Source organism: Providencia sp. 2023EL-00965, from assembly GCF_033550225.1.
Lineage (GTDB): Bacteria > Pseudomonadota > Gammaproteobacteria > Enterobacterales > Enterobacteriaceae > Providencia > Providencia manganoxydans.
The window spans coordinates 1-57,671 of record NZ_JAWUEH010000010.1; the positions used below are offsets into that span (position 1 = coordinate 1).

Annotated in this window: 45 protein-coding genes (1 of these 45 running past the window's edge); 20 read left to right on the forward strand and 25 right to left on the reverse strand. The window is 40.3% G+C overall.

Annotation, left to right across the window (positions count from 1 at the left end; all coding sequences use genetic code 11):
• The first annotated feature begins 313 nt into the window (after positions 1-313).
• From metA to aceK, 4 genes are all read left to right on the forward strand, one after another.
• Complete coding sequence (gene metA, locus SC428_RS13220) at positions 314-1,243, forward strand: homoserine O-acetyltransferase MetA (protein WP_318708190.1); 930 nt, start codon at positions 314-316, stop codon at positions 1,241-1,243.
• 364 nt (positions 1,244-1,607) lie between these two features.
• Positions 1,608-3,206, forward strand: coding sequence for a malate synthase A (gene aceB / locus SC428_RS13225; protein ID WP_283126814.1), 1,599 nt, complete (start codon positions 1,608-1,610; stop codon positions 3,204-3,206).
• Between the two features lie 48 nt (positions 3,207-3,254).
• Positions 3,255-4,562, forward strand: coding sequence for an isocitrate lyase (gene aceA / locus SC428_RS13230; protein WP_070925811.1), 1,308 nt, complete (start codon positions 3,255-3,257; stop codon positions 4,560-4,562).
• Between the two features lie 86 nt (positions 4,563-4,648).
• Positions 4,649-6,388 carry a bifunctional isocitrate dehydrogenase kinase/phosphatase gene (gene aceK / locus SC428_RS13235; RefSeq protein ID WP_070925809.1) on the forward strand — a complete coding sequence of 580 codons (1,740 nt, stop codon included), beginning with the start codon at positions 4,649-4,651 and terminating at the stop codon, positions 6,386-6,388.
• Positions 6,389-6,477: 89 nt separating this feature from the next.
• Here the strand turns inward: aceK and SC428_RS13240 are convergent, their stop codons facing one another.
• Both SC428_RS13240 and edd read right to left on the reverse strand, forming a co-directional pair.
• A complete protein-coding gene (locus SC428_RS13240) occupies positions 6,478-7,122 on the reverse strand; it encodes a bifunctional 4-hydroxy-2-oxoglutarate aldolase/2-dehydro-3-deoxy-phosphogluconate aldolase (RefSeq protein WP_070925807.1) in 645 nt (214 codons plus the stop codon).
• Between the two features lie 27 nt (positions 7,123-7,149).
• Positions 7,150-9,000 (reverse strand): phosphogluconate dehydratase, encoded by a 1,851-nt coding sequence (gene edd / locus SC428_RS13245; protein WP_318707979.1) that lies wholly within the window; start codon positions 8,998-9,000, stop codon positions 7,150-7,152.
• 323 nt (positions 9,001-9,323) lie between these two features.
• On the opposite strand from edd, the gene SC428_RS13250 reads away from it, so the two are divergent.
• The 3 genes from SC428_RS13250 (at position 9,324) to SC428_RS13260 (ending at position 12,488) form a co-directional block, all read left to right on the forward strand.
• Entirely contained in the window at positions 9,324-10,103 is a 780-nt protein-coding gene (locus SC428_RS13250; protein WP_318707981.1) for an N-acetylmuramoyl-L-alanine amidase-like domain-containing protein, read from the forward strand.
• A 443-nt stretch (positions 10,104-10,546) separates the two neighbouring features.
• Positions 10,547-10,822 carry a helix-turn-helix domain-containing protein gene (locus SC428_RS13255; protein WP_081335866.1) on the forward strand — a complete coding sequence of 92 codons (276 nt, stop codon included), beginning with the start codon at positions 10,547-10,549 and terminating at the stop codon, positions 10,820-10,822.
• A gap of 781 nt (positions 10,823-11,603) precedes the next feature.
• A complete protein-coding gene (locus SC428_RS13260) occupies positions 11,604-12,488 on the forward strand; it encodes an N-acetylmuramoyl-L-alanine amidase (protein ID WP_272581345.1) in 885 nt (294 codons plus the stop codon).
• A 69-nt stretch (positions 12,489-12,557) separates the two neighbouring features.
• Here SC428_RS13260 and iclR read toward each other — a convergent pair whose 3' ends face one another.
• Entirely contained in the window at positions 12,558-13,388 is an 831-nt protein-coding gene (gene iclR / locus SC428_RS13265; protein WP_070925799.1) for a glyoxylate bypass operon transcriptional repressor IclR, read from the reverse strand.
• Positions 13,389-13,722: 334 nt separating this feature from the next.
• Between iclR and metH the strand changes: the two genes are divergently transcribed.
• From metH to SC428_RS13280, 3 genes are all read left to right on the forward strand, one after another.
• On the forward strand, positions 13,723-17,406 hold the full coding sequence (metH, locus tag SC428_RS13270; RefSeq protein ID WP_318707985.1) for a methionine synthase: 3,684 nt from the start codon (positions 13,723-13,725) through the stop codon (positions 17,404-17,406).
• 58 nt (positions 17,407-17,464) lie between these two features.
• The gene (locus SC428_RS13275; protein WP_070925795.1) at positions 17,465-18,052 is read left to right on the forward strand and encodes a hypothetical protein; all 588 of its coding nucleotides are present in this window, start codon (positions 17,465-17,467) and stop codon (positions 18,050-18,052) included.
• 98 nt (positions 18,053-18,150) lie between these two features.
• Positions 18,151-19,644: an SEL1-like repeat protein gene (locus tag SC428_RS13280; RefSeq protein ID WP_257644729.1), complete on the forward strand. Its 1,494-nt coding sequence runs from the start codon at positions 18,151-18,153 to the stop codon at positions 19,642-19,644.
• A 44-nt stretch (positions 19,645-19,688) separates the two neighbouring features.
• Here SC428_RS13280 and lysC read toward each other — a convergent pair whose 3' ends face one another.
• On the reverse strand, positions 19,689-21,065 hold the full coding sequence (gene lysC, locus SC428_RS13285) for a lysine-sensitive aspartokinase 3 (protein WP_070925793.1): 1,377 nt from the start codon (positions 21,063-21,065) through the stop codon (positions 19,689-19,691).
• Between the two features lie 382 nt (positions 21,066-21,447).
• Here lysC and pgi point away from each other — a divergent pair, with 382 nt between their 5' ends.
• From pgi to ubiA, 3 genes are all read left to right on the forward strand, one after another.
• On the forward strand, positions 21,448-23,094 hold the full coding sequence (gene pgi, locus SC428_RS13290) for a glucose-6-phosphate isomerase (protein WP_070925791.1): 1,647 nt from the start codon (positions 21,448-21,450) through the stop codon (positions 23,092-23,094).
• Positions 23,095-23,488: 394 nt separating this feature from the next.
• The gene (gene ubiC / locus SC428_RS13295) at positions 23,489-23,995 is read left to right on the forward strand and encodes a chorismate lyase (RefSeq protein ID WP_140178767.1); all 507 of its coding nucleotides are present in this window, start codon (positions 23,489-23,491) and stop codon (positions 23,993-23,995) included.
• A gap of 32 nt (positions 23,996-24,027) precedes the next feature.
• Positions 24,028-24,882 carry a 4-hydroxybenzoate octaprenyltransferase gene (gene ubiA, locus SC428_RS13300; RefSeq protein WP_283126804.1) on the forward strand — a complete coding sequence of 285 codons (855 nt, stop codon included), beginning with the start codon at positions 24,028-24,030 and terminating at the stop codon, positions 24,880-24,882.
• Positions 24,883-25,201: 319 nt separating this feature from the next.
• Here ubiA and SC428_RS13305 read toward each other — a convergent pair whose 3' ends face one another.
• The 3 genes from SC428_RS13305 to plsB all read right to left on the reverse strand — a co-directional run bounded on the left by SC428_RS13305 (position 25,202) and on the right by plsB (position 31,187).
• Complete coding sequence (locus SC428_RS13305; RefSeq protein ID WP_318707999.1) at positions 25,202-25,954, reverse strand: ZirU family protein; 753 nt, start codon at positions 25,952-25,954, stop codon at positions 25,202-25,204.
• Positions 25,955-25,997: 43 nt separating this feature from the next.
• Complete coding sequence (locus SC428_RS13310) at positions 25,998-28,094, reverse strand: inverse autotransporter beta domain-containing protein (protein WP_318708001.1); 2,097 nt, start codon at positions 28,092-28,094, stop codon at positions 25,998-26,000.
• Between the two features lie 612 nt (positions 28,095-28,706).
• A complete protein-coding gene (gene plsB / locus SC428_RS13315; protein ID WP_318708003.1) occupies positions 28,707-31,187 on the reverse strand; it encodes a glycerol-3-phosphate 1-O-acyltransferase PlsB in 2,481 nt (826 codons plus the stop codon).
• 125 nt (positions 31,188-31,312) lie between these two features.
• Between plsB and SC428_RS13320 the strand changes: the two genes are divergently transcribed.
• On the forward strand, positions 31,313-31,687 hold the full coding sequence (locus tag SC428_RS13320) for a diacylglycerol kinase (protein ID WP_070925775.1): 375 nt from the start codon (positions 31,313-31,315) through the stop codon (positions 31,685-31,687).
• 116 nt (positions 31,688-31,803) lie between these two features.
• Positions 31,804-32,421 (forward strand): transcriptional repressor LexA, encoded by a 618-nt coding sequence (gene lexA / locus SC428_RS13325; protein ID WP_070925773.1) that lies wholly within the window; start codon positions 31,804-31,806, stop codon positions 32,419-32,421.
• A gap of 282 nt (positions 32,422-32,703) precedes the next feature.
• On the opposite strand, the gene zur is transcribed toward lexA, so the two are convergent.
• The 9 genes from zur to SC428_RS13370 all read right to left on the reverse strand — a co-directional run bounded on the left by zur (position 32,704) and on the right by SC428_RS13370 (position 42,277).
• A complete protein-coding gene (zur, locus tag SC428_RS13330) occupies positions 32,704-33,225 on the reverse strand; it encodes a zinc uptake transcriptional repressor Zur (RefSeq protein ID WP_070925771.1) in 522 nt (173 codons plus the stop codon).
• A 539-nt stretch (positions 33,226-33,764) separates the two neighbouring features.
• Positions 33,765-34,244 carry a hypothetical protein gene (locus SC428_RS13335; RefSeq protein ID WP_318708008.1) on the reverse strand — a complete coding sequence of 160 codons (480 nt, stop codon included), beginning with the start codon at positions 34,242-34,244 and terminating at the stop codon, positions 33,765-33,767.
• Entirely contained in the window at positions 34,245-35,189 is a 945-nt protein-coding gene (locus SC428_RS13340) for a helix-turn-helix domain-containing protein (protein WP_318708010.1), read from the reverse strand. It abuts the gene before it with no gap.
• 477 nt (positions 35,190-35,666) lie between these two features.
• Positions 35,667-37,676 (reverse strand): TonB-dependent receptor, encoded by a 2,010-nt coding sequence (locus SC428_RS13345; protein ID WP_318708012.1) that lies wholly within the window; start codon positions 37,674-37,676, stop codon positions 35,667-35,669.
• Positions 37,677-37,803: 127 nt separating this feature from the next.
• On the reverse strand, positions 37,804-38,649 hold the full coding sequence (modD, locus tag SC428_RS13350) for a ModD protein (protein ID WP_070925765.1): 846 nt from the start codon (positions 38,647-38,649) through the stop codon (positions 37,804-37,806).
• A complete protein-coding gene (locus tag SC428_RS13355) occupies positions 38,646-39,464 on the reverse strand; it encodes a class I SAM-dependent methyltransferase (RefSeq protein ID WP_318708015.1) in 819 nt (272 codons plus the stop codon). The genes modD and SC428_RS13355 overlap by 4 nt, the downstream gene beginning before the upstream one ends.
• A gap of 10 nt (positions 39,465-39,474) precedes the next feature.
• Entirely contained in the window at positions 39,475-40,242 is a 768-nt protein-coding gene (locus SC428_RS13360; RefSeq protein WP_283126294.1) for an ABC transporter ATP-binding protein, read from the reverse strand.
• Positions 40,239-41,243: a FecCD family ABC transporter permease gene (locus tag SC428_RS13365; protein WP_070925759.1), complete on the reverse strand. Its 1,005-nt coding sequence runs from the start codon at positions 41,241-41,243 to the stop codon at positions 40,239-40,241. The genes SC428_RS13360 and SC428_RS13365 overlap by 4 nt, the downstream gene beginning before the upstream one ends.
• The gene (locus SC428_RS13370; protein WP_140186636.1) at positions 41,240-42,277 is read right to left on the reverse strand and encodes an ABC transporter substrate-binding protein; all 1,038 of its coding nucleotides are present in this window, start codon (positions 42,275-42,277) and stop codon (positions 41,240-41,242) included. Before SC428_RS13370 ends, SC428_RS13365 begins: the two co-directional genes overlap by 4 nt.
• 335 nt (positions 42,278-42,612) lie before the next feature.
• On the opposite strand from SC428_RS13370, the gene gntR reads away from it, so the two are divergent.
• The 3 genes from gntR (at position 42,613) to gntU (ending at position 45,839) form a co-directional block, all read left to right on the forward strand.
• Positions 42,613-43,608 carry a gluconate operon transcriptional repressor GntR gene (gntR, locus tag SC428_RS13375; RefSeq protein ID WP_070925824.1) on the forward strand — a complete coding sequence of 332 codons (996 nt, stop codon included), beginning with the start codon at positions 42,613-42,615 and terminating at the stop codon, positions 43,606-43,608.
• A gap of 333 nt (positions 43,609-43,941) precedes the next feature.
• Positions 43,942-44,484 carry a gluconokinase gene (gene gntK / locus SC428_RS13380; protein WP_070925757.1) on the forward strand — a complete coding sequence of 181 codons (543 nt, stop codon included), beginning with the start codon at positions 43,942-43,944 and terminating at the stop codon, positions 44,482-44,484.
• On the forward strand, positions 44,481-45,839 hold the full coding sequence (gene gntU, locus SC428_RS13385) for a gluconate transporter (RefSeq protein ID WP_140178792.1): 1,359 nt from the start codon (positions 44,481-44,483) through the stop codon (positions 45,837-45,839). Before gntK ends, gntU begins: the two co-directional genes overlap by 4 nt.
• Before the next feature lies 1 nt (position 45,840).
• Here the strand turns inward: gntU and SC428_RS13390 are convergent, their stop codons facing one another.
• From SC428_RS13390 to SC428_RS13430, 9 genes are all read right to left on the reverse strand, one after another.
• Positions 45,841-46,131 (reverse strand): hypothetical protein, encoded by a 291-nt coding sequence (locus SC428_RS13390; protein WP_283126290.1) that lies wholly within the window; start codon positions 46,129-46,131, stop codon positions 45,841-45,843.
• Between the two features lie 386 nt (positions 46,132-46,517).
• Positions 46,518-47,744 (reverse strand): SGNH/GDSL hydrolase family protein, encoded by a 1,227-nt coding sequence (locus tag SC428_RS13395; protein ID WP_318708020.1) that lies wholly within the window; start codon positions 47,742-47,744, stop codon positions 46,518-46,520.
• On the reverse strand, positions 47,695-48,885 hold the full coding sequence (locus tag SC428_RS13400; RefSeq protein ID WP_070925751.1) for a DUF459 domain-containing protein: 1,191 nt from the start codon (positions 48,883-48,885) through the stop codon (positions 47,695-47,697). The genes SC428_RS13395 and SC428_RS13400 overlap by 50 nt, the downstream gene beginning before the upstream one ends.
• Positions 48,872-50,290, reverse strand: a complete 1,419-nt coding sequence (locus tag SC428_RS13405) for an MBOAT family O-acyltransferase (RefSeq protein ID WP_318708024.1) — start codon at positions 50,288-50,290, stop codon at positions 48,872-48,874. Before SC428_RS13405 ends, SC428_RS13400 begins: the two co-directional genes overlap by 14 nt.
• 489 nt (positions 50,291-50,779) lie before the next feature.
• Entirely contained in the window at positions 50,780-51,586 is an 807-nt protein-coding gene (locus SC428_RS13410) for a protein bax (protein WP_140178799.1), read from the reverse strand.
• 474 nt (positions 51,587-52,060) lie between these two features.
• Positions 52,061-53,206: a DUF4056 domain-containing protein gene (locus SC428_RS13415; RefSeq protein WP_140178801.1), complete on the reverse strand. Its 1,146-nt coding sequence runs from the start codon at positions 53,204-53,206 to the stop codon at positions 52,061-52,063.
• Positions 53,206-54,351 carry a BamA/TamA family outer membrane protein gene (locus SC428_RS13420; protein ID WP_318708028.1) on the reverse strand — a complete coding sequence of 382 codons (1,146 nt, stop codon included), beginning with the start codon at positions 54,349-54,351 and terminating at the stop codon, positions 53,206-53,208. Before SC428_RS13420 ends, SC428_RS13415 begins: the two co-directional genes overlap by 1 nt.
• On the reverse strand, positions 54,351-55,346 hold the full coding sequence (locus SC428_RS13425) for a porin family protein (RefSeq protein WP_140178805.1): 996 nt from the start codon (positions 55,344-55,346) through the stop codon (positions 54,351-54,353). The genes SC428_RS13420 and SC428_RS13425 overlap by 1 nt, the downstream gene beginning before the upstream one ends.
• Positions 55,347-55,555: 209 nt before the next feature.
• Positions 55,556-55,738: a hypothetical protein gene (locus tag SC428_RS13430; protein ID WP_140178807.1), complete on the reverse strand. Its 183-nt coding sequence runs from the start codon at positions 55,736-55,738 to the stop codon at positions 55,556-55,558.
• 355 nt (positions 55,739-56,093) lie between these two features.
• Here SC428_RS13430 and SC428_RS13435 point away from each other — a divergent pair, with 355 nt between their 5' ends.
• Both SC428_RS13435 and SC428_RS13440 read left to right on the forward strand, forming a co-directional pair.
• Positions 56,094-57,554, forward strand: coding sequence for a DUF4026 domain-containing protein (locus tag SC428_RS13435; protein ID WP_070925741.1), 1,461 nt, complete (start codon positions 56,094-56,096; stop codon positions 57,552-57,554).
• Between the two features lie 79 nt (positions 57,555-57,633).
• Positions 57,634-57,671: the start of a regulatory protein RecX gene (locus SC428_RS13440; RefSeq protein ID WP_283126285.1), read on the forward strand. It continues 418 nt past the right edge of the window; the window shows 38 of its 456 coding nt (coding positions 1-38); its start codon is at positions 57,634-57,636; the stop codon falls past the right edge of the window.

A 57,671-nucleotide genomic window follows, 5' to 3' on the forward strand; every position in this document is an offset into this window, starting at 1 on the left:
CGAACATGAATATCCACAAATATCTCCTTGGTAATCATAAATTCCCCGTACAAAAATGTACGGATAATACCAAGTGGCTCAGTTTTCTATGATCGTTAGTGGATCAGTTTTACATGATCAGTGACAATTCATATTATATGATTATAATCAATCGGTTATGTTTATGTTATATTTGTGGGCGTAGGTAGTTTTCTACTAATTACTTGAAATTATTTCAATTTGCCCTGAAAGACTCGACAAGTGTTACAACATTCGCTAGATTATTTAGCATTCTAGAAGTCTAAACGTATAAATGTATAAAAGGGGATGAATGATGCCAATTCGTTTACCAGATGAGTTGCCAGCGGTAAATTTCTTACGAGAAGAGAATGTTTTTGTCATGACAACGACGAGAGCAAGCTTGCAGGAGATCCGTCCCTTGAAAGTATTGATACTTAATTTGATGCCTAAAAAAATTGAGACTGAAAACCAATTTTTACGTTTGTTATCTAATACTCCGTTACAAGTTGATATTCAGCTCTTGAGAATTGATCAACGTGAATCCAAAAATACGCCAACGGAACATTTAAATACGTTTTATTGTGATTTTGAAGATATCAAACAGCAAAACTTTGACGGATTAATTGTTACAGGTGCCCCTTTGGGATTGGTTGAATTCAATGATGTGGCTTATTGGCAGCAAATAGAAAAAGTGATTCATTGGGCGAAAGAGCATGTTACTTCAACGTTATTTGTTTGTTGGGCTGTACAGGCTGCTCTTAAGGTTCTTTATGATCTACCAAAGTGGACACGTGAAGAGAAGCTATCAGGGATCTATCAGCACGAAACATTAGAACCTTTTGCTCTATTAACCAGAGGGTTCGATGCTACATTTTATGCACCACACTCTCGTTATGCTGATTTTCCAGAAGAGCTGATTCGTAAGCACACGGATTTAGATATATTAGCGAGCTCTCAAGAAGCTGGCGCATATTTATTTGCTTCTAAAGATAAGCGACTGGCATTTGTAACGGGTCATCCTGAATATGATGGTGACACTTTAGCACAAGAATATTATCGTGATGTTAATGCAGGAATTTCACCAAATATTCCATGTAATTATTTTAGAGACAATAATCCGGAAAACCCTCCCATTATTAGTTGGAGAAGTCATGGTCACTTACTTTTTTCAAATTGGTTAAATTATTTTGTGTACCAGATCACACCATTCGATCTTTCTCACATGCAACCTACATTAGATTAAATTAAAAATTAATAACTAATAAACTTATATTATTTGGACTTAATATTCAGAAAGTCACGTATTTATAGATATAAAAATTAATATTTTATAGTGGATAGACATAAAAGCAGCCTAAAAATGGCTGCTTTTTTGTTTTTCAATATAAATTGACCAAAATTGGTTTCTTATACAACACATTGATTTAACGTATATTTAACATTTTTTTAGGTTTAAAAGGAATTGATGGTCATAATTTATTTTTAATTAAATTTCTTTAAAAACAAACATATATGGTTATTTTTTATTAAAATGGAAACCGTTTTTGATTTATTTTTATTTTGAGTTAATCTTAATTCTATCGGCAGATAAGAATGAGGATTGACCTATGGAGCAGCAGTTATCAACATCGACCTTAACATTTATCAATAGCTTTAATCAGCAGGATAGCAGGGTGTTAACAGCTGAAGCTATTGCCTTTCTTTCTGAATTAGTAGAGAAGTTCGCAGCTCAAAGAGAATCACTATTACAAGAGCGCCTAGTCAGACAGAAAAAAATTGATTCGGGTATTCTTCCTGATTTTATTTCAGAAACTCATTCCATTAAAAATGACAATTGGAAGATTCAAAATATACCTGAGGATTTACAAGATCGTCGTGTTGAGATCACTGGGCCTGTTGAACGAAAAATGGTGATAAATGCACTTAATGCAAATGTTAAAGTTTTTATGGCCGATTTCGAAGACTCGCTTTCTCCATCTTGGGATAAGTTGATCGATGGTCAAATAAATTTAAGTGATGCTATACGAGGAGATATTTCGTATACCAATGAAAACGGCAAAGTCTACCAACTCAAGTCAGATCCTGCGGTTTTAATTGCTCGAGTAAGGGGTCTACATTTAGATGAGAAGCATGTTCTATTTGAAGGCAAGCCTATCCCCGGTGGATTATTTGACTTTGCTCTCTACTTTTTTCACAACTACGCCACCTTATTAGAGAAAGGTAGTGGTCCTTATTTTTATATACCTAAACTTGAATCTTGGCAGGAAGCTAAGTGGTGGAGCGATGTATTTAGTACCGCAGAAGACACTATGGGTCTACCACGTGGAACGATTAAAGCAACCGTTTTGATAGAAACATTGCCGGCTGTTTTTCAAATGGATGAGATTTTGTATTACATGCGCCACCATATCGTTGGACTAAATTGTGGCCGTTGGGATTATATTTTTAGTTATATTAAAACGTTAAAAGAGCATTCAGATAAGGTTCTACCTGACCGGCAGGTCGTGACGATGACCCAATCATTCTTAAGTGCATACTCTCGCTTGTTGATCAAAACATGTCATCGTAGGGGAGCTTTCGCTATGGGGGGAATGTCTGCGTTTATTCCAAGTAAAGACGAAGAAGAGAATAAAGCGATATTAGCTAAGGTTAAGGCGGATAAAGAGCTTGAGGCGAGTAATGGTCATGATGGCTCATGGGTAGCTCACCCAGGGCTGGCTGATACTGTAATGAATGTATTTAATCAAGCATTTGGTAGTCATAAAAATCAGCTGCATGTTTTACGTGAAACGGATCCAGAAATTAGTGCTCAAGAGCTATTACAGCCTTGTGAAGGAGAAAGAACTGAAGAAGGCATGCGAGCGAATATTCGAGTGGCCGTTCAGTATATCGAAGCATGGATTTCAGGTAATGGTTGTGTCCCTATTTATGGGCTAATGGAAGATGCTGCAACAGCTGAGATTTCTCGTACTTCTATTTGGCAGTGGATACGTCATGGTAAATCGCTTTCAAATGGTGAAAAGGTTACTAAGGCACTTTTTGAAGAGATGCTAGATGAGGAACTGCAAGTGATTCAAAAAGAGCTTGGTGATCAACGCTTCCAGAATGGGCGTTTTCGTGAAGCCGCGGATTTAATGCGAAGGATCACTACACAAGATGAGTTAATTGAATTTTTAACCATTCCTGGTTATCAACTTATTGATTAATAGAACATAAAAACATCCGAATTACCCTACATTATAAGGAATATTAACATGACGATATCACGCGCAGAGCAGATAACCCAATTAGAAAATGAATGGAAAAAAGCACGTTGGAAAGGGATATCTCGTCCTTATAGCGCTGAAGAAGTGGTGAAGCTGCGTGGGTCAGTGAATCCTGAACATACTTTAGCGACTAAAGGTGCGCTGCGATTATGGGATCAACTGCATGGCAATTCTAAGAAAGGTTATGTGAATGCACTCGGTGCATTAACGGGTGGTCAAGCGTTGCAGCAAGCGAAAGCAGGTATTGAAGCGATCTATCTTTCAGGCTGGCAAGTTGCTGCTGATGCGAATACCGCATCAAGTATGTATCCTGATCAATCATTGTACCCTGTTGATTCTGTGCCATCAGTGGTGAAAAAGATTAATAATACTTTTCGTCGAGCAGATCAGATCCAGTGGGCGAATGGTATTGGTCCTGAAAACAAAGAGTATATCGATTTCTTTTTGCCCATTGTGGCTGATGCGGAAGCTGGGTTTGGCGGCGTACTCAATGCGTTCGAATTGATGAAAGGCATGATTGAGGCGGGTGCCGCCGCAGTACACTTTGAAGATCAATTAGCCGCAGTTAAAAAATGTGGTCATATGGGAGGGAAGGTACTGGTTCCTACACAAGAAGCGGTGCAAAAATTGGTTGCTGCACGTTTAGCTGCTGATGTTTCTGGGGTGCCTACGATCCTCATCGCGAGAACGGATGCGGACGCGGCAGATCTATTAACATCTGATTGTGACCCTTATGATGCGGACTTCATTACGGGCGAAAGAACTAATGAAGGTTTTTTCAGAACTAATGCGGGAATTGAGCAAGCAATCAGTCGTGGATTAGCATACGCTCCTTATGCTGATTTAGTATGGTGTGAAACATCGAAGCCTGATTTAGAAGCGGCTCGACAGTTTGCCGAAGCTATTCATGAACAATATCCAGGTAAATTATTGGCTTATAATTGCTCTCCTTCATTTAACTGGAAGAAAAACTTGGATGACGCAACAATTGCCCGTTTCCAAGATGAACTTTCGGCAATGGGGTATCGCTTCCAATTCATTACACTCGCGGGTATTCACAGTATGTGGTTTAACATGTTTGATTTGGCACACGCTTATGCTCAAGGCGAAGGAATGAAGCATTACGTTGAGAAAGTGCAAGAACGTGAGTTTGCTGCAATTAAGCAAGGCTATACTTTCTCTTCGCATCAGCAAGAAGTCGGGACAGGCTACTTCGATAAAGTCACGACAGTGATCCAAGGTGGAGCATCATCGGTTACGGCACTAACAGGCTCAACGGAAGAAGAGCAGTTCTAATTAAGCCAAGTATGCTTTTCTTTTGTTCATAGATATTTGTTTATTTTATTGGCACTTTCGAGTGCCATTTTTTATCGGGAGCCGCTATGACATTATCGATTGAGCAGATCATCTCACAAACTATCTTGCAGGGCTTCGATGCTCAATATGGTCGTTTCTTAGAAATTACTTTAGAGGCGCAAGAGCGATTTGAACGAGCAGATTGGCATGCAGTCCAAGATGCGATGAAACAAAGGATCAAGCTTTATGATCATCATGTAGGGCTGGTAGTTGCTCAACTGCAATTTATGGGATTAACTCAATCATTAACACCTGAAAAGATATCAAAAATCAAACATGTTTTTACCGAATTACTACCGGGCTATCCTCGTTTCGAAATTGCAGAAAGCTTTTTTAATTCAGTTTATTGCCGCTTATTTAAGCATCGTGAATTAACTCAGGAAAATCTATTTATTTTCACTTCGCAGCCTGCGCGTCGTTTCAGCGAATTACCGAGACGATTGACCAAGGAATACCATGTTAATACTTGTTTATCTGAGGTGCTGATAAGGATCCTGAGTGCGTTACCTTTACGGTTAAAATGGCACTGTTTATCTGATGATGTGCAATCTATTGTTGACGTATTAACGCAGCGATTTCCTAATATTACTCATGAAACTGTATCATTACATATTGTTGATGAGCTGTTTTATCGTAATAAAGCCGCTTGGTTAGTGGGAAAGTTAGTTATTAATAATGAGATCCATCCATTTTTATTGCCCATTCACCGTAATGTGCAGGGTGAGATTTACGTGGATGCTTGTTTAACGGGGTTTGATGAGGCGAGTATTGTTTTTGGTTTTGCTCGTTCTTACTTCATGGTTTATGCTCCATTTCCTGCTGCTTTAGTTTTTTGGCTACGGGATATTTTACCAAGTAAATCAATAGCTGAATTATATATGGCGATTGGTTGCCAAAAACATGGCAAGACCGAATACTATCGTGAATATCTGGCTTTTATTAATTTTTCTCGTGAACAATTTACCATTGCTCCAGGGGTAAAGGGCATGGTGATGTTAGTATTCACTTCCCCTTCGTTTGATCGTGTTTTTAAGTTAATTAAAGATAAATTTGCGCCACAAAAAGAAGTCACTCGGGAGCGTGTACAAGAGTGCTATCGCATAGTTAAGGAACATGATCGAGTCGGTCGTATGGCTGATACACAGGAGTTTGAAAACTTTATTATTGATAAGCGTTTTATCAGTGATGAATTAATGGAGGAATTATTAAAAGAAGCGCCTTCATTGATTGAAGATTTAGGTGACAAAATACTTATTCGTCATTTGTATATGGAACGAAAAATGACGCCACTGAATATTTATATGGATGATGCAAATGAAGTTCAGTTATGCCATGTCATTGATGAGTATGGTCAAGCAATAAAACAACTTGCTGCTGCGAATATTTTTCCTGGTGATATGTTGTTTAAAAACTTCGGGGTAACACGTCATGGTCGTGTGATCTTTTATGATTACGATGAGATTTGTTATATGAGCGAAGTTAATTTTCGACAAATTCCAGAACCTATGTATCCCGAGCAGGAGCTATCGAGCGAACCTTGGTATAGCGTGGGGGAAAATGATGTTTTCCCGGAGGAATTTCCTCAATTTCTATGTCAAGATCCTAAAATACGTAGTTATCTACAACAGAAGCATGCGGATCTGTTTACAGCGCAATATTGGCAAGGATTACAAGAAAGAATTCGAAACGGTCATATTGAAGATGTTTACGCATACCATGAAGAGCTGCGTTTTAATCATACTCAAGAAATGATAACCAGCACATAATGCGGGATGATTTATGGTTGAGACTGTTGGTGAAGCGGGATGGAACGGGGGTTCCCGCTTCATATTATTAGCAGAAAATCGAATCGCAATTATGCGAGTTTTGCACCGCTAACAGCTTGTTTTGCAAGTTCGGTGATACGTTGATAATCACCTGCTTCTAAAGCATCTTCAGGGACTAGCCACGAGCCGCCAATACATAGCACACTATTTAACGCTAAATAATCACGATAGTTTGCTGGGGAGATACCACCTGTAGGGCAGAATTTTACTTGTGGGAAGGGGCCTACTATGGCTTTTAGAGCTTTAACTCCACCATTAGCTTCTGCTGGAAAGAACTTAAATTCGGTTAGTCCGTAATTCATCCCTAACATTAATTCAGAGACAGTTGAAACGCCAGGGATCAATGGAATAGTGCCTTTGGTTGCTGCACTGAGTAACTCTTCAGTAAGGCCTGGGCTGATAGCGAACTGGGCTCCTGCTTCAGTGACAGCAGCAAGTTGTTGCGCATTGATAACCGTTCCTGCACCGACAATGGCTTCTGGCACTTCATTGGCAATCAGACGGATTGCTGCAACGGCACACTCTGTTCTTAATGTCACTTCAAGGACTTTCACGCCACCTTTTACTAAGGCTTTTGCGAGAGGAACAGCTTGCTCAAGTTTATGAATGACAATAACAGGAACGACAGGACCGGCATTGAGTACATCTACAGCAGCGAGTTTCCAATTATGCATAATATTTACCTAATTCATTGAAATAAATCAAAAGTTAATGCTACAAGCGCCTTCTTCGGCACCTGAAAAATTGCTTCTGAGAGCACCAAATAATTCACGCCCACAGCCTGAATGCTCAGAACTCAAATCAGGTTGATAGGCTTGGCGGCTAGTGAGTTCTTTTTCATCAACGAGTAGCGTTAATTCACCCGTTAAGCCGTTCACTCGGATCAGGTCACCATCTTGGACTTTGGCTAGCAGCCCATTATTATAAGCTTCAGGTGTGACATGGATCGCCGCGGGAACTTTGCCAGAAGCTCCGGATAATCGACCGTCGGTAACAAGTGCTACTTTATAGCCTCTATCCATTAATACACCCAATGGTGGCATGAGCTTATGTAGCTCTGGCATGCCATTAGCTGAAGGGCCTTGAAAGCGAATGACAATAACACAGTCTTTATCTAACGCTCCAGATTCAAAAATCGGTAAAATATCGTGCTGATTGTTAAATACAACAGCCGGTGCTTCGATCAGTTGATTATCTTCAGGTATGGCCGATGTTTTCATTACTGCTCTGCCTAAATTACCCGCTAAAACCTTAGTGCCTCCATGCCGAGAGAAAGGCTGATTAATATCGGCGATCACATGTTGGTCAAATGAATTTTTGGCCCCCTCGCGCCATTCTAAAAGGCCATTATTTAGCCATGGTTCCATGGTATAGCGCGTGAGGCCATTACCAGCAACAGTATGTACGTCTTCATGTAATAAACCTTTAGATAATAGCTGGCGGATCAGTAGCGCAACACCACCTGCGGCTTGGAATTGGTTTATATCGGCTTGCCCATTTGGATAGATACGGCAAATTAGTGGAATAATGGCTGATAGCTCTGAAAAATCATCCCAATTAATGATAATGCCTGCTGCCCGCGCAATAGAAACAAGGTGCATGGTTAGGTTTGTTGAGCCACCTGTGGCGAGTAATGCAATAATTCCATTTACTATCACTTTCTCGTCGACAAGCTTCCCAATAGGCAAATAATTACCTGACTGCTCTGTTAAACGAGTGATTTGGCGGGCCGCTGCATCAGTTAATGCATCACGCAAAGGAGAATCGGGTTGTATGAAGGAAGCGCCGGGTAAATGAAGCCCCATGACTTCCATCACCATTTGATTCGAATTTGCGGTACCATAGAAGGTACAAGTACCAATACCATGGTAAGAGGCGGCTTCTGCTTCTAATAATGCATTTCGATCAACTTTTCCTTCGACGTAGAGCTGGCGAATACGGACTTTTTCTTTATTAGGTAACCCTGTTGCCATTGGGCCTGCGGGAACAAAAATAGCAGGAAGATGACCAAAGGAAAGGGCTCCCATCAGGAGGCCAGGAACAATTTTATCGCAAATACCAAGGTATAAAGCGCCGTCAAACATATTGTGTGATAACCCGATCGCTGTAGACATTGCAATGACATCACGACTGAGTAAAGAGAGCTCCATGCCATCTTGCCCTTGGGTAACGCCATCGCACATGGCTGGGACTCCTGCTGCCACTTGGCCAATTGCACCTGCTGCAAGTAGTGCTTGTTTTAAGCGCTCGGGGTAATTGTCATAAGGACGGTGTGCTGACAGCATATCATTATAAGAGTTAATAATTGCGATATCAGAGCGTGTCATGCTTTTAAGGATCTTTTTGTCTTCAGGTTGGCAAGCTGCAAATCCATGAGCAAGATTACCGCAGGCTAGCTCGGCCCGATGCACAGTACTGCTTCGAGCTTGTTCAATTTTGTTAAGATAGTGTATTCGTGTATTTTTTGAGCGTTCAATAATTCGCTCCGTAATACGCATGATTTCAGGATGAACGGCAAGAGTAGATTTCTCTATCGGACTAGAATTGCTCATGATTGCTGACCTCATTATAGCGATTTTTGGCGACTAACTTGGGTTCTATCGGGCATATCGCGTAAAAATCTTTTCGTCATTCACGTTATGTTACCGGTAACATTGTTTATTGAAATAGCGGTAGTTGCAATGGTTGATAGATAAATTTCGAACTATCTGTGATCTGAATCAAAATTATTCAGGGGAAGACTATAAACAAGGGGCTTGTTTGCTGTGACGAGTTATTATCTTGAATAAATTGTGTTATCTATCTGTTGTTAGAAGTCAATAATACAATAGTGATCGAGTAGGTAGATATCACTATCAATTTTAATGGGAATTTCATGTTAAAACGATTAATGGCAGTGGCTTTATTGTTTATTTCATCAATGAGTTGTGCTGTATCGGTAGTGTTGGAACCGGGGTCACTTTTTATTCTGAATAATATTCAGCGGGATACAGTAGGGTTAACCCCCGAGCTGCGAGTCAAAGTGATAACAGAAAAGTTGCTCGGTACACCGTATAACAACCATACATTAAATTCTCAAGCTACAGCAGAAGAGAAGTTAGTTGTGAATTTAAAATCAATGGATTGTATGACTTTTATTGAATATACAGAGGCTTTCAAACGTTCTGATGACTATGATGATTTTATTCAGAACCTAGAAAAAATCCGTTATTCAGAAAATGGTATTTCATATGTGACCCGCCGGCATTTCTTTACTGATTGGCTACAGCAAGCAGATAGTTCTATCTCTGACGTTACACAACAGATTAGCTCGAACTCAATTCTAGTAAATAAAACACTTAATCGAAAAAATAATGGTCAATTACTCATACAAGATCTGCCTATAACGAATCGATTAATTAGATATATTCCAACTGAACATATTGATAATTCTGTTTTAGGGGCGATAAAAACTGGTGATTATATTGGTGTTTATTCGAGCAAACCTGAATTAGATGTGAGTCATGTAGGAATTGCTATTCGCCAAGGTGAGAAGGTTTATTTTAGAAATGCATCTTCAATAAAGCGAGTTTTAAAAGTGAGTGATGTAGATTTAAAGCAATACTTACAAGGAAAAACAGGGATAGTCGTACTGAGATCACAATTTGGTCAATGAGACTAAACGATGATAATTGTTTAATTCTAACATTACATATTATTTAAGTTGCCGTTTATATTGGTATTTTGACTTTTTCGCTGTCCTAAGTATGATCTGTATCATATTATTGATACCAGTACTCTTCTCATGAAAAATAAATATATTGTTTTAAGTGTCTAACTATTTCTATAACGATTTAAAATGTAAGTTATTATGAATGTGTTAAGTGAAAATAATTAATTATAAAAATAGTTATTTTATTTAATAAAATAAAAAGTTATTTAAAAGCAATGAATTACTATTAATCAATTAAAAATTAATAATTATATTATCCTCTTGATAAGTTTAAGCTATCGATTTTTAACCATTTAATTGTCGTTAACTATTTCTAATAGAAATTTGACGTTCTATAATAGAACATATAAAAAAATAATATTTATTTCCTGTTCTAGGGGAGGGATATGGCTATCACAAAAAGGAAAAACGTATATGCCTTATTAGGGCATCATTTACGTAAAGCAAGAATGCAAAAAGGGTTATCTGGTAATGAATTAGCAGATATTATTAATTTAAGTCAACAACAGATATCTCGCTATGAACGAGGTATTAATAAACTAAGTTTAGATAAGCTTATAGAAATTGTTGTTTTTTTAGATATTGATGTAGGAGATATCGTTAAAGTTATTCTAACAGAGGTTGAGCATGAAAAACGAATCGCCTATTCAGTAATAAAATAAGGAGTTTTACCTATTTCATATAATTTATATCTTAAATACATATGGGTAACTGATATGGATTTATTAGTTACCCTCAAAAATAATAAGAAACTTTAATAATATCAATAGAATTTTTTATTTATTTTTATGCGTAATTGGTGTGTTTTCAATAATATATTTTTATATTAATTCTAGGTGGTTTATCTTTTAATGCACTTTTTACTATGAGGTATTATTTTTTATCACCAAGAGGAATCTAAAAATATCGAATAATGGATAAATAAGAAGCCTCGCCTTTCTAACCTGTCTAAAGTCTGCAAACCTTTTCTGGTGATTTTTACAACTAAAAGGATTAAATAAAAGTCTAAAAAATGGATTTTTGTATTTATTAATTGGGCTTATTATTATTAACTTGGTTAAGTATTATCGTGTGAATGTTGCCCTACCAATTCGATTAAAGAGTGTCTCACTCATGTGATGCTACGCTGAGAAGTTTTGCCTCATTCTCTAGGTGGGGGGACTTGCCGTCTTACCTAAATGGTTCCAGTATGAATAAAAATTCATCTTCAGAGGCATTGTGAGTAAAAACAGATAGGAAATGATGGGGTAAAGCTAATTTAAATGTTATGAAAAAATAAGATTGATATTGAATTATTAACTACATTTATTGATAAATTTAATATTTTTTAGATTAACTCACATTTTAAATGCCATTTCGTTGGGGTTTTGTGTATTTTTTGTAATCAAATAAAGAGGTACAATAGAAAATATATGGGTTAAGTACAGCATAAAAGGATTTTGAATGATACGTAATTTATTGCTTTTATTAGTATTTATAATAACGGGTTGCTCAACACTCTCTTCTCGAACTGGCTACTATGTTGATACCAGTCATCCATCACAAAATAGTAACCAAAGAATACAATATGTGATAATACATTATACGGTTTCTGACGATGAGTACTCCCTCCACTTGCTAACTAAAGGCAAAGTCAGCTCACACTATTTAATCCCGAGTCAGCCTACACAGGCACATAACCTCCCCGTAATATTGCAACTTGTGCCCGAAGCATTGAGAGCATGGCATGCAGGGGATAGCCGTTGGCGATACCATAGTAGTTTAAATGATAGTTCAATTGGTATTGAAATAGTGAATGCCGGATTTAAGGTGGATCAGAATGGTAACAGGGTATGGGCACCATTTAATCCATCGCAGATTTCTGCATTAATTCCTCTAGTTAAAGATATTATGCAGCGTTATAACATTCCGCCTGAAAATATTATTGGTCATAGTGACATTGCGCCATTACGTAAAGAAGATCCGGGTAGGGCTTTCCCTTGGGAGGCATTGTCAAAACAAGGTATTGGTGCTTGGCCTGATGCAAAAACGGTTGCGAACTATTTATCTAATCGGTCAGTGAATGAGCCAAGTAATATTTTATTATTACAAAAGGCACTTAGGTTTTATGGTTATGCAGATATTCCTCTGTCAGGTGAATTAGATACCGCGACACAAAAAACGATCAGCGCGTTTCAAATGCATTTTCGACCACGTAATATTGATGGATTGGCGGACGCAGAAACAGAGGCGATTGCTTTAGCATTGATTGAAAAGTATCGTGATATGCCTAAATTTTTATCGTTAAATCAGCTTGAATATCTACAAGGTTCACAAGAAGGGGATTGATGATATTAAGCATTTAGGTATGTGACATGTCACATACCTTTGACTTTCAGCTGCGTACTCAGATCTCAATTAACGGATCGCTCCATATTCACGGCTGATCTCTTTAGCGGCTTTGATCACCATTGCCCCAAGCTCTGTCACACGATCATCTGTGATGCGAGATAATGGGCCTGAAATAGAAATAGCTGCAAATGCTTCTTTATGTTCATCATAAATGCATGCTCCGATACATCTCAGGCCCAGTGCATGCTCTTCATCATCATAGGAAAAGCCTTGTTTTTTTGCTTGTTGTAAATTTTCTTTTAATGCTGATGGCGTAGTTAGAGTATAAGGCGTGTAGGCATGAAGCCCTTTCTTACTAAGTAATGGGATCAGTTGATCTTCTGGTAAGGTAGCGATAAATGCTTTACCTGCTCCTGAAGCATGTAATGGCAATTTACCACCGATAGGCGCTGACATACGCATTAACGCATTACATTGCACTTGGTCAACAATCACTGCATCGAATTCAGTATGATCCAAGATAGCTAGATTGACTGTCTCTCCAGATTCATCCATTAAACGGCGCAAAATAGGGTGAACTAATGCAAGTAAATTACGGCTTTCAAGAAAGCTACTACCAATGATAAATGCGTTAGATGCGATTACCCATAGCCCCAGATCACCAGTTTGGCGCACAAACCCATGCTGTTCTAAGGTCATCAGTAGGCGATGGGTGGTTGAGTTGGGTAAGCCTGCTTGCAGCGCAAGATCAGTAAGAGCAATACCGCCTGTTGATTCAGAAATATATTCCAAAAGTGTTAGTCCACGACTTAATGACTGGACTTGACCTGCTGCTGGCGCGCCACTTGCGGGTCCTTTTGCCTTCTTTATTTTTTTACTAATTGATGAAGTCGCCATTAAGTCTCTCCTGACTGGAATTAATTTTTGTTTCTATTATGGATGATCTCACCCCAAAATACTCATCGGATCAGTGAAAAATTAGATCTGAGACAACCTGAAAAACTCTCATCATAGGCTCGAATTTTCGACGCGAAAACTATGATAGGATGATGATGGCGGTAATTTAACTTATGACTATACTCGTCATACTTCAAGTTACAGGGGTGTTGATTACGCTCAGCTAGCCGAGTCACATAGTTTATCTATGCTCCCCGTCTATCTTTGCCTGTCGCCTACCTGCAACTTGAATTATTTTGAGTATATGGTGGTTGTTTTTTAGGAGGCGGTGCAAGTGTCGTATAAAATCAGTCAATTAGAAAAAGAATTAAAAAATAGGATCTTAGTACTGGATGGCGCAATGGGAACCATGATCCAACGCCATAAGCTCACTGAACAACAATTTCGTGGAGAACGATTTGCCGACTGGCCAAGTGATCTCAAAGGGAATAACGATTTACTTGTTTTAACGCAACCTGAAATTATTCGTGACATCCATGACCAATATTTTGCAGCAGGCGCTGATATTGTTGAGACCAATACGTTTAACTCAACCACCATTGCGATGGCAGACTACAAAATGGAATCGTTGTCCGCTGAGATAAATGAAGCGGCAGCACGAATTGCCCGTGAATGTGCAGATAAATGGACATTAAAAACACCTGAAAAGCCACGTTATGTGGCGGGCGTTTTAGGCCCGACTAACCGAACGGCTTCGATCTCCCCTGATGTGAATGATCCTGCTTATCGTAATGTGAGTTTTGATCAACTTGTTGAAGCTTATCGTGAATCAACCCGTGCTTTGGTGAAAGGCGGTGTTGATCTGATCATGATTGAAACTATTTTCGATACCTTAAATGCCAAAGCAGCTATTTTTGCGGTTGAAACTGAATTTGAATCATTGGGCATTAAATTACCTGTCATGATATCAGGCACGATCACAGATGCTTCAGGGCGAACCCTCTCGGGGCAAACTACAGAAGCCTTCTATAATTCGCTTCGTCATGCGAAACCGATTTCATTTGGGTTAAACTGCGCATTAGGCCCAGACGAGTTACGGCAATATGTCTCAGAGTTATCTCGCATTGCTGAATGCTATGTAAGCGCACACCCTAATGCAGGCCTGCCGAATGCTTTTGGTGAATATGATCTTGATGCACAAAATATGGCCGAGCAAATTAATGAATGGGCGAAAGCGGGATTTTTAAATATTGTCGGTGGTTGTTGTGGGACGACACCTTTGCATATCCAAAAAATGGCCGAAGCGGTACAAGGGATTGCTCCGCGTGTTTTACCGACACTTCCTGTTGAATGCCGCTTGTCAGGCTTAGAACCTCTTAATATTGGCGAAAAATCCCTGTTTGTTAACGTTGGTGAACGGACGAACGTAACAGGTTCTGCAAAGTTTAAGCGTTTAATTAAAGAAGGTAATTACCAAGAAGCATTAGATGTTGCGCGTCAACAAGTTGAAAATGGCGCACAAATTATTGATATCAATATGGATGAAGGGATGCTGGATTCAGAAGCTGCTATGGTGCGGTTTTTGAATTTGATTGCAGGGGAGCCTGATATTGCCCGTGTTCCTATTATGATAGATTCATCCAAGTGGGATGTGATTGAAAAAGGGCTCAAGTGCATTCAAGGTAAAGGGATCGTTAACTCTATTTCAATGAAAGAAGGCGAAGCGGCTTTTATTGAGCATGCCAAGTTGGTGCGTAAGTATGGTGCGGCTGTGGTTATCATGGCGTTTGATGAGGTCGGTCAAGCAGATACGCGTGAACGCAAAATTGAAATATGTCGTCGTGCTTATCAGGTGTTAACCGAAACGGTTGGCTTCCCTCCAGAAGATATTATCTTTGACCCCAATATTTTTGCTGTAGCGACTGGGATTGAAGAACACAATAACTACGCTGTCGATTTTATTGAAGTTTGTCAGGACATAAAACAACAGCTCCCTCACGCGATGATTTCAGGTGGTGTTTCGAACGTCTCGTTCTCATTCAGAGGCAATGATCCTGTTCGTGAGGCGATCCATGCCGTATTCCTCTACTATGCGATCCGTAACGGAATGGATATGGGGATCGTAAATGCAGGGCAATTAGCGATCTATGATGATCTCCCTATAGAACTGAAAGAGGCGGTAGAGGATGTGATCTTAAACCGTCGAGAGGACAGTACAGAGCGGTTATTAGAGTTAGCCGAAAAATACCGTGCAACGAGTAGTGGTGAGCAGCAAATTCAACAAGCAGAGTGGCGTTCATGGGACGTTGAAAAACGTCTGGAATATGCCTTAGTGAAAGGGATCACCGAATTTATTGTCCAAGACACAGAAGAAGCCCGACAGCGTGCAGCGAGCCCAATAGAAGTTATTGAAGGGCCACTAATGAATGGTATGAACGTTGTGGGGGATTTATTTGGCGAAGGTAAAATGTTCTTACCTCAAGTAGTCAAATCTGCACGAGTGATGAAACAGGCCGTAGCTTACTTAGAACCTTATATTCAAGAACTTAAGCAGGCGGGTAGCAGTGCAGGTAAAATATTATTAGCGACGGTCAAAGGCGACGTTCATGATATTGGTAAAAATATCGTGGGTGTTGTTTTACAGTGCAATAATTATGAAATTATTGATTTAGGCGTCATGGTGCCTTGTGAAACTATCTTGAAAACAGCACGTGAGCAGAATGTCGATATTATTGGCTTATCAGGCTTGATCACGCCATCACTGGATGAAATGGTGCATGTTGCGAAAGAAATGGAGCGACAAGGTTTTACCATCCCTCTGATGATTGGCGGAGCGACGACATCAAAAGCGCACACGGCAGTCAAAATAGAGCCAAACTATAATCATTCGGTGACTTATGTACAGAATGCATCCCGCACGGTAGGGGTGGTCTCAGCGCTACTTTCCGCAACACAAAAAGAAGAGTTTGTTGCACGAACACGCCGTGAATATGAAGTGGTTCGTGAACAACATGGGCGTAAAAAACCCAAAACACCGCCAGTATCATTAGAAGCTGCTCGCGCAAATGCAGTGAAGATTGATTGGCAAAATTACCAGCCACCAGTACCGCGTTTTTTAGGTGTCAAAGAAGTACAAGCATCAATTGAAACATTGCGTCATTATATTGATTGGACACCATTTTTTATGACATGGTCTTTGGCGGGCAAGTACCCACGTATCTTAGAGGATGAAGTGGTGGGGGAAGAAGCACGTAAATTACTGTGTGACGCTAATGCTATGTTAGATCAGCTTTCTGCAAGCCAATCTTTGGTACCGCGAGGAATTTTTGGGTTGTTCCCTGCCAACCGTGTGGGGGATGACGTTGAAATATATACTTCACCTGCGCGTGATAACGTTAATTGTATTGCTCTCAATTTACGTCAACAGACAGAGAAAAAAGAGTTTCCGAATTATTGCTTATCTGACTTTGTGGCACCAAAAGACAGTGGTAAGGCAGATTATATTGGTGCATTTGCGGTCACCGGTGGTTTAGAAGAAGACGCCTTAGCTGACCAATATGAACAACAACATGATGACTATAACAAGATCATGTTAAAGGCATTGGCGGACCGATTAGCCGAAGCATTTGCGGAGTACTTACATCAGCAGGTAAGAAAAGAACATTGGGGCTATGCACCTGATGAAGATTTACCTAATGAAGAACTGATCCGTGAAAAATACCAAGGTATTCGCCCTGCACCAGGTTATCCTGCGTGCCCTGAGCACACCGAAAAAGCCAAAATTTGGCAGTTACTTGATGTTGAAAAGCAAATTGGTATGCAGTTGACTAGCTCTTATGCTATGTGGCCGGGCGCTTCTGTTTCAGGTTGGTATTTTAGTCACCCTGAAAGCAAATATTTTGCGGTTGCTCAGGTACAACGTGATCAAATAGAAGATTATGCACAGCGCAAAGGCATGTCGAACACAGAATTGGAGCGTTGGTTAGCACCTAATTTGGGTTATGATCCAGAGGATTGATTTTTCATCTGTTCGGCACCATCTTATAACAATAGGAAATTTAAAGAGACTGTGAACAATGAGCTATGAATTTATTATTGAAGATACTCTGCCGGCGACGGCAGTTTATCCCTACAAGATCCAAAACAGCGCTGCACCTGAAACTTTTTTCATGAGTGAAGATTTCGTCAGTGCCATGATGAGCATTTTGCAAATCATGGATAAATTGGATACGGATGATATGCTCGATGATCATTGTTTTAACAAGATTTGGTTGCGCAGTGAACTCACGCCAGCACGTGCTGAAGAGATCTATCTTTACTTAGAAAACCCACAATCTATTGATCTTATTCCTTCTAAAGAAGAGATCGATGCCTTCCATCAAGCACAACGTGATGAAGATAAACTGTTGGCGAAGGAAAGCCCGAAAGAAGGCATGATACCTGTACATAAATTTGCGACTAACGATGGCTGGTTAGTGACAGTGAAAGAATGCGGTTGGATAGCTGAAATTTTTTCACCTGAGCTGGTTGGAGAGAACCAATTTGTCGTATCGCAAATTGCTGACTTGTGTAAAGTTAGCCATGAAACTTTAGAAGCGATGCTAGTAGAGTGGGGGAAATTTAACCTATTCGCGAGTAAGCATGGTGGCTATCGAGTGAATTAGGGAACATTTATCTGGGGAATTATTTCCCCAGATAATATTGCTATTCTATATTTTATGTCTTAATCACTTATCCTTTTTCATAAGGAATGTTATGTTATATGCATAATGCCGGTGAATGGACTGAACTGATGAATTTACGATCTTTAATGCTGTTGCTTTGTTTAGGTAACGCAGCTTTTGCGCAAGCAGACACAACAGAGATGCTCTCTGTAAAAGAAAAGCAACAGTCGCCAGCCTCCCTTACCGCACCGCAAAATAATCTTCCAGAAGAATTCATTAATAGACTAAAAGAAGCTGAATCAGGCGATGTTGATGCTATGCTCGATATCGGGCTAGTGTATATGGATGGTACTGATTACCTTCCTGTAGACTCAACAAAAGCATTTACTTGGTTTAAAAAGGCATCTGATATTGGTAACACCGATGGTGATTATTATTTAGGTCTGTTAGCGCAAAATCAGCAGAAATATGAAGAAGCTGCGCGTTGGTACCGTCAAGGTGCAGAACAAGGCGATGCGTATTGCCAATACGGGTTAGGCTTTTTATACGAGCGCGGTTTAGGTGTTAAGCAAGACTATAAGCAAGCAAAGGCATGGTACTCTGAAGCGGCTGAACAAGGACAATCCTACGGGCAATTTGCATTGGGTATGTTTTACCATGATGGGCTTGGCGGTGATGTCGATTATAAAAAAGCGAGAGAGTGGTATGAAGAAAGTGCCCAACAAGGTGTTGCTTCGGCGGTAAATAATTTAGCGGTATTGTATGAAAATGGCGAAGGTGTAGAACAAGATGAAGAAAGGGCCATTAATCTGTATCGCCAAGCTGCCAATATGGGCTCCGCCACTGCGCAAAATAATATGGGGGACTTTTATTATGAAGGCCACCGTTTAATTGAAAAAAACGACTATCAAGCCATTTATTGGTACAAACGAGCGGCTCTGCAAGGTAATTCAGATGCGCAGTTTGCCATGGGTAGGGGTTATGAAAAAGGGAACGGAATAGGTAAGGATTTGGTCAGCGCTTTTGATTGGTATCGACAAGGCGCTGATAATGGCTCAGCACCTGCCGCCATGAAGGTTGCTGAGTTTTATGAGCAAGGACTCGGTGGCGTTAAAGCCGATCATAATAAAGCCATCGAATGGTATATGAGTATGGCAGACGATGGTATTCCTGAAGCACAAATAAAATTGGCCGAGCTCTATCTTGCAGGCCAATTATCGGATGTTGACAGCCAAAAAGTGGTGAGCTGGTTACTTGCCTCTGAAAAGAGTGATGTGCAATCTAAAAACCAACTGGCTCTGTTTTATTTAACGGGGACTGGAGTGCAACAAAACGAGCAGAAAGCCCGTGAATTGCTACAGCAATCGGCATTTAAAGATGTGAGTGATGCACAAAATAACCTTGCGGTGATGTATGCAACAGGACTTGGCGGTGAGAAAAATATTTTCCGTGCCATGATGTGGTTCGAGCGTGCAGCAAAAGCGGGTAATAGTGCCGCAATCGCCAATTTGAAGTTACTGCAAGAGCATCAAGGTGTGACAGCATCAATGCTGAAATATACCGATAATGTGCAAAAATTAATAAAAAAATAGTCAAAAATGGCGGCTTATCATGCTAGCCGCCTTATTATCTTCAATCACTCAAATAAATTAGAATGGAGAGTGCGTACAATTTCTTCTGCATCGGCACCGGGTACTAATAAGCAGATATTATGGCTACTTGCGCCATAGCTGATCATTCGAATATTAAATGATTCCAATGCGCCGAAAATTTGTTTTCCTAAGCCATTCACTTGCGACAGTTCATTACCAATAATGGCCACGAGAGCCAGATCTTCTTCGACTTCCACACGACATAATGCAGAAAGTTCCGTCATCAGTGAATTGGTCAATAGGCTACCATTGGTGCCTGTAGAGCCCGTTGTATCCAATGTTAGAGCAACACTCACTTCGGAAGTGGTGATCAGATCAACAGAAATATTATGGCGTAATAATATGGTAAATATTTCAGCCAAAAAGCCGCGTGCATGGAGCATTTTTAGGCTATGCAAGGTCAGTAAGGTTTGTTTACGACGTAATGCGAGTGCTCTAAATTGTGGGGCGTTGACTGTTTTATCGCAAACGAGTGTGCCACCAGCCTCTGGATCTTTACTTGAACCGACAAATACAGGGATGCCTGCGCGTACAGCGGGTAATAATGTCGCTGGGTGAAGAATTTTAGCGCCAAATGTAGCCATTTCAGCGGCTTCATCAAAAGCAATTTCATCGATACGTTGAGCTGCGGGAACCACACGTGGGTCGGTGGTGTAGATACCCGGTACATCGGTCCAAATATCAACACGAGATAAATTGAGCACTTCTGCCAGTAATGCAGCGGTATAGTCACTGCCTCCACGGCCTAACGTGGTGGTACGACCTTTGCTGTCCTGACCAATAAAGCCTTGAGTGATCACTAAACTATCTTGCAAACGTGGCAATAATTGTAGCTGTGCCGCTTCCTTCAATTGCAGTAAATCAGGTTCGGCTTTGCCAAAACTACCATCGGTTTTCATGACTTTACGAACGTCAAACCACTGTGAGTTTGCACCACGCTGGCGGAGGACTTCAACAAACAGTAAGGTTGACATGAGCTCGCCGTGGCTGACCATTTCATCGGTGAGAGCATCAGATGTGGCAAGTGATGCTGAATCCGCTAAATGTGCGATATTTTCTAATAAACGATCAATTTCTTCGCGTATGACATCGGCATACTGTAACTTATCAATAATAGCATATTGAATATCTTGTACTTTTTGCAGTAGTTGATTACGTTTATCTGTATCACAGCCTTCGGCAAGTTCAATTAACAAATTGGTGATCCCCGCTGAAGCGGAAAGTACCACTACGCGAACATGGCTGTTAGATAAAACGACGTCAGCGCTTTTATTCATTGCATCAAAATTGGCCACACTGGTGCCACCAAATTTAGCGATAATGAATGGACTATTTTCTGACGAAGACGCTACTGCATTCATGATATCAATCCCTTTAGGCAAACTATTTTGCATATAGAAATATCGGGTTAGAGCAATGGCGTCAATGAAGAATCGATGTTAATCAGTAATTTTAATGATGAGCCATTTATTATCGTTTTTCCCGATATACTCGTTATACTTCAAGTCGCAGCGTTGTTGACTACGCTACGCTCACCGAGTCACATAGTTTATCTATGCTCCCCGTCTATCTTCGCCTGTCGCCTAGCTGCACCATGAATTATTTAGAGTAGAGTCGTAATAAGCTCTGGAAAAATTACAAAAAATTGACCAATATCTTAACTATCACAGGAAACTGATAGGTCGTGATGCCTCGAAGAGTTACAATTTATATTTATTACAAATATTTTGGAGAGTGTTATCCATGAAAAGTATTAATCCAAGCCAAACGGCAGCATGGCGGGCGCTAGAACAACATTTTGCGCAAATGAAAGATACCCATATGCGTGACCTGTTTAAGCAAGACAATAATCGCTTTACCAAATTTTCTGCCACATTTGATGGGCAAATTTTGGTGGACTACTCCAAAAACCGAATTACTGAAGAAACGCTGAATAAATTATTAGCATTGGCTCAGGAAACTGAACTGAAAAGTGCTATCGACAGCATGTTCAGCGGCGAAAAAATTAACCGCACAGAAGATCGCGCTGTTTTACATATTGCATTACGTAATCGTGACAACACACCGATTTATGTCGACGGCAAAGATGTGATGCCAGATGTCAACGCTGTGCTAGAAAAAATGCACAAATTTAGTGAGCGCATTATTAGCGGTGAATGGAAAGGTTATACAGGTAAAGCTATCACGGATGTGGTGAATATTGGCATTGGTGGCTCTGATTTGGGACCATTCATGGTTACAGAAGCATTGCGCCCTTATAAAAACCATTTGAATATGCATTTCGTTTCCAACGTTGATGGAACGCAAATAGCTGAAACGCTCAAACCGCTTAACCCTGAAACAACGTTGTTTTTAATTGCATCAAAAACCTTTACCACTCAAGAAACTATGACTAACGCGCACTCAGCTCGTGATTGGTTATTGGCAGTGGCAAAAGACGAACAGCACATTGCAAAACATTTTGTTGCGCTGTCGACAAACAGTGAACAAGTTGCGAAATTTGGTATTGATACCGCAAATATGTTCGAGTTTTGGGACTGGGTTGGTGGTCGTTATTCATTGTGGTCGGCGATTGGTTTATCCATCATTCTTTCAGTCGGTTATGACAATTTTGTGCAGCTGCTTGAAGGTGCCCATGCAATGGATAAGCACTTCACACAAACGGCTTTTGAAAATAACATTCCTGTATTGCTAGGTTTGATTGGCATTTGGTACAACAACTTTTTTGAATCGGAAACTGAAGCGATTCTGCCATATGATCAATATATGCATCGTTTTGCGGCTTATTTCCAACAAGGGAATATGGAATCAAACGGTAAATATATCGATCGTAATGGTCATAAAGTGCCTTATCAAACAGGGCCGATTATTTGGGGAGAGCCGGGCACGAATGGCCAGCATGCTTTCTATCAATTAATTCATCAGGGAACAAAAATGATCCCTTGTGATTTTATTGCACCAGCAGTAACGCATAACCCGTTAGGTGATCATCACGACAAGCTATTATCGAATTTCTTTGCGCAAACAGAAGCGTTAGCATTCGGTAAGACTCGTGAAGTGGTTGACGCAGAATTTGCAGCACAGGGGAAAAACCCAGCAGATATGGAGTATGTGGCACCATATAAAGTATTTGAAGGCAACCGCCCAACTAACTCAATCTTACTTAAAGAGATCACACCTTATTCTTTAGGTGCATTGATTGCGATGTATGAGCATAAAATCTTCACTCAAGGCGCGATCCTGAACATCTTCACGTTTGATCAGTGGGGTGTTGAGCTAGGTAAACAGCTTGCTAGCCGTATTTTACCTGAATTAGAAAGTCGTGATGAGGTGAATAGTCATGACAGCTCAACAAATGGATTGATTAATTGTTATAAAACATGGCGTTAACCTAGTTTGTTATTCATGACAGCCTACCAATAGGGTAGGCTGAAGTTGCTGACGAAGCGGGATAAAAGCGCGGTTTTTCCCGCTTCGTGTTATCAGCCAAAAATCAATAAATTGATTTTCCTCGTTTATTTCAAAAGCCTTAACGACTACCAATACACCAATGCAGTAGGCTGTAGTTTATTAATCATTTCAATATTAATGATTTTTGTATTATCGCTAACCTATTAGTAATTAAAAATTTTATTACGGTTAGTTTTCAAATTGTGTTGAATTTATGACTTTTTAACTAAATTGTTAGTTATCTTTAACCTTGCAGCAAAACAACGTGATATCCTTTATAGTTAAGAACCAATATGATGCAATACCACACTATATGGTGGTGGAATTATAAGTAATGGATGAAACGCTTTTTGCCCCTCGCCCTATAACTTGGTTATCTGAGACTGATGACCTTGTTCCTGATAATATTTTAAGTTGGTTGTATGAGCAGGGGTCAATGACGAAACGCCTAGAGCAGCACTGCCAGCGGGTTACTGTCATACCTTATACACAACGCTACGTAACTTTGGACGCTTTGAGTGAAGAAGAGGCGCTGAGTTTACCTGTCAGTGAATATTATTGGTTACGTGAAGTGATTATGTACGGTGATAATATTCCATGGTTATTGGGAAGGACGCTAATTCCGCAAGAAACACTCACAGGCGAAGACCAACAGCTAGTTGATATCGGCGCGATACCATTAGGGCGTTATCTGTTCAGTCATGATAATCTGAGCCGTGATTATATCCAGATAGGGTTGCAAAATTCGCGATGGATCCGTCGCTCCCTATTAAGGTTATCTGAAAAACCATTATTATTAACAGAACTATTTTTACCTGAATCACCTGCTTATAAAATATAGAAAATAAAAGGAGCACGACAGTGGAGGGAAGTATGGCGCTAACTAAATGGCATGCCTACAGCCGTTTGATGCGAATTGATAGGCCTATTGGCTCATTGTTGTTGTTATGGCCAACCTATTGGGCACTATGGATTGCAGCTCAAAGTATCCCCAGTTTGCACATCCTGATTGTGTTTACTGCTGGCGTGTTTTTGATGCGCGCCGCAGGGTGTGTGATAAATGATTTTGCTGATCGCCATTTTGATGGGCATGTTGAGCGAACAAAACATCGACCGTTGCCAAGTGGCGATGTTACCGAAAAAGAAGCAAAAATATTGTTTGCCGCTCTCGTAGGGCTTTCGTTTTTGCTTGTTCTGACACTGAACGCAATGACTATCTGGCTATCAATTGCAGGGCTGGCACTCGCATGGATTTATCCATTTGTTAAACGTGTCAGTAATTTACCTCAAGTGGTTTTAGGTGCTGCTTTTGGGTGGTCGATCCCCATGGGGTTTTCGGCCGTCAGTGAGTCCTTACCCTTTGTTTGTTGGTTACTGTTTTTAGTTAATATCTTGTGGTCAGTGATTTATGACACACAGTATGCGATGGTTGATCGTGATGACGATTTAAAAATAGGTGTGAAATCAACAGCGATTTTATTTGGTCAGTATGACAAATTGATTATTGGGGTTTTACAAGTCGTGATGGTTGGTTTGCTGGTAGCGATTGGTTTACTTGCCCAATTAGGTATCACTTATTATGTTTGTTTGTTACTCGCTGCATTATTGTTTGTTTATCAGCAAAAATTAATGGTCAATAGAGAACGCGCGCCTTGTTTTAAAGCCTTTATGAATAATAATTATGTTGGTTTTATATTATTTATCGGGATTTTTTTAAGTTATTGGTAAGCAATCTGACCTCACGTTTAAAAACGTGAGGTTTGTCATTTTTTGTGACAGGGTGTACAAATTACCTCTGTTCCTTCACGGTTCTGACCATATTTTACTCTACTCATCAATGCATGCTCTTAAAAGGAGATTATGGCATTGATTTCATCATAAAAGTGGATACTCCTCCTTCTATAATTAGCCCCGTTATTTGAGTTATTAAACGCATAAAAAGATTAATCACTCTCTTATCATTCAGTTTATGAATATTCTCTGCCGCTGGTGTTGCTTATGATTAAAAAGCACCACAATGGGATAGTTCTGTTATCGGTAATACTGATTATGGGTTAGAGACGATGACTTGAATTTTCCGTTTCTGGTCAGTTCCTTTTATCGTGTACTCTGATGTGGTTGCATTCATGATGTTCGTGTATCTGCCAGAACTCACTGCATCTTCAATCTGCCACTGATAAACCAGACTATTATCACAGGTCGCGTAACAAACGGTATTGGCTTTTAGCTTCTCGCCAACTAAAGGTTGTGTCCCTGAGATGCCTGAGATACTCACTGATTTGGCGATATTGCCTTCTATTGTGGTAATGCCTTTACCTCCCGATATCGCGTTATTTTTGATATCTCTGTAGGTTGTTGCCGGTACAGACACGCTCTTTGACGGCTCAGTAATGGCGGGATCAGTGCTTGCGACCGCTTTGACCGTGATCGTTTTACCTAGCAACGCCGCGGTTAGTTTCAGCGTATCGCCAGTCGTGCCGTTAATGATATTGTCGTCTTCATACCATTCATAGAGGATGCTTGTCTGCTTATCGCCATCTTCATCACTGAAAATAAAGTCTGAAGCTTTTAAAGAATCCCCCAGACCTAATATTCCGTCCCCGTTATCATCACTGGCTTTGACTGTACCTCCTTTTAGCTCTGGCGCATGTCCGATAACTGGTTGGGTCGCAGGAGAGGTAATCGAGACAGTGGCTGCTAGCGCTGGTGTAGTGACAAGCAGATTGAGAACGACACTGACACACAGGATCGATAGTTTGCCTTTGCGTATTATTTGGGTTTGCTGTTGGTTCATGTTCATCTTATTTTTACCTTATATTTTTTTAAATGCTTTATGGTCATATTTATTGTGCCGTTACTCGCAATCTGCGCTTTTGCATGTCTGTTGTGACGATATAGGTAGTGGTTGTTGCGCCACGTATGGCTTGATACCGTCCTGACCCTTGGGATGTTTCGACTTCCCATTGCCAGAAAGTGGGTAGAATACAGTTGATTTGGCAATCTGGCGTGGCGGTTAGGCGATCTCCTACTACTGGATTTCCTACGATGGCAATACCGTTACGAAATATTTGTATCCCTATGGGGGCTGCTATCACTTCGACTGTTGCTGAAGCGATACGGATACCATCTATCTGTGGATTAAGAATGAGAGTGCCGAGAAGTTTTCCGGCTGTTACTGTGCTGGTGTACACACCGGGTGCGGTTTCTTTTAATTCAGTTAACTTAATGCCACTTTGCGAAGGCGATAGAGATGATGTGCCTTTTGGTATCGTGAAGGTGAACGGTAATTGAATAGATGAAGCGAGCCCAGTCACTGGTGCGTTTTGTTCATCTCGTATTGTCAGAATCAATACCTCGGATTGATCTAGATTCAACGTACCGGAGCCTACGGTTAAATGGGAATGGCGGGCAGAAAGCCCCGCATCCACTATGACCTTTATATAGGCAGGTGGGGACGAATTTCCCTTCTCATCCCATGCGCTGGCGCTCAGGGTATAGGTGTTGGTGGTGCCTGCCTGCCAAGGAGGGAGATGGATCAGCCAAGCAGTAAGGCTTTTACCAACAGACAGGATTTTCCCTCCTTTGGATGAAAATTCTGTCTGTAATCCCCATTCTACGCGTTCAGCTGCGTATTTTGCTTTCAAAATTATGTTGACTAACTGCTGGCTAGCGCCTCGACCACGGACTTCTTGTGGTAGCATCAGGCTGATAAGCTCTTGCTTGCGGTATTCGAGTACAATGTTGTTATTGCGTTCAACCAATGCCATTCGGTTACTCGGTAGTGTGCGTAGGCTTGCTACTGATACAGATGACACTTGCTCATTCCAAGGCACACCTAATGAATAGGTAAGCTGCGCTTCAAGTTGTAGCTCATTGACTCCCTTTTCTTTACGCCAATCAGCCCCGAGGATAATCAATGGGAAAGGTGTGTAGTTCACTCCAACCGTCATTGCTTTTGGAGCTTGACTGCGAATATCATTGTCTTTCAGTGCGACTTCATTCCCGAAATACTGTTCGTATTTTAGTTTAGCTCCGAGTTGAGGGTAAGCGGGTAACCAGCTACTGGCGGTGATATCAAATCCGTTGGCGGGGCGTTCGTCGTAGTCGTCAAAATCTCGCGATTGATGCCAATTGTTGAGCCGTAGATATCCATTGGCAGAGAAATGTAGATAGTCGGACCACAACTCTGCCCCGATGCCGATCCGACGGTTGTGACCCGTAATATCGATATCGTAGAAGGTGTTTACACCATACATCCATGGATCACTGAAGCGACGGATCCCGCTACCCAAGTTCAAGGTTGTGCGGTCATCAAAGTTACGACCACCGAACTGGGTAAATAGTAACCAATCTGGGCTTTGATACATCGGTAACAGTATATCTGCTGATATGGCGCTTTGTGATAGCTTATTTGTTTGTTGTACTCCTATTTGTGCCGTACCATATTGGTTCAACCAGTTCTCTATTGTTGATGAGGCTTTGGTAATAGCTATATTTTGGGCTTGTCTAGAAAGGTATTTTTCGGCACTTTGTGTGTTTATTGCGTCGAAAAAGCTAGGGGCACGACGAGATAACCAGTCCTGTATTTTATGATCTGGTTTATCAGCTAAATTTGTTCCAGTTGTATTTTTGACTCTTGTTTTTGTCGGAGGGGGGCTCGGAACATCAATTTCATCCCCTGCGGATAACGTTTCAAATGGGCGAGTGAACTTGCGAGTTTGATTTAGCGTTTTCAGTTCCTTCAGCGTCAAATTATACTGATGAGCAACACTGTCAACAGTTTCACCCGTTCGTAAGGCGTAAGACTTTACTTCCACTCCATCCACAAATTTCGCAGCAAATACTGAATTGGTCGGTATGATGGATACCAACAGTAACATTGGCAATAATAAATGTACCTGAGATGATTTGAGACTGTAATAGTTAATACCAAAAGTCATGTATCTATCCCTTTCGTTAAGGTGATGTCTCCGTAATGGGTATATTTCCATTACTAATAACTGGGTAATAAATACTAATTACTTTACTCAGATAGGTCTGTTATCAAACTATTTAAATAACAACGATAGCTGAAGGTTACAAGGAGATAAATAATAATAATCTAATGAGCTAGATAGATATTGGGCTTTACAGATAACTTACTGTTATATAATAGTATTATTTTTTTTGTTAGAGGCGGAGATATCTGAATCCATACTGATATTTTGCGGTGAATATAATTTATATATTGAGATTAATAATAAAAACTAACTGGTTTCGATTAAATAAAAAGTAATCAATGTCGGAATTAATTAAGGACGATTGATTTACTATGAATTAATAAAATCTTTTTATATTCGCTATACTTTAAGCGACATGTTGTTAACTCCGCTGATTGTATTTTGAATTACTCATTTATTTGTGCAATTAATATCTGATGTGGAAAGAAGAAAATGATACCGGTAATGTTAGCTTTGATGATTAAAACCCCCCACGTTTTAACGCGGGGGCTTTATTTATAAGGGGAATATGAATCGCATTATGCCCCGTTTTATTTCTTTATACTCCAATCGCTAGCCTTGTTTTGATTTCTCGCTCTCTTTTTCCGCAGCGCGCTCTTCTGGCTGGCTAACGCTTTCGATGGTTAAACGTATTTCTGGTGACATTAAGCGAGCAATCACTGCGTACAGTTTTTTCGCATTTGCCGTGAAAATATCATTATCATCATTATCGATATAGCCTTCTTCGCGTAATGTTTCTACTAGTGTTGAGAATACGGCTTTATCAAAAAACTCAGGCGCGTTGATGCCATGCAATACAGAAAGACGCTGAGCTAACATGCGGCTCTCTTTCTCTAATGTATTACGGCTAATTTCAGGACTCGCATTGAGCAGAGATAATGTGATGGCATAACGCTGCAAGGTTTCGCGAACCCCGGCGGCTAATAGCTGTAATGGGCGGATACGGCGTGGATTTAATACCACTATATCGTCTTCTTTTAGACAGACTAACTTTTGACTGGTTAGTTCATCTATCAAAGTGTCAACCACTTCAGTTAGCGACTCACTGTTATAACGCATAAACAGCTCAGCTTTGAGGAATGGGTAAATTTGCCCAACCTGATAATGGATCTCTTGTCGGCTGATACGTTCATTGTGCAGCAGAATACTGGCAATAAGTGAGGGGAGTACCAGCAAGTGATGGATATTGTTACGGTAGTAAGTCATCAAAACGGCATTTTCGCGAGGGAGAATAATGATATCCCCCATGCTGTCTTTTTCAACTTCGAATTTATCCATTTGTAGTGCGTGCTCTAACAGTTGCTCAGCCGTTTTATTTGGCGTGGTAGCATCTGCGGTATAAGGCGCATTACGCAATAATTGTAGATAGCATTCAACTTGCTCAATTAATTGTTCACGTGTTAATGAGCGTTGACGTGAAGCGAGTAATGCGGTTGAGCAAAGGTTAATTGCATTTGCTGCTGCTGCATTATTGATATTGACCATAATGTTATCAGCCAAACCACTGACAACAGGGTTTAACCAACTTGGACGCTGTGGCTCAATAGGGTCAATGGAATCACGCCAATGAGGCACGTGCTTAGTTAAATATTGGGTGAGCGATATCGGTTGACCAAAGTTCACATAGCCTTGACCTAAGTTACGTAATTTACGTAGGCCACGGATCATTGAGAAAAAGCCTTCTTTTTCTTTTTCTGCGCCACGTAACTCTTTGGCGTAGGTTCCCACTTCCATAACGTGCTCATAGCCAATATAAATTGGCACTATGGTGATAGGACGAGAGTCTCCACGTAGCATGGCTTGCAAGGTCATCGATAATGTCCCTGTTTTAGGTTCAAGCAAACGACCAGTACGGGAGCGACCACCTTCGACAAAATATTCAATCGAGTAACCACGTGCAAACAATTCACTCAGGTATTCGCGAAAAACAGTTGAATAGAGCTTATTTCCTTTAAACGTTCGGCGAATAAAGAATGCACCAAGACGGCGGAAAATCGGCCCAGCAGGCCAGAAATTTAAGTTAATACCCGCTGCAATATGCGGTGGAACCAGCCCTTGATGGTAGAGAACATATGAAAGCAGTAGGTAGTCCATATGGCTACGATGGGAAGGGACATAAACGATTTCATGGCCATCTTGTGCTAATTGGCGTACGCGCTCTGCGTGCTGAACGTTGATCCCTTGATATAAACGGTTCCACGTCCAACCAAGTACTCGATCAGTCAATCGTACAGCTTCATAAGAAAAGTTAGCCGCAATTTCTTCCATCATACTCACAGCATTTTGCTGGGCTTTTTTCAATGGTATTTTTTTGCTGCGAGCTTCGTCTTCAACCGCTTTTTCAATTGCTTTTGAGGTCAATAATTTATTGAATAGCTCTTGGCGTACAGGAAGTTTGGGGCCGACAGCCGCAAGACGTTGGCGTGAGTAATGAATGCGTGCAACACGTGCCAATTTATTCGCGATAATGGTATCTGTACCATGCTCTTGTGCCATTAATCCCATCGAGACAATCGGTGAAAATCGCACAAAGCTGTCTCGCCCAAGCCAGATGACGGCGAAGAATTTTTGAATACCATTGAGCAAACGTAATGGCGGTGCAGGAGTATGCCCTTCACGTTCACGCCCAGGAGCACGACCAAACATGACAGACGCAGGCAATAGCTGAATGTCGAGATTCGGATTACTGCGATGTAAGTCTAGGTAGGCATGAAATATTTTTACCGACTCTTTACGCGGATCTGGGGAGTAGTAGCGAAAGACCCGCGGGCCATCATCAATAAAGACGTAAGCAGGTAATTTAGTCCCGTTGATGTCATTATCGACTAAAGGATCAGGCAAGCCGATAGATAAGCATTGGTGACGTAATGTTAAAAGGTCAGATTTTGAATGGTAAGGCAGCACATATAATGTGGGCCGAGTCGTGTCCAGCTCAAGCTCTGAAATTGGGTCCGTTGGAATTAATTTACTCTTTACCAGTAATTTAAGTGGTAAATTCAACGTGTTGTAATATATTTTACGCCATAGTGACATAAATGATTATAGCCTCTTGTTAACAATGCTTTGTAAGCATACCAGAAATCAACGGGTAAATCTGTTACTGACAGTTAACTTTGACCGCAAAAAATGATGAACGTTTGTAAGTTTGAGGAATAAATATGGCAAACCAAACTAAGGGATTCACCCGTGTAATTAAGGCTGCGGGGTATTCTCTTAAGGGATTAAAAGCGGCATGGGTGCATGAAGCGGCATTTCGCCAAGAGGCGGTAGCTGCGATCTTTGCGGTAATTATTGCTTTATATTTGGACGTCAGTTATGTCGATCGGCTATTACTGATTAGTTCTGTTGTGCTGGTGGCTATTGTAGAGTTAGTTAATAGTGCAATTGAAGCGGTTGTCGACCGTGTTGGTAGTGAATACCATGAATTATCGGGACGAGCAAAAGATATCGGTTCGGCGGCGGTATTTATCACAATTGGATTGGCACTGGTTATCTGGGCTACAGTATTGTGGCAGCGTTATTTTGCTGGTTAGTCTTAAAGTGTCGGTTAGTCTCGATAAATGTGGCACTTCCGTGATTTAAGTGTTTCAAATCTTCATTTACCTGTATATACTCACAGTCTGACTGTATAAACAAACAGGGGAACGAGATGAAAGCACTGACGGCTAGACAACAGCAGGTTTATGATCTGGTGCGCGATCACATTTCTCAGACGGGTATGCCACCTACACGCGCTGAAATAGCAGCAAGCCTTGGTTTTCGTTCGCCTAATGCGGCAGAAGAGCATCTTAAGGCGTTAGCGCGTAAAGGGGTTATTGAGATTGTTTCTGGTGCTTCTCGCGGTATTCGTTTACTGCTTGAAGAAGAGAATGATACTCAAGGGCTTCCTCTGATTGGCCGTGTAGCTGCGGGTGAACCATTATTAGCTCAAGAGCATATAGAGAGCCACTATCAAGTTGATCCAGCACTTTTTAAACCACATGCGGATTTTTTACTGCGTGTGAATGGTATGTCGATGAAAGATATTGGTATTATGGATGGTGATCTGTTAGCTGTTCATAAAACCCAAAATGTCCATAATGGGCAAGTTGTGGTCGCACGAATTGAAGATGAAGTAACGGTAAAGCGTTTTAAACAACAAGGTAATCGTGTTGAATTAATCGCGGAGAACGCTGAGTTTGCACCTATTATTGTCGATCTACGCCAGCAAAACTTCACGATTGAGGGGTTAGCTGTGGGGGTGATCCGTAATGGTGAATGGTGCTAAGATTGCATCGTAAAGATGATTAAAATGTTGCTGGCAGATTGTACCCACTAATGTTTTTGGGGATCTGCCCGCGATATAAGTGTTTATTTTTCAATTTAAAGCGTGATGGGTAGGAAAACGGGTGGTTTAATATAGCCTATCAGCCTATCAGCCTATCAGCCTATCAGCCTATCAGCCTATCAGCCTATCAGCCTATCAGCCTATCAGCCTATCAGCCTATCAGCCTATCAGCCTATCAGCCTATCAGCCTATCAGCCTATCAGCTTATCAATAGCTCTTTTTCTAAGTTTTTTTCTTTGTTTTTACTGAGGGCTGTTGATGATCATGATCGCAATGTTCATGATCTCGGCAATTCACGATTTCGCTGCAAGCTTGGCATACCCCATGATTTTCTACCACAGTATGACGTAGCTGAAATTGATTTTGTTTGGCTAATTCTAAAATGGCAGCTTCAATTACTCCACAATCACTTTCGGCGACACTGCCGCAATGATCACAGATTAACATTACTGATATATGACTCGGGTTATCAAAATGATGGCAAATAACATAGCTATTAGTGGATTCTATTTTATGAATAAAGCTTTGTTCCATCAAAAACTCTAAAGCACGATAGACAGTAGGGGGTTTAGCTTGTGGTTCTACTTCACGGAGCAGGTCAAGTAAGTCGTATGCACTGATGGCTCCGTGTTGTTTAGCTATCAAACGTAAAACAGTTTCTCGCTGCGATGTGAGCCTAACACCTCGAGCTCCACATAACCGCGCAGCCATTGCGAGCAACTTTTCTTCATTCATTTTTTTCATGGTCGAGAGCCCTACTCAAAACTGTTATTGCTGTTGAAGGTAGTCTACCATAATTTAGAAATATCTAGGTAATCCTCGCATTTTTAATGAAAGTTACCAACAAGTTTTAGTTCTGTTGCTTGCTACTCAATAATTTGATTTAGAGATGGTATAACTCAATTTGGGTAAAAGGAGCCTTATTAAGCCAAACTCATTGAGCATCAGGGCATACTCCATTAACAGTGGATGAATCAAATAGTAAGCAACATGAATTCTGTTCGGTCGTTTGTCATAAAGCGATATCATTCAAATTATATAAAATATGAGCGATAACTATATTCATTTATGTTTAATATTAGGTTGGATATGAACTCTGTATCAATAAGGATATATACAATATAAAAGTTAATGTTAGCGTTCTCATTTATACTATACATAAGTCAACTTTAGTGACTAACGGAACAGTCATTCCTAGTATATTTAGTAAACGAATCATCCTTGCTATGGTTACACTAAAATAGTGTGATTATTATTTCTCATGTTTCTAGTATGTTGATTTTTTACTGCTCTACGTAACAAGTAAAAGATGAGTAAGTTTCATCTTTCAGAATATAAATACCATCGTCCATCTTGGTAATGCTAACGTAGTAGTTTATTTTTTCTTCTTCTAATTGAATAAAGTTGGCAAATAACTCTTTTGGCACATTATCTGAGTTTGTTATGGATAATTGATTAAAATGTACGGAATAATGATGATTTTTATCAATGGATTGAAAATTAAAGTATATAGCTCTATCTAAGCGATAAAATACATTGTTTTGTTTTATATAGCCATACATCTTCATTCTACCAGTATTATCATTGTCAATGAGAATATTGGTTTTTGATTTTAGTATCAAGCCTTCATCTGTTCCGTTATCTTTTATCCATAAAAGTTCTGAATGACACATATTAATATTATGGCTTTTTTGATGAAGAAAAACTGCCGTAACTAAGGCTGAAAATACAGCAAACAAAGATAATAAAATATACTTTTTCATTTAAATTCTCTGATCATTGATAGAGACACAGTCATATTGAGTATTTTTTTCTTTACAAATACTGATAGAAAGGTTTTTATCAGCAGGCTGCATATTGTTGGGTTCTGAAAGTAAAATGATGCGTTTCGGCTGATTACAATCAACATTATATTTATCAAGTTTTCTATTGATAAAATCGAGATGATCTTTAGATGAATTTTCAGCTAAATGAATGGGGATCTGAATAATACATTGAGCTCTTTGGTTCACTGCAATGTAGCCATTCATCTGCATACTGGCATCAGAATCTTTTATAAAATGAAAAGTTAACGTTAATGAAACAGTAACAATTGCAATTAAAATGAATAAAATATAATTGTTTCTAATGTTTTCTTGTTTTTTAACTGGTTGAGTTAATGCGGTTTCATTCTTATTTTCTTGGTCAACAGTTAAGAATTCATGAATTTCAGCATTTTTGTTTATTATGCTTTGATTATCATGTGTTTTATTAGAATTAATATTTATCTCATTGTGATGATCAATATTGGTTAATTCGGGCTTGTCATCATTATGTATAAATTCCTCTTCTGGCAAGCTAGATACACTATTTTCTTGAGTGATTATTTCTACTGTTTCACAGTCAAAGCGAAAACCTCTCTTAGGTACTGTAACAATAGATTTTGGATCAATACCAATAAGCTCAAATTTTTTTCTTATTTCACTAACATAGGTGTTTAAGTTATTGTTTGAGCCTACTAACCCATGTTTTTCCCAAACATTGGTAAGTAAATCATCCCTAGTCGCTATTTGGGACTCTTGATTTAGAATAATTATTTCACTCAATAAGCGGGATGCAGGCTTTGAAAGCTCAATAAATTGATCTGTCTCATTATTTAAAAAAATGAGACACTTTTCAGTCTCAAAAATAAATTTATTATTAATGAGATAGTTTTTGATCTTTGTCATAAATGCAGCTTGCTCTCTCTAATTTTAGTTCTAGAAAAATTGGATTATTTATAATAAAAGACAAAAAACGTCTTAATGGAAAAATTGTTAATTTATATGTTTTTTTATAAATATTTGTAATGCATATAGTTTAAATAGGGATGCAATTAACTTCAAGTATTGATCTATGAGCTTTTTTGAATCCTGAGTTCAAATATATTGATCTGAGAGGTGTAATGGAGTTATAGGGTGTTTTTTTGCTGTTGGATGGACTTTTATTCTTAATAAAGAAGTATTTCATGTGTAAAAAAATATATGTATCTAAAATATAGGTTTGGGTATCATTGTTGTATTATATTTGGCTATTTATTGAGAATGGTCTTAAGTGTTAATACCTATATATTTGGATGTTATTTAATAATTTTAATTTAAGATAGAAAATTAAAATGATTTCTAATTAGGTAAGGAGGAAAAACTCCTTACCTTACCTAAGCCATATTAATAATTATATTCAATACCCAACCAATAATTACGGCCCTCTTCTATATAACCTTTTGTATATTGATATGATTTATCGAACAAATTATTTATAGATGTATTTACGGAGATACCTTGACCTAGATCATAATCAATACGAATATCTGTTTTAGCAAAACCACGTACTTTGTCATTATTATCAATATAATTAAAAGCCCAACTTCTTGCTTCCTCTGTTATTGTGAAACTGAGAGGCTCATAAGGAGTGAATTTGACCCAGACAAATGCCTTGTGTGACGGTAATTCAGCAATATGTTTTACGCTATAATGCTTTGGATCTGCATGAATATAACTATAATTTAGACCAATGGACATCCAATCGGAGATTTGTCCATTACTGCCTAGATCAATACCCGCGTAATTCACTTTGCCACTATTTCTATTTTGATAAACATCTGAATCTTCTGTGGGATCATAGTACATATAATGAGCCATAATCGCGTCAGAAACATGATTATAGTAAGCGCTTGCATTGTAGGACCAATTAGGGGTGATATAGCCTTTATAGGTTAAGTCATAGGTAAGTGCGCGTTCGGCGTCAAGATGAGGGTTGATCACAAAGCTATCTTTATTTTTCATCTTGTTTTTGGTGTAGCGCTCTTTTTGTGTCGGGAAACGGCTTCTATCTGAAATAGAGAATTGTACAGTATCATTATTGTCTAAATGGTAGCGCGCCATCAATTCCCAGTTAAATGCACGTTGGCGATTGTCATCATAGGTTTCGATACCAGTAACAACGTTTTTTTTATTGTACAGGTAGCGTTTGCCATCATCACTACTGCGCCAATCAAAACCAATTCCGCCGATAATATCTAGCTTGTCAGTTGCAACCCATTGGTATTCAGTCGCAACTGACCATGTTTGATCTTTGTAGCGATCATAGGGCACTTCTTTATTGCTACGAGCACGGTGAATATCCTCTTTCCAATGCGTAGCAAAGGACAGCATATCGAGTTCACGAAGTGTAAAATCAATACGCATATCAGCACCATTACTGTAGTCGTCATAATGGCTGTAGTTATATACCCCATTTTTATAATCTTTGACGGATTTGTATTGGTGAAGGGTATTGGTGAATTTATCGTGATAAAGGCGGCTTTGTAATGCAATATCGTCCGTAAGTTGAGTATTGCCATTAAAATAAACGCTTTCTTTATTATATTCAGGCCATTGCCAAATCTGTTGTTTTGGGCTGTCGGCATTTGGTGCGCTATTTTTATCGCCATCTTGTTTTAAGTATGTGACGACATACTCATCAGTTTCTTTAGGGGTCCAACCCATTTTAAGCATAAGACGTTTATCATCTGTTGCAGAATTAGTGCGACGGCCATGGGTGCCAGCGAGTGGATTATTGTCTTCTGATGCGGGTAGGCCCATAAAGCGTTGTTTATATTGGCTTCCACTGACTTGAATAAAACCAAGATCATTGCGCGCACCCAAACGAGCACTGATATTATGTGCATTATCTGCACCACGAGCAACGCCTTGATTCAGGTTAATATTAGCTTCTAACGGTTTTTTTGGGGTTGCAGTGGTTAAGTTGATAGCGCCTCCCATCAGGTTTGGTCCTTGTAGTAAAGAGGTATAACCTGTTGATAGCTCGACGCTGGATAATTCACTGGTCATAAAGCGACCTAAATCTAATGTGCCATCATAAGGGATATAGGTTGGGATCCCATCAAAGAAGACTGGAACCTGGCGGCTATCGAAACCACGCGCGTTAACTTGCGTTTCGTTACGGTTGCCTGATTTTTGGATCACAACGCCAGGCATGGTACTCAGAGCTTGAGCAACATTGGTTCGATTTAATTGCTGCATTTGTGATTGGGTAATGACATGTTCATCAGCAGCAAGTGGCGTGCTCCAAACTGTCATCACATCACGATTAGTTTTCTCTTCTGTTGTTTCCGCGAAGCTATGTGTTGTAAATAAAGCCATCCCAACCAGATAGGTAATTTGTTTTATTTTCATTATGAAATTCCAGTTTATATAATTCGATATATTATTTTTTATATAACGATAGTTAGCGTTTATTTAATTAAGTGAAAACCCCAGCCAAATTGGTTGGAGTTTCGCTTAAGTTAGGTTGTTACTTGGGTTATGAGGTGGAAATTTTTACTTTAATATCTCTAGGTGGTGCGTAATAAGGCGCTGATGTTATAAACAAAGCAATACCCGTTTGTGCATATTCATTGATAGTTTGTAGATTGATCCCGCCAGCCGCTGATAAACGGCAGCTACGTTTTTGTTTAAGGAGGTTCTGTTGCAACTGGCGGATCAATGATGGGCTGAATTTATCCAGTTGTACAATATCGGCGCCTGCTTCAATAGCAAGGGTGGCTTGTTCATAATTGTCAGCTTCAACAATGATCTGTTTTTCGGGTGCGGCCGCTCTCAATGTATTAATGTGCGAATACCAATCATCTGGTGCAGCAAGGCATTGGCGGTGATTAGTAAATAACAAAATACTTTCTGCACTACCTGCTCGATGAATAATCGCTCCACCAGCAATGATAGCTGTTAATGCGAGTGTTTTTGTACCGGGGATCGTTTTGCGCGTACAGGCCAGTTGGGCATCAGGTTGATATTGCTTGAGGATAGCCACCATTTGGTGGGTGTAATGGCTAACACCACAACACCATTCTAAGACATTTTGTACGGCCTTCCAGCCTTGATGAAGTGTTTCAACGGTACCTGAAGCAATAATCAAGCAACTTTCTGCCTCTACGATTTCACCATCTCGATAATCGCATTGATGTTCAATACCTAATTTATTAAGCATACGTGATGCGATTTCCAGACCACTAATACATCCGCCTTGTCTAGAGGTAAATGTCATGGTAGCGGGTTGATGATGTAACCCCAATGAGCGTGTTGTGAGGTCACCATATTGAATATCATCAAGTAGTAATTGATCAATTAAGCTATCAGGGAGATAAATCATGGCGTGAGATCCTCTTGTGGCACAACATCCCATGATACCATTGCCCAATTGCGAGAAGGATAGGCGATTGGTTTACCTGCACTGACTCTTTGTTGGTAGTATTGGTATAGTTTTTCAGTCTCTTCGGCGGTTAAGTTTTTCAATGACCAATTAACGCTTTCTTTAAAGGCTTCAAAGCTATCAAAGCCGCCTTTATCAGGGCTATCGATAAACTCCACACGAGCATGAATGCCCATTTGATGTAAAATATTCACCGCATAAATATAGGTTGGTAAACGTACCACTTCACGGCCAATAAATCGGATGATCTCTTCATCAATAAAAGTGGGATTAACGGTGTGTGTGGTGTAAACACGCAGTTTTGCTTGGTGGTTGAGTTTCAGCAGGGCTTGTTTAAGATCATCGACGAGTGTTGAACGTGATGCAACAGCGATATCAACTTTAGGTAAATGTGCCCAGCTGTCTTCCCACGCGAGTTGCTCGAACTGGGCATGGTGAATATTAAGTGCTTGAGCACGTTGTTGAGCGGCCTCTAACATGCCCCGACTATAGTCAATTCCTATCACTGATGTGAATTTATCCGCTAAATTTAAGCAAATAGAGCCCGGACCACAACCAACATCTAGCAAAGTTTCGGCATCAGTATCATTAATCAATTCACGAAAACGGACTAAATAGGGATCTTGAGGGTTAGCACAAGTTTGTGCCATTTGTTGTGCTTTTTTATCCCAATGTTCTGGCTCTTTGCGTGAGCGCTGTGCTTGCTGCATATGTTGTTGATACATTTTTGCAAAATCTAATTGATCAATAAGCATAACCTTGGCCTTAACAAGTAAAATGAGAGGGAAATTGAAAATGAGATGCGATGCTCTGTTCATCAATTGAATAGAGATCTGCTAAGTTAGTAAGCGTTAACATATCTTTTACTGTGCCTTGGGAAACACCAAGCTGTTTATTAAGTAGGATCACATTATCTGCAACAGCAGCGGCATGTTGTGGGTGATGGGTTGACATTAAAATAGTAATTCCATGCTGCTTAAGTTGTTCTACTTGTTGTAATAAGCGGATTTGGTTCCCAAAATCAAGGCTAGCAGCCGGTTCATCCATGATCAGCAGCTGTGGATTTTGTACTAAGGCGCGGGCGATCAAAACCAGCTGTTTTTCCCCGCCACTTAGCGTGCTATATAAACGCAATTCAAGATGCTCAATGCCCAATTTCTGAAGCTGATAAAGAGCTAATGCTCTTTCTTTATGACTCGGAATTGAAAAGATTGATAGTTGCGTGGTGAACCCCATCATGACCATATCAATAGCAGTGAAATTAAATGGCGTATCATGTGCTTGAGGTACGTAAGCAATCACTTTCGCTATATCTTGCTGCTTATAAGACTTTAATGATTTTTTAGCGAGATAAATATCACCCTTTATAATGGGAATTAGGCCGAGTAAGCTTTTAATTAGTGTCGTTTTACCGCAGCCATTAGCGCCTAATAAACAAGTGATTTTCCCTGTCAAAAGTGACAAATTAATGTTCGTCACAATGGCATGATGATGATAGCCAATAGCAACATTTTCTAATGTCATCAGGCTCATTTAACTCTCCTTGCCTGCAACAGGATTGCTAAAAAGAAAGGCGCACCGACAGCCGAGGTTAGTATACCGAGCGGCAGTTCAATTGAGGCGATACTACGTGCCAATGTATCAGTGATCAGCAACATAATTGCACCAATCATCATTGATACAGGGAGCTGATAGCGAAAGTTAGCGCCTACTATCATTCGGGTTATGTGTGGGACTATGAGTCCTATCCAGCCAATAATACCTGCAATAGAAACGGCACTAGCGGTAATTAAGGTTGCTGAAACAATAAAAATACCACGAATTAAGCTGACATTGATCCCGAGACTTTTAGCTTCTTCATCAGATAAACTCAGTAAATTCATACGCCAGCGTAACAATAGCAACGGAATAATGCCTATTAACATAATAGGTAATGCGGATAATAGATCGCTTTGAGTAATAGATGAAAGACCACCAAGTAGCCAAAAGGTAATAGAAGGTAGTTGGGTATAAGGATCGGCTAAAATTTTCATTAAAGATATCGCAGAGCCACATAAGGCACTAATAGCCACCCCAACTAAAACGAGGGACAAAATGGGGTCGTGCTGGCGTGCCATTCGAGCAATTAGACAAACGAGTGTGACAGTCAATAACCCACCAATAAAAGCGGCTAATTGAATATAAATCAGTGATTGTCCAAGGAATATTCCAATCACAGCACCAACCCCAGCACCAGCTGAAACCCCTAAGATATCTGGAGACACTAATGGGTTACGGAACATGCCTTGATAGGCAGCGCCAGCAATCGCTAGGCCGCCCCCAATCATAATTGCTGCTAATGTTCGAGGAAAACGAATTTGCCAAAACACAGTGTGATGACGTGGATCTTCAATCGCGGTTTGAAAACCTAATTCTGAGAAGAGCAAACTCAATAGTTGATTTAGAGTAAGTGAGTACTTACCATTTATCAATGCAGCGATAAAACAAATAATAAAAATGGTCGCTAAAAGAGACTGTTTGGCAAGACGACTCATGATGATCTCATTAATTTATCAATTTGCTCATCTGTGAGTGATGAGTGATAAAACAGTGCGAAAAATTGTTTAATGTCATCATGTATGCTTAGTGCTAGCTGTTGATCAAAATGGCTTTGTAGACGGCGCATACCTAATAAACGATTCACACTTGGAGGTCCATCTAACCAACCAAATGGCATGCCACTAAAGGTGAACAAACGGTTAGATGAAATAGCATTGAGCCCTTTCCATAATGGTGAGCCGTGGATAAATTGAACGGCTTCTTCATATTGGGTAATGATAATATCAGGGTTCCATTCGTACAGTTGCTCCATAGAAACTTCGGTCAATCCTTTAAAGTTAGGCATATCGGCCACATTGCGTAAACCTAAAATTTCTATCGCTTCGGTGTGAATTGAACCTTTAGTGCCCGTTTGTAGCCCTTTAGCCCCTCTCGCTAAATAAAAACTTAATGTATTGGTCTGATTTTTTTGCGCAAACTGTTTGGCACTTTTGAGGTATTGTTCGGCGAGATCACTGAGTTGTTGCGCTGATTGCTGGGCATTCAAGAGTTCGCCCAATTGGCGTAGTTGCTGAGGGGAGTCTTCTAGTCCCCCCGCAATCAGCAGATAGGCAATTCCCGTTTGTTGCGCTACTTTTTCAGCTTGGGAACGATATGTATCATCAATATTGCCTGTATCAAGGATCAGTTGAGGGTTATAGTCGAGTAGTTTTTCCAGAGAAAGCGTACTACCACGTCCCGCTAAACGTCCATATATCGGTAATTCTCTCCATGGTTTAGCAAATAAATCGCTATGATTTTTTTGTAAATTAATAGAGGAGAACCCTACCATTTTTTCTGGTGCTAAAGCGAATAGAAGGAGATCAGATGGTGCGCCTGAGCTAATGACACGTTGAATTTGGCTCGGTTTTGGCAATTGACCAAACAAGGCTTGTTCGACCGTACTAGGAGTTTGCCCACAAGCAGGGAAATAATAAAATGCAGCTAATGCGGCACAGGATTTGATAAAGTGTCGGCGATTGATTCCCATAGCGCTAAATAATGACTCGTTATATTTATTTGTATATAGCGCGAAAATTAGCGGAGTCATGCTGTAGAGTCAACTACAAAAAAGACAATTATAGGAAAACTCGACTATTCTGTGATGTAAATCAGTAACAAACATTGCTATCTATAAAAAGATCGCTGAACATACACTCTAAATAATCCAAGGTGCGGCTAGGTAATGAGTGAATGAGTCACTGGGAGCATAGAAAACTATGCGATGAGTAGTAGTATAGTCACGATGCCATCATTTTAGCCGCAGTTTGAAGCAGAATGAGTTATCGTCATTCGAACTTAGGTAACACTTATTATATTGGACATATGAAGAAAAAAAGACCCTCATTACAGGATATTGCCGATCGCATCGGTGTCACTAAAATGACCGTTAGTCGTTTTTTAAGAAACCCTGAGCAGGTTTCTGAAGTGCTACGTGGCAAAATTGCACAAGCTGTTGAGGAGCTAGGATATATTCCAAATAAAGCGCCTGATTTGTTATCGAACGCAACCAGCCATGCAATTGGGGTTTTATTACCTTCATTAACTAACCAAGTATTTGCTGAAGTGATCCGAGGCATTGAAGCGATAGCGGACCGTCATGGTTATCAAACTATGTTGGCTCACTATGGTTACTTGCCCGAAAAAGAGGAAGAGCGACTCACTTTTTTGCTTTCTTATAATATCGATGGCGTGATCTTAGCTGAACGAACCCATACCGAGCGTACTTTACGTATGTTAAAAACGGCGGGGATCCCTGTCGTTGAAATTATGGATAGTGTATCGCCTTGTTTAGATACTGCGGTCGGTATTGATAATTTTGAAGCTTCACGGCAAATGACGGCAGCGATGTTAGATCGCGGTTGCCAACATGTGGTGTACCTAGGTGCTCGGCATGACGAAAGAACAATTATTCGCCTACAAGGCTACGAGCAGGCGATGCGAGATGCGGGGCTTGAGCCACGCAATGTGATGACGCAAGTCAGCTCCTCATATTCATTAGGCGCCCAATTACTGCATGAGTGTAAACAAAAATACCCTGAAACAGATGGGCTATTTTGTACGAATGATGACCTAGCGATAGGGGCAATCTTTGAGTGTCAGCGTCTTGGTATTAAGATCCCCGACGATTTAGCCATTGCGGGTTTCCACGGACATGATGTTGGGCAAGTCATGACACCAAAACTAGCCAGTATCTTAACACCAAGAGATAGCATGGGGCGTAAAGCTGCCGAAGTTCTTCTTGGACGTATTAATGGTAAAAAACTACCACAAACGCTATTTGATGTTGGTTTTGAGTTACTACCTGGTGAAAGCATTTGAAATAAAAAACACTAAATAATTCGAGGTGCAGCTAGGGAACAAGCAAATAAGTCGTCAGGCGCATGCATAAATATGTATGTGACTGATGCAAGTGAGTGTAGTCACCATTCCTTCAATGTGAAGCGCTGTAACTGGAAGTATGACGAGTATCAGTGATGCACTGAATTAGTGCGATAGCCATCACAAATCTATTTATTTCCCCACAAAGATAATTGATAAAAATAGCAGCACTGCTGATAATGTTACTGGTAACTGTTACCGGTAACAATCGAATGCCTACTATCAGTAAACTAAATTAGCACTAGTTTCTATTTAACACCTGAGGAGTTTCCAATGAGTGATACCCAAACACAAAATTATACGTTTGTCCTTATGGGGGTATCGGGTAGCGGTAAATCAGCTGTTGCAAACGGTGTCGCGCAACAAACGAATGCGGCTTTTTTAGACGGTGATTTTTTACATCCTCGCGCAAATATTCAAAAAATGGCTTCAGGTCATGCGTTGAATGATGAAGATCGCCAACCTTGGCTTGCCGCACTAAATGACGCTATTTTTGCCATGCAACGCACTAATGCAATTTCATTAGTTGTTTGTTCCGCATTGAAAAAAAGCTATCGCGATAGATTGAGAGAAGGAAATAAGAACCTCTATTTTATCTATCTGAAAGGAGATGCTGAACTCATTGAAAACCGCCTCAAAGCACGTAAAGGCCATTTCTTTAAACCTGAAATGTTGGTGTCTCAATTTCAGGCATTGCAAGAGCCTACATTAGAAGAACAGGATGTTCATATTGTCGATATTCGCCCATCACTTGATGAGGTTATTAAAAATACGCGTACGGCTATTCATCAAATTGTATCTGGAGGCAATCCATGAACACCCCTGTTGAAACATTAAGTACTTTAACATTGGTACTGACGGCAGTCGGCTCCGTTGTACTACTGCTGTTCCTCGTCATGTATGCACGTTTGCATGCATTTGTGGCTCTGATGATCGTTTCTATCGGTGCAGGGCTCTTTTCAGGTATGCCAGTACAAGAGATCACCGCCACCATGCAAAAAGGGATGGCCGGCACTCTAGGGTTCTTGGCAATTGTTGTCGCACTTGGCGCGATGTTCGGTAAAATCCTTCATGAAACTGGCGCACTTGATCAGGTTGCGACTAAGTTATTGAATCTATTTGGTGAAAAGCGAGCTCACTACGCAGTGGGTATCGCAGGTTTAATTTGTGCTTTACCACTGTTCTTTGATGTCGCCATCGTGCTACTAATCGGCGTGGTATTCGCTGTCGCAAATCGTACAGGTCATAACGTTGTACGCATGGCTATACCTTTATTCGCAGGGGTTGCAGCTGCGGCAGCGTTTTTATTACCGGGGCCAACACCAATGCTAGTCGCTTCACAGATGGGGGCTGACTATGGCTGGATGATCCTGATCGGTCTGTGTGCCGCTATTCCTGGTATGTTATTAGCAGGTCCACTATTTGGTAGTTTTATCAGTAAGCACGTGACAATTGATATCCCTGCGGATTATCAAGCACCAAAAATGGATCATGGCAAAATGCCTAGTTTTGGTTTTAGCTTGAGCCTTGTTTTATTTCCTTTGGTTTTAGTTGGCCTAAAAACGATTGGTACACATTTTGTTGAACCGAACTCGAACCTTGAGCATTGGCTCGAATTTATCGGCCATCCATTCACTGCACTGTTATTGGCTTGTCTGCTGGCAATTTATGGCCTAGGTTTTCGCTATGGCATGAATAAAGAAAAAGTAATGGAAGTGTGCTCCGCAGCTATCCAACCTGCTGGTATTATTCTATTAGTGACTGGGGCTGGTGGGGTGTTCAAACAGATCTTAGTGGATTCAGGAGTTGGCCCAGCACTTGGCGATTCATTGATTGGCGCGGGTCTGCCTATCGCAGTGGCGTGTTTTGTACTAGCTGGTGCGGTACGTGTTATCCAAGGTTCTGCAACCGTTGCATGTTTAACAACCGTGGGTTTAGTACTACCAGTCATTGGTGAATTAGGATACTCAGGTGCACAGCTAGCCGCATTGGCGACTTGTATTTCCGGTGGTTCTTTGATTTTAAGTCATGTGAACGACTCAGGTTTCTGGCTATTCGGTAAATTTACGGGGGCAACAGAAGCACAAACCTTAAAAACATGGACAGTGATGGAAACTATCTTAGGAACGACGGGTGCCATTGTCGGAATGGTGTTCTTTGCGTTCTTGTAAGTTAAACGCCTAAATTACGTGAATAAGCCAAAACTTGCGGAATTGAAGTGAGTTTTGGTTTTTTCTTTTTTGTTGGCTGAGCAATGAGGCGAAAGCCTGTTGTACGCTTACGAATTTTATAAACTTTGTATTTGCTAGGTGCATTTTGCAGATAAAGCTCTACATCTAACTCGCTGAGATTTAGGCTTTTAGCTAATTGATTAATTATCTGCATAATATTACCTATAACAGCTCCGAAAGCATTGAAGCTTTCGGAGTCACTCTTTACTAGAGGAAGCGGTGTTGCCGCCACCTGAAAGCAATTCAGGGGGCGGCAACACCGCAACCCTAAATGTGCTCAATAAATTAGTGTCTGGCTAATCACCCGACAAGACATAAAACGTCCAACGCTAAAGAGTTTATACTCGTCATACTTCAAGTTGCAGCGTTGTTGACTACGCTCACTCACACTAGTCACATAGTTTTCTATGCTCCTAGCGCTTCGCTCACTTGTCGCCTAGCTGCACCTCGAATTATTTAGAGTATGGTTAAGACTATTGCACTCTTTTGTTATAAACAATACTGATTTTGCGTGCAAACCTGACCATTAGGACTGTTAAAGGTTCACTGTGAAGTAATTGTATTTGAAATGATATTTTAAAAGGGCTGTGAAAACGAGTTCACAACCTTTTTTCAAGATTAATTCAACACTTGGCTTAGTTGGCGGTAGAGCGCTTGGGCACTCTTTTTATAGCCTTCAGCGGATAAATGAACGTTATCAGGTCGAGCGAGATCTTGAGCTGCCCATGAACGGATAGAACAAGGGCCGCCCATAAAGGCTTGCCAATCCCAAAACAGCGTGTTTTCTTGCGCAGCAATCGCTTTTTGGATTTTTATCACATTCATTAAATGCACTGGCATTTTCGCTTCGCAACTGGCTGCATGACTAAATTTTATCGAGTCATTTGGCCCGACCAATAAAATTACGCTCTCTGGCATTCGTTGGCGGATTTGACGGATTTTTTCACGTAAGTTTTGTTGGTAAGCAACTAAATCTAAGTTGTCATTGAAGGCTTCGTTGGTGCCATAGGCTAAGATCACCATATCAGGTGACATTTCCGCTAATGTTTCGACCCATTGAGGCTGCCATTTATCGAGCATATTAATGGTCGCGCCATTAATACCTAAAGCAGACAAGGTGACACCCGGGTGATTAGAGCGTAGTAGCCATCCACCCAATTTGAGATTGCTGTCATTACTCACCGTCACTTCAGCTGGAAGCTGGGTGCTGACTGGGGTAGAGAAACGCCATGTATTACCTGTCGTAGGTAATGAAATAGGTGATGAACTGGCTGGGGAGACAAACATTTGCCCACCCGATGAGTTTTGGTACAGCGCTTGTAATTGATAAGTGCCTGCTGCGGCTTGCAATGGGACCAATTGTACGCGGCTTGTTGGTTTCATTGGCAATGCGACTAGCCCTCCCAGAGGGTAATCAAAACGCTCATCTTTACGGCTGCTAAACAGTTCCCATTGTTGCTTATCACTTTTACGATTGATAGTCGCAGTGCGTTGCCCCGGTACTGAAATGGCAGGTACGAAGCCAGGTCCCGCATCGCCATAGCGCTGCTGGAACAAGGTTCTTAGCTCACCACTGAAAAAATCCGCCGCAGTGTGTGAGTCGCCAATTTGCACAATGTGGATTTGCTGGTTGCCTTGCTTTAGTTTGTTATCAAGGCGACTTAAGTTTGGCTCAGCATTGTTGATCAATTGGCCTTGAACATCGGCTTCTGCCAGCATCCGTGTTGAGCTTTTCTGTGTTCGCTCTACGCCTTGCTGGCAGGACAACAGGCCTAGAGACAGCAACGCGATAACGCTAGCTGCCGCTACTTTGGATCTGGCCTGACGCAATTTGTTCCGCTTCATGAGGGACCTTTTCTTCTTCTACATCATAATGGATGAGTGAAAACACTTTCTCAGCAATCGCTTGTTGTCCTTTAGGACTGAAATGGATCCCATCACCACTTCTTAGCTTAATTTTGCTGCTATCATCGCCGAAATAATCAGAATAGGTGAGATCTTTATATTTAAAGACATCATTAACAGAAAAATAAATTTCACCGCTATTTTCGACTTCGGACTGGTAGAGTCCTCTTAGGAACTGCATACCATCTGATAGGGAGGTTTTACGCATATTAGGAGGGCCAACCCAAATGACATCGACATTGTGTTGACGCGCTACCGTTAATATATCATTAATGCGGGAACGATACACCTGCTCCCACATTTCGCTTTTAAACTTCACATATTTATAGCCAGTATCTGGTGGCATATCCCAAGGATCATTTGGCCCTAGAAAAACCACGAGAACTTTAATTTTAGGGTTATCATCCAATGCCTTAGCAATGGTTTTAGGCCAATTAAAAAAGCGTGGGTAGGCAAGACCGGTGCTTTGCTTACTTAAATTAATGCTATCAATATTATATTTTTTCAATAGCATGTTTTTTACATGCGGTGCCACACCTTGCATCATTGAATCGCCTGCAAACAGGACCTGATCCTCTTTTTCCAATTTTGCAATGGTTTTGGGAATAATAGGTCCTGTATTAATCGCTTTTATGGGGCCTAATCTATCTGATTTCAATGGTGAACGTACTGGCTGGCGTTTCAGTAGCTCAGGGAAGGTGATGGACAATGATTCAGCTGGGTAAATATAACCATTTACAAAATGCAAACCAACTCGATAGCCTTCAGGGAAAACCTGTTTTTTGTTTTCATTAGCCGCAACGAGTGCTTCGGCTTCTTTTGCATCTTGTGCTTGCTGTCCCGATGCATGATATAAAAATGCACTACCTGCGGCTAAGGCGCCATCATTTAAATAAGCACCGTAATCCCACACAGGGTTACCGGATAGACCTGACCATGGAGTATCTCGATGATATTTTTGCTGCCAAAAACGTTCCAGTGAGCCCTGATTGAGCCAAATGAGTAACAAGCCTGCGATCAAAACAATAAACAAGACTTGTCCGGTTTTTATTAGATTCTTTTTAAACTCAGAAGTTAGCATAAATAAATCCCGGCATTCCTGAAGGTGAAAGCATAAACATAATGGTCAAGATGACAGCGAGTGGGATCGGGTAATAGTACCAAGCGATGTTTTGGTACTTCTTCGCGACATAATGATAAGACTGCACAAAATAAGGATAGAGTAGCAGTAAAGCCCAAAATGCAATTAATAGCCCTAAACTAGAACCGAGGGAGCTGATAAATCCAGGGGCAGCAAACTGTGAAAGCATCGTTAACGCATCATCAAAAGTTTGGCTACGGAAAAAAATCCAAGCGAAACACACAAAATGAAAGGTAATGATCCGCGCAAGTAATGCTGACAGCGCTTTATTTGGAAGACGTTGAGTCCAACCCAATTTCTCTAAGCAGAGTGTTTTCAAATTCAGTAATACAATACCGAGTCCATGGATTGCCCCCCAAACGACAAATGTCATCGCTGCACCATGCCATAAACCCGATATCACCATCGCTAAGAAAACATTGGTGTTCATTCGGCCGAAACCTTTGCGATTACCACCTAATGGGATATAGATATAGTCGCGAATAAAGGTTGATAGACTGATATGCCAGCGCGCCCAAAACTCTTTTAAGTTGTTTGCCATATAAGGCGCATTAAAGTTCACTGGGACACGAAAACCAAGCAGTAAAGCAATTCCTGTGACTAAATTAGTATAGCCAGAAAAGTTAAAGTAGATATTCCAAGCATATGCGTAAGTTGCGACGAGTATTTCTCCAACACCGAAGCCTGCTGGAGCATCAAAAACGGGATTGACGAAATTCTCTGATAAATAAGCGCTAAATAAGAAAAGTTTCACTAATGCTAAAGAGATCAGCAGGATGGCTTTTCTTGCATCAAGTATTTCACGGCTGTCAGCTTGGATTTGTGGAATAAAGTTTTTAGCGCGGTTGATCGGGCCAGCGACGATACTCGGAAAAAAGCTAAGGTATAAGACGACATCAAAGAAATCTGCTTTAGGAATTTCTTTGCGACAAACTGAGACTGTGTAGCTTACGGAATGGAATGCATAAAAAGATAACCCAAGAGGGGCTAATAATTCGATAATAGGCAGGCCAACATTAAACCCGAATTTGTCGAAGGTTTGCTGCAATGTTTCTTGAAAGAACGAATAGTATTTAAATGCGGTGAAGCAGCTAATAATACCTATAGCAAGAAGCGTAAATATCCATTTACTCGCAAGCCAATTTGATAACCAATTAGTCAGAAAATAAATAAATAGCGTGTATCCGAATAAAATATACGCGAAATCAGGGCTAAACGAATAAACAAAAAAGTAACTTGCCGTGATAAGTAAGCCATTTTGAAGCTTTGCACTAGGCTGGCAGCTCCAATATATAAGGAAAAACACCAAAAAAGAGCCAAGAAATTCGAATGAGAAAAAATTCATAGAGGACTCAAGTTGTTAATTATTGTTGTTGCTCGTCAGACTTCTCGTTGCAGCACAGTGGACAATAGTCATGTTTACTAGTGATAGGTTTATCTTGCTCACTAGAGGTTCATTTTTGTTGCTTAGCTGCACTTTGAATCATTTAGAGTATAGATGAATGTTCACATCATATTAATAATCAACGTAGTTGCAATAAGAAAAAATTGATTTTGCAATAAAGCGGGGATGGATTAGGGATAAATTTTGTTTATATGCGCTAATAAAAAAATCCACTTCAATTAGAAGTGGATTTTAGACTGTTGACAAACATATCATGTTTGGCAGCAGTCGTTAGGGGTTTTGAAATAAACAAGGAAAATCAATTCATTGATTTTCGGCTGATAACACGGAGCGGGAAAAACCACGCTTTTATCCCGCTTCGTCAGCAACCTCAAATCCACTTCAATTAGAAGTGGATTTTTAGCCAAAGCTTATACCTGATGATATCAATTAAATTCGATTAGATGCCGTTTTCTGAGCTTGTGTGATCAATTCTTCGTTGCTCGTGTACATCTCTTGCAAATAACGGTTATACGTAGAACCTAACTGTGAGTACCCTTTCATATCTCTGATAAGTTTTGATGTATCTAACTCATCCTTTGATAATCTTTGTTTTGCTCTAGACGAACGTAATGACTCGTAAGCATTATGGGTATTCATGTTTTTCATATAGGCTGATACAGTTTCTTCTACAGAATCGTAAGCTGAATAGCCTTTCACTTTTCCTTGCTTGATTCGGCAGCCGCTGCCACATCTCATCCCAAACAGATTGCCATTTTGTTGAGCGAGTTGTGAAGTTCCCCAACCTGATTCAGTGGCAGCCTGTGTAGCGACTAAATGTGTTGGCATAATATCAACACGGCTCAACAACTTATCCCAATTAATACGATTTGGGGTGGTACAGGTCATGCCATAGCTACTGCAAATTTGTGCTAGGCGACGTAACTCTTGAGCGCTCCATTTTTTATTAGCGCGTACAGAGAGTAACCATTTACGCTCTGCCATTATTTCTTGATTGACCTTTTCAATCACAGGAACAACCGTTTTCAAAAACGCTTTCTTACGTGGTGTACCGGACGGGTATTTTCGCAAATCAGGCAGAGATGTTTGAGCCTGATTTGAGCTCTGCACGGCCTTGTGAGAATACTCTTTCTTGAGTAAGGTACTGGTGCTAGTTGAGCCGAAACTCAAACCCGAAAATAAAAATAACAGTAAGAAAGCGAAGACGGCCTTTGTCCTCATCGTTCGAGAGGGCATTTGCTTCTCCTAATTTCTCTGAACAAAAATCGAGCGAATAGTAGCAGAATAATTTTTAGGGAGCTACTTTTATCAGGCTGGCTTTAACTAAATTACTGTATTGTTTTGTTTGTATTTTTGATTATTTTTAATCTATTGTTATTAAATGGAATTTATTTTTATTTGCTTTGTTTCCGCATTGAATTAATTAATCTCTCTAACGCTTATGCGAGTAAATTGAGTTAACTTAAGTTAAATTTGATTGTTATTTATACAGTTCACTTGGTTATTATAAGGGTATTTTGTCTATTTATTAAGCGATCGATCGCTTGTTTTTTGCTCAAATTTGAAAATTCAGACTTTTGTCGGAGGCTGAAGATACAAAAATGAGCTTTTTTAATGATTAAAAAATGAGCTACTCATCTAGAGCGTCAGGGTGAAAAATGCTCAAAAGTTTCATTGTGAAACATTATCAAGAAGCGTGTCATTTTTGTCTCAAAACGGTACTCGTTGCTGTTGTTGATCTTGTTCTTGCGCTTTTTCAGATAAGGTCGTGAAATCGACCTCGCTCCAAAAATCCTGCGGTATCGGTAGTCGAGCCATATTTGATGTTGGCAAGAGCCTCAATTGTGCGAGTTGTTGCAAATGATAATGTTGATAAGAGGCAGGTAAACTTAAACGCAAACCTTCTACTGGTACAATTTGAGATGGCATTAATGGATAGCGATCGTCACTTGTTTGGTAGTCTCGAGTGAGCACGAGGAATTTTTCAGGGACTCGTCGATAGCTGTTCCACCATAGCCCATCCACACGGTCAAACATAGTGCGAGTGTGTTGTTTATCATTTGCGCCGAGCTGATGTAAGGCTTGCGGTAAAATCCCTTCCATTGATTGAGAAAACATGGGGAGTGATTGAGCTCGTCCTTGTATGATCAGCGTCAGTGCTAAACGCGCCCCTAATAAATTGGAATACAGATCTTCTGGGGAAAAGGCCGATATTCCTTCAGAAAAACCGGGAACCGACTGATATCCGTACCACTGTGCTATTTCATGCCATACGGCAAGCTGAAAAGCTAATTTTGCGGCTAAGTAAGCACTTAGCGTGTAGCGTTGTTCAGGGCTAGTGGGAGGTTCGAAAGCCATAAAAACGATTTGCCTACTGGCGAGCTCATCGCTTAATTTTAATGTCCAACTTTCACCTAACCGCGGATAGATTTGGCTAAATAAGTACAGGGTATAGTCAGCGGTATCACGGACATGGGAAATATCAATAAAACCACTTTTATTTGTGTATAAAAGCCCAATTTTTTCATTGCTCATTCCCATTAACGCTGCGGTTGCGCCTAAAAAACTATCGTTATAATGGTGTTCACCCAGTTTATCGGCTTCAACGATATTATCGATAGTATAGAAAGGGACAGGTAAACCCCATAATTGCGCTTGTAAATCATAACCGAAAGCACAGCATGCCCTTAAACCCTGTGGTGGATTTAAAGTTTCAATAACAGGCCATACTTGAGAGGCGGATTCGTGGCTATCACTGCTTAATTGAGGCGATACCGAAGGTAAATGAGCGACTGGATTGCTTTGACATGCACTCAACACGAGAGCAAATATTATTATGGCTAACGGTTTTAGCATTAAAAAGCTTCCCCTACTTGGAAATAAAAACCCGTACTGTTACGACCAACACCAAAATCGAGACGCACGTTCATTCTAGGCTTAAATTCAAACCGATACCCAGCGCCAATACTTGGCAACCAGTGCCCTTCGCCTAATTCGGATGGGGTATCACTCATTGTTCCTGTGCCTACCCAGCCCACAATGCCATGTCGCCAATCAAGTTTGTGTCTCAGTTCTAATTGAGTCGTAAAAATATTGTTATCGCGATAACGGCCTTCATAGTAGCCACGCATGCGATTGCTATTACCTAATAAAGAAAGTTGACTCCATGGGACATCACCGGTAGTAAATCGCGCATAGTTATCTAGTGCCACAACCGTTTTCTCAGTAAGCTCATGATAATAAGCGTATTGCAGTTGTGTGCTTTGAAAACGTGTATCGCTGCCTAAATTAGGGGAAAAATAAGTATAAATCGTTTCGAAAGTTTGCCCATGATGCGCATTTGGTAAAAAGTCGCGAGTATCATAGCTAAAATAAGCACTGATACCTGAGTTAATGACCGAGCGTCCCCCTTCTGCTTGCTGAAAGTAACGTTTAGCACCTTCATCGGGATCACTTGCGTTAATCGATGAGAAATTCCAGCCTAGTCCAATATAGGTGGCATCGGTCAGGCGATATAGGGCGCGAGGTGTTATTTGGAATTCTTGAGAATGGTATTTTTCTTTATTATGGTCATTTTTACCCGCAGCGTAACCTTTTCCCCAATAATAGGTTGGAATGTTATTAAGGGTGCCTGAAACGAATAATCGCCACTGGTCATGGTCAATAAAATTATAGTTGGTGAAATTTACACCAAATGCTCCCGTGGATGAAGCAAAGCCACTTAATCCAATTGATGAGGGTTGAGTTATTTTGTCGCTTTTATCGATACGATATAAACCTACTAATGCAGTACCAACTCCAATGCCCATTTCTGGCGTATAAAAAGGGCCGGGCAGTAAACCCCAATCAATCGTCTTGCTTTCGTCAAAACTATTCGAGCCACCAAGCTGATTTAACCAAGTATCTATCTTTTGCCGATCAGGTAATAATTCGGCTTGTGTTGGCAGAGTAATAAAAAGGCTGAGCAATGCCAGCCTTTGTAAATGGTATAGCTGCAACATTAAAAACGGAACTCACCTGAGATATAGAAGCTATTACGGTTATTAAAACCGATTTCAGTTAGCACATTAAAATTACGAGTTAATTCAACGCGCGCACCTACAGTATTATTCCATTTATGGGCTAGGTGTTGTTTGACGTCGAATTTCATTCCAGGATCATCGAGTGCATTAACGAAACCTTTGAAGGCGGGGGGGAGGTCTAATTTATTTACGTCACCGCGGAAGTGTTGAGTAATATCTTGATACATTGCCCCTGTCCATACTTGGACTTTGGTATTACCTTGTCCACTGAACATCGGATCAAATACGAATTCATACCCAATACGAGGGGATATCACGAGAGCTTTAATATTACCGTCTAAAATATCTAAATCAGTATAGGTGTAGTTGAGATCTAAAGTCGTAAAGACTTGCTTATACCCACCGGCAAGTGTGAAACCACCACCATAAGTTTTTCCCTTAAAATCAAGATCGAATGGTTGGTCTTTCAAAAAGTCTAAGGGTAATTTTGCGAAGCCGAGATCAAAAGTACCACCTTTTAATTGAGTGTGAGAAGTTCCCTTGGTATGACCGTATAGGCCATATACATTTAAAAATGGGAATACCCAAGAATCTATTTTTAATGTATGAGTTTCACTTTTTTCCCGTGTGTGACCTGCCTCAATACTTAATGCGGAGGCAGTTTCAGGATTTTTAGGCATAATAAAGCCGATTTTATCCACCACAATATCTTGCCGTAAATTCATATAGCCATAACTAACCCCAAATGGCTCAGGGATATCATAGCCGCGCGCACGTGCTTCATCGCCCCAAATAGGCAATATACGGGATTCGCTTGATGATGAACGAGTTATACCACCTTCATTATTATTTTTGGGAACACCGGATTCACTCATGGTGACTGAAAAAAGTGGGCGATCATTATCAGCAAAGCTGAACGGAATTGAAAAACAGCAAGAGAGTAGCAACGCTTTGCTAAGTTGAATGCGTGTCATAGATAAGCTCGACATTGAAATAGACAGAAGAAATACATCAATAAAAGATGTATTTAAGATTAGCATATTGAGAGAATTGATAAATGGCGTTAAATGCTTTGTTTTAATAAAGCTTGAGCTAGATTAAGTAATGCGTGCTGAAGACATGAAAAAACCGATAACCTAAGCGATATCGGTTTTATTTTGAGTTTACTTTGAAAGTGAAGAGACTATTTTGGATTGTTTTGATGAAAGTGTACACGTTCGTGGAAATAGGCCTTTAAATGATCTTCCATTTGGTGAACTTTTTTTTCTAGTGCATTAACTAACACATCATCATTATTCATGTCATAAACACGTTCCATCGCGAGCTGGTCAACGTATTTTTTTTGCTCTTTTGTGAGTTCTGTCATTGTATAAACCCATGCTTATAAAAGAAATGTCCATGACTGGACAGTTGAGTTAAGGGTATTGTGCCTGAGTGTTGATTCATTGAAAAGTAGAATAAACGGTTGCCGCATATACTCTAAATCATTCGAAATGCAGTTAGACCGAACGTGAATGGATAGCGGAGAGTATAGAAAGCACGAGGGTTGGTGCGGGTTGATATAGGTGATGGCACGATAACTTGAAGTATGGCGAGTATAATGACAATTCTGCAATGGTTGGTCTAATGTCACGATATGATGTCGTTAAGATTATTCACAATACAAATCGGTAATTTAAGCTGCTATTCTTTGAACAGGCTATAAATTATGGATTTGTATAATGAATAATAAACAACAATATCTTGATATTGCTGCTGGTCAAGGTGAAAAAGAAGCCTCCATGATGGTGGCTATTCCTGCTTCTGAATTAACGTTATCTCTCCTCGAACAGCGTTTAGAAGAGCAACAATATTTTACTGATGGTGAAATCGATTACTTACCTGAAGGCGAAGGCGATTTTTTCTTTTCTTGTAAACGAGGTGATGAAGAACTGCGTTTCTATATCTCTCTTGTCCATAGTGACCCTGAATATGTGATTAATCCGTATTTTGCAACGGATCCTATCAGCCCTGAATTGTATGCGGAGGCAAGTGCAGCACCACAAGCGGTGATTGTTGAATGTATCTTTCAAGAGCAGCCACTCGTTAGCTATTTGCAGCAATTGAGAATGATCCAAATATTAGTACCTGACTTATTGTTAGGTTTGGATTTATCTGCCGCAGGAAAAGTTTTTACTCGTGAGTGGCTAAACTTCCAACTAATTGATGATTTAATGCCAAGTATTGATTCATTGTATGTCGTGCATGCAATCTATGATCAAGATGATAGCGATGAACAGCCAGATGACGCTGAACGTAGCCCAACGATGTATTGGTTCCATACACATGGTTTGGCGCGCTGTGGCTTATCTGAAGCGGAAATTATCATTCCTCATCCCATTGCTTCTTATTATGGTATTCCTGAGTTGTTTTGGAGCTTTGTGAATAACAGTATCACTCATGGCAAAATTGTATTTAATGAACCTATTTTTATCGGCCAAACTGAGAGTGGTTATGAGTATTTAGTTGCATTGCCATTTGAAGAGGGGTTAAAGCACGTTGGGCAATCAACGCCTATCGATGATTTAAAACCGCTTGAAGAGATGAATTATCAATTTGGTGATGAAAATTCACAGCGCTTTATGGGGGATTGGCATGATCGTGATGAATCACATCAGCACCCATCGGTGATGTTATTCCGTGTGACGCAAGAAGAGCCAGTATTGGAAAGTTTTTTCAAAGGCTTTGAAGATCAAAATGCGATGATGTTTATGCGTACCGACGAAGAAACCGCCGATATGTCTCGTAAAGCTCAATTGCGTTGGCAATACTTTACTCACATGTTAGATAACTATGGCCCTAAACCAGCGGCACAGAAAAAAGGGTTTCTTTCTAAATTACTGAGTAAGCCTACTGAAGAAGAATCTGAATGGCGTTTCTTAGTAAAATGCGGTATTGGTTATCATAATGACGAAGAAGATTATGATGGTCATGAACATATGTGGTTTGAGCCAACATCTTGGAATGGTGATCAATTTGAAGGTCGTTTGATTAACCATCCTTTCTATGTTCAAACGATGCAAGAAGGGAATATCTATCCATTGACCCGTGATGATATTACGGATTGGACTATTTATTACCAAGACGGTAGTTACACACCGGATACTATTTATAAATTACTGTCGGGTGCACAGGTGCACTAAGTTATTTGTTTCTTACTTAACTAAAGAGAATAGATAAAATGGGCATAACAATGCCCATTTTTAATGATAGAGCTCGCTAATGAATGAATCGGAATTATATCAATACGCATTATTTAT

Bases quoted from the DNA above. Each gene is read 5' to 3' on its own strand.
- metA (WP_318708190.1), top strand. From the start codon at position 314: ATGCCAATTCGTTTACCAGATGAGTTGCCAGCGGTAAATTTCTTACGA.
- aceB (WP_283126814.1), top strand. From the start codon at position 1,608: ATGGAGCAGCAGTTATCAACATCGACCTTAACATTTATCAATAGCTTT.
- aceA (WP_070925811.1), top strand. From the start codon at position 3,255: ATGACGATATCACGCGCAGAGCAGATAACCCAATTAGAAAATGAATGG.
- aceK (WP_070925809.1), top strand. From the start codon at position 4,649: ATGACATTATCGATTGAGCAGATCATCTCACAAACTATCTTGCAGGGC.
- SC428_RS13240 (WP_070925807.1), bottom strand. From the start codon at position 7,122: ATGCATAATTGGAAACTCGCTGCTGTAGATGTACTCAATGCCGGTCCT.
- edd (WP_318707979.1), bottom strand. From the start codon at position 9,000: ATGAGCAATTCTAGTCCGATAGAGAAATCTACTCTTGCCGTTCATCCT.
- SC428_RS13250 (WP_318707981.1), top strand. From the start codon at position 9,324: ATGTTAAAACGATTAATGGCAGTGGCTTTATTGTTTATTTCATCAATG.
- SC428_RS13255 (WP_081335866.1), top strand. From the start codon at position 10,547: ATGGCTATCACAAAAAGGAAAAACGTATATGCCTTATTAGGGCATCAT.
- SC428_RS13260 (WP_272581345.1), top strand. From the start codon at position 11,604: ATGATACGTAATTTATTGCTTTTATTAGTATTTATAATAACGGGTTGC.
- iclR (WP_070925799.1), bottom strand. From the start codon at position 13,388: ATGGCGACTTCATCAATTAGTAAAAAAATAAAGAAGGCAAAAGGACCC.
- SC428_RS13275 (WP_070925795.1), top strand. From the start codon at position 17,465: ATGAGCTATGAATTTATTATTGAAGATACTCTGCCGGCGACGGCAGTT.
- SC428_RS13280 (WP_257644729.1), top strand. From the start codon at position 18,151: ATGCATAATGCCGGTGAATGGACTGAACTGATGAATTTACGATCTTTA.
- lysC (WP_070925793.1), bottom strand. From the start codon at position 21,065: ATGAATGCAGTAGCGTCTTCGTCAGAAAATAGTCCATTCATTATCGCT.
- pgi (WP_070925791.1), top strand. From the start codon at position 21,448: ATGAAAAGTATTAATCCAAGCCAAACGGCAGCATGGCGGGCGCTAGAA.
- ubiC (WP_140178767.1), top strand. From the start codon at position 23,489: ATGGATGAAACGCTTTTTGCCCCTCGCCCTATAACTTGGTTATCTGAG.
- ubiA (WP_283126804.1), top strand. From the start codon at position 24,028: ATGGCGCTAACTAAATGGCATGCCTACAGCCGTTTGATGCGAATTGAT.
- SC428_RS13305 (WP_318707999.1), bottom strand. From the start codon at position 25,954: ATGAACATGAACCAACAGCAAACCCAAATAATACGCAAAGGCAAACTA.
- SC428_RS13310 (WP_318708001.1), bottom strand. From the start codon at position 28,094: ATGACTTTTGGTATTAACTATTACAGTCTCAAATCATCTCAGGTACAT.
- plsB (WP_318708003.1), bottom strand. From the start codon at position 31,187: ATGTCACTATGGCGTAAAATATATTACAACACGTTGAATTTACCACTT.
- SC428_RS13320 (WP_070925775.1), top strand. From the start codon at position 31,313: ATGGCAAACCAAACTAAGGGATTCACCCGTGTAATTAAGGCTGCGGGG.
- lexA (WP_070925773.1), top strand. From the start codon at position 31,804: ATGAAAGCACTGACGGCTAGACAACAGCAGGTTTATGATCTGGTGCGC.
- zur (WP_070925771.1), bottom strand. From the start codon at position 33,225: ATGAAAAAAATGAATGAAGAAAAGTTGCTCGCAATGGCTGCGCGGTTA.
- SC428_RS13335 (WP_318708008.1), bottom strand. From the start codon at position 34,244: ATGAAAAAGTATATTTTATTATCTTTGTTTGCTGTATTTTCAGCCTTA.
- SC428_RS13340 (WP_318708010.1), bottom strand. From the start codon at position 35,189: ATGACAAAGATCAAAAACTATCTCATTAATAATAAATTTATTTTTGAG.
- SC428_RS13345 (WP_318708012.1), bottom strand. From the start codon at position 37,676: ATGAAAATAAAACAAATTACCTATCTGGTTGGGATGGCTTTATTTACA.
- modD (WP_070925765.1), bottom strand. From the start codon at position 38,649: ATGATTTATCTCCCTGATAGCTTAATTGATCAATTACTACTTGATGAT.
- SC428_RS13355 (WP_318708015.1), bottom strand. From the start codon at position 39,464: ATGCTTATTGATCAATTAGATTTTGCAAAAATGTATCAACAACATATG.
- SC428_RS13360 (WP_283126294.1), bottom strand. From the start codon at position 40,242: ATGAGCCTGATGACATTAGAAAATGTTGCTATTGGCTATCATCATCAT.
- SC428_RS13365 (WP_070925759.1), bottom strand. From the start codon at position 41,243: ATGAGTCGTCTTGCCAAACAGTCTCTTTTAGCGACCATTTTTATTATT.
- SC428_RS13370 (WP_140186636.1), bottom strand. From the start codon at position 42,277: ATGGGAATCAATCGCCGACACTTTATCAAATCCTGTGCCGCATTAGCT.
- gntR (WP_070925824.1), top strand. From the start codon at position 42,613: ATGAAGAAAAAAAGACCCTCATTACAGGATATTGCCGATCGCATCGGT.
- gntK (WP_070925757.1), top strand. From the start codon at position 43,942: ATGAGTGATACCCAAACACAAAATTATACGTTTGTCCTTATGGGGGTA.
- gntU (WP_140178792.1), top strand. From the start codon at position 44,481: ATGAACACCCCTGTTGAAACATTAAGTACTTTAACATTGGTACTGACG.
- SC428_RS13395 (WP_318708020.1), bottom strand. From the start codon at position 47,744: ATGAAGCGGAACAAATTGCGTCAGGCCAGATCCAAAGTAGCGGCAGCT.
- SC428_RS13400 (WP_070925751.1), bottom strand. From the start codon at position 48,885: ATGCTAACTTCTGAGTTTAAAAAGAATCTAATAAAAACCGGACAAGTC.
- SC428_RS13405 (WP_318708024.1), bottom strand. From the start codon at position 50,290: ATGAATTTTTTCTCATTCGAATTTCTTGGCTCTTTTTTGGTGTTTTTC.
- SC428_RS13410 (WP_140178799.1), bottom strand. From the start codon at position 51,586: ATGCCCTCTCGAACGATGAGGACAAAGGCCGTCTTCGCTTTCTTACTG.
- SC428_RS13415 (WP_140178801.1), bottom strand. From the start codon at position 53,206: ATGCTAAAACCGTTAGCCATAATAATATTTGCTCTCGTGTTGAGTGCA.
- SC428_RS13420 (WP_318708028.1), bottom strand. From the start codon at position 54,351: ATGTTGCAGCTATACCATTTACAAAGGCTGGCATTGCTCAGCCTTTTT.
- SC428_RS13425 (WP_140178805.1), bottom strand. From the start codon at position 55,346: ATGACACGCATTCAACTTAGCAAAGCGTTGCTACTCTCTTGCTGTTTT.
- SC428_RS13430 (WP_140178807.1), bottom strand. From the start codon at position 55,738: ATGACAGAACTCACAAAAGAGCAAAAAAAATACGTTGACCAGCTCGCG.
- SC428_RS13435 (WP_070925741.1), top strand. From the start codon at position 56,094: ATGAATAATAAACAACAATATCTTGATATTGCTGCTGGTCAAGGTGAA.